Consider the following 57,671-nt stretch of genomic DNA (forward strand, 5'->3'; position numbering starts at 1 on the left):
ACCCCTGCCGGAACTCTGCCACAACCTGGAAGGCAGCCTGAGCGACAAGCAAAAGCAGATAAAAGATATACTCCTAGATATCTGCCCGGTTCCAGTCCGCTTCCAAGCAATATCCGGGGATGCAAATGGATATTATGACCTCATCCAAAAAGAAATCGTCATAGACAGCAGCCTTTCCGAAGCACAGTCTCTCAAGACCCTGATTCATGAAATGGCCCATGAAAAACTCCATTCGGCAGACCTTCCGGATAAACACACCGCAGAGGTGCAGGCAGAATCCATTGCTTTTGTTGTCTGTCAGTATCTCGGCCTGGACACTTCGGAATATTCTTTCGGCTATATTTCCAGTTGGAGTTCCGGCAAAGACGTAAAGGAACTGAAAGCCAGCCTGGAGACCATACGCAGTACTTCAAACGAGATGATTGACGCAGTAGAACAGAAACTTACAAAAGCAGAAAAACCGGTCCAGGCTATAGCCGAAGCCGCAGAGACCGTACAGAAAAGGAGGTGCAGATAAATGGATACGATTGAACAGCAACTTGCAGAAATAGAACAGTTAAAAGCAAAACAGGCCCTTCATCGCCAGCAGTTAGCAGAGAACCGCCAGCGTGCTCTTGAGAAAAAGAACTACACAAAACGCCTGGTTGATATCGGAAAGATGGTGCTGGAATTTTTGCCGGATGCTTCGACTATGAATGAAGCGGAAATCAGGGAAGTTTTAAAAAAGATTTTAAGCAAGTAGTAGGTCTTGTGGGCGTTCGCTTGGAAGCCGCCGGGGTGGTGGACTGAAAGACTGCCGGGGCAATCAGTGTGATGACCAGCAGAACGGCAAGCCTGGCCGCCGTTTTCCCTGTCCGTTGATAATGACATTTTAGAATTACAATTTGCTGTTGTAAAGGAAAGCAGCGTTAAAAAAAGAACAAAAAAAACATAAAAAAGATTTCAAAAAAGCGCTCCCAACCTTTCCGGTTGAGAGCGCTTAAATTGTATCGTTTAATTTGAAGAATCGGAAGAATCCGACCAGTTGGCCTTTAATGTTTTACTCTCAGGCATGTGGAGGTCATTGTTTTTAATGTAATCCAAATCCATTAAGCCACCTTCAAAATATGGATTTTCATAACATTCCGTCCATCCTATAAACTTGCAGCCTTCCTTTTCCGGAATGTCAATAGTTGACAGTTTGATATCTGCTCTGGCCGGAACACTCATCTCAAACTTCTCTACACCGCCCTTGCTCGGGAACGTGCCTCCATTTGCATATACTGTTAAAGTATACTTCTGGCTTGGGTTCTTCGCGAAAATCTGTACCCAGAAGTTCTTGTAAACGCCAACACCAATATGGGTCGCTTCCCTGTCAAGCATTGAAACAAGATGACCACGGCTGTTCTCCCATAAATAGACTGCACGCTCAGGCGTATCGCCAGTCGCAATATTTTCTCCAAGGATATTGCCGGCTCCTGCTTCATAATAAGCTGTACTAAAATCGCTTCCATCTGGTCTTCCATGGCTGAACTTTGTATAAATCTCTTTCGCCCTGACTGCTGCACCGGCATCAAGAGCGGCATCTTCAACAACAGCTGCTGAACCATGCTTAACCCTGACCTGATTTGTCAGCTTAACTACCTCTTTGATTTTTTTGTTAATCTCAGACGGGCTGTCCGGGTCTGGGGTTGGTGTCGCGGTAGGCTTTGGCTTCTGTGTGGGTTTCGGAGTAGCCGTTGGCTTTGGTGTTGCCGTAGGCTTCGGTTTCTGCGTCGGCTTCGGCGTTGCTGTCGGCCCAACTGTCGGGGCTGTGGTTGGCGTTACAACCGGTCTCTCTGGAATGACAACCTGCAGTCCTGCTTTGTTGTAACTGCCGTAAGTCTTAAACGTCTTGTTATAACCCCTTACCATATAGTAGTAAGTTCTTCCGGCTTCAACCGGGTACTTGCGGCTGGACTTGTGAACGTATTTCAGGGTCTTTGAACTGACGTTCGCAATCCTGGTCCACTTTGTGGTGTCAGCGGAGCGGTAGTAAACCAGATAGTTCGTAGCATTGGAAGCCTTGCTCCAGGTCACGGTTGTCTGGTTGTAGCCGTTTGGCTTCGCGCTGGCCCTTACGGTAGACGGCACGGCCGGGATAGTAACGGTCTTGCCTTTCTTGTCATAAGAACTCCATTTCTTACCGTATTTATTATATGCCCTGACTGTATAGGTATATTTTTTACCACCCTTGAGTGGATACTTCTTTGAAGATTTATGCGTGTACCTCAGGTTTTTGCTGCTGATAGTTGCCAGCCTCGTCCATTTCTTGGCACCGGCCTGTTTATAATACACCCGGTATGATGTGGCATTGCTGGCACGTTTCCAGGTGACTGTCACGGAGTTTTTAGCAGCCGCAGCCTTCGTTACAGATACTGCCGAAGGTGTCTTTCCAGATGCAGCGAATACCGGCATAGCCATCACCAATACCAGCAGGACTGCCAGGAAACAACTAATTATCCTCTTTCTTTTCATCCTGTTTTCCTCCTTGTCTGTTGCGTATGTATACCTCTATTTTACTCCTGCCCTCACCCTTTTGTAAATCAACCAGCCACATTTTCCGCATAAAAAATGAGAGGCATTCCAGCCTCTCATATACCTTTCTTCCCTTCTATCAGCCTTCCGTCCCCGGTCCTCACATCCACCCGGAAAAATCCCGGCCTCAGTTCCAGATATCTCCGGACGGCTTCTGTCAGTCTTTCTTCTTTTCCCATATTTTCCTCCTTAAATCGTCCATTTGTGATGCTTTACCTTGTCTACGGTTTCCGATACTTTTTGGACATCTTCCCTGGCAACGGACAGTTTCCTGCCGTCATAACGGAAGACTTCGTAAGAGAGCAGGTCCTCCGGCTCTACTGTGGACAGGTTCACTTTCTTCACCATCTCCTTCATCCTCCCGATGTCCATATCTTCACTTTCCCTTACGACCATGACCTCATGGATGGAACTGGGGAGGATGTAATAAGGCTCGCCCAATTCTTCAGACACCTTCTGTAAAGCCTCCTGGCACAGCATCACACCAGCACCGTTTATTTTTTCTTTGTTCGTCAGGACATAGAGTGGTGATTCCTGGGCGAGCATCTCTTCCATCACTTCCCTCTGTATCTCTGTCACTTCCCCCGCTTCTATCTGTCTTTCCAGTTCCTCCCGCAGGATATCGGCAGTATTCCGCAACTGGAACTCCTGCGCTGCCGTATTTTTATATGCCTCGGCCAAAACCTCACTCTGGCTCATCCGGAATAACGGCAGGCTGTCTTTCGTCACACAGAAGGAATATAGCAACGTTCCCTCCTCGGCTACCTTGCAGCGCACCACTGCCGCCATATCCTCCACAGAATCGTATACCGCATTTTCCAGGAGTGCCCTGTTTGCATCCGCATTCACCAACTGGATGAACAGTCCTTTCCGGAAGTCCTCCGCGGATGGCAGGTCCGTGATTTCCGGCAGGGCTGTCCTCTTTTCCTCTACCAGGCCCGCTGCGTATCTCCCGATATCCGCCATACTCTCCCCGGATGCCAGCATCCCTGCATAATCGTCCGGATATATGACCAGGGCATGTTTATCCCCTTCATGCCTGCAACGTAATCCATCCCTGGGGCCGTTTACTTTCGGGACTATGATGGGCTTTACTTCCCACTGCTCCCCCAGGCTCTTCTCTATTGCTTTTTGCAGTCTGATTTTGTCTTCTTTTTCCATTTCTCCTTTCCTCCTTCATACTGGCGGTGGATAGACTCCCTCAGGGTCTCATATCCTTTTTCTGCCAGCCGTATTAATTTTTCTCTACAATCCTCCGGCCGTTCCGGAAGGATTGGTACTGGTCTTTTTGTTGCTTTTATTTCTTCTTTCCCTTCTATCCCCATAGCCTCCCGATTATACCGCTGCACCTTCTCAGACATCGGCCCCAGGACGGCATCGTTGAAGTATGAGCACTTCCTGGCTTTGCAATACCCGTAATCTGCGGATATGATAATGACCTCATCCTGCTTCACCAGCCTGGACAAATCCGAAGGCTCCAGGACTGGCTTGTCCTGGTATGAGATACTGACACTACGGCTCTTCCCGGAACCGCTCCAGGTCGTCTGCCTTTCCTTGTAAATGCCAGCCATCCCGCAGATGGTCTTGGCTGTGGAAGGACTCCGTACATCCAAACAGACCAGATATGCACTATTGGCAATCATCGACTGGACATCGGCTTTCGTATAAGCATTCTCCAGGGCTTCAAAACTCTGGGTTATCAAAATCAGGGTGATGTTCCGGCTTCTTCCAGTGAGCAGTATTCCTGAATGTAAACATGGCACGGGGCCTCGGGCACAAATCCGGGCCATCTCATCAATCACGACCATGACCGGCCGGCTCCCTTCCGGCCTCTTTATAAGGCTCCCAAACACCTGGGCGATAATAAGGTTTACCAAATTGTAGTACACTTCCAGTTTTTCCTCCGGGATGGCCAGGAAGACTGCCCTTCCTTTCTCAAGCATCTGCGGGTTTGCCTGCCGGGTATTGGTCTCCATTCCATATCGGATATCTTCATCGATAAAGATTTTTAAAGACTCCTGCTCCTGCTGGACGATTCCCGACATCGTATCCTCCGCAAGGTTCCGGAACGAAGAAAGAAATTTCGTCTCTGTAGCCCTCGGTGCTGCCCCGTCCAGTAATTCCCCCACCAGTTCCTTGGCATCCCGGGACAGTATCTCATTCACCAGTTCTGACAGGTTATGTATCTTTTTCTGCTTATACAGGCCAACCAGTTCTCCGACCAAAAGCGAGCGGCCCGACTGTTTCCAGAACTGGTCTGTATCCTTGGCCGATATGGGTATCAGGCTGTTTGCGATTTCTTCCATAGTCTCCCGGATATCCTGGTCCGTGACCCGTCCTCCTTTGTGGTTCAGGAGATACAACGCATCCCATCCCCATTTCCCCCGGTCCTGGAAATCAATGATGACCACATCTTCCGCATCCATCCTTCGGGATTTCCGCCAGAGTTCTCCTTTGATGTCAACATAAAATCCACCAACATTCTGGCTGGCCAGCAATGACGGAATGACCAGGGCAGAGGACTTGCCACTGCCAGACCCACCAATCACGAATACATGGCCATCCTTATAATGTGCTGCATCCATCGGCTTGCACAGATATTTCTGCTCTTTTTTGAAATATCCTTCCTCTGTTCTTCCAAACACCACGCCCTGTGGCTGGTCAAAAAGGAAATCTTCCGCAATCCTTGGGTACATCGCCTTTTGCTTTAACGGGCTTGAAAATTCATTAGGCTTTTCGTGGAATACATCCTCAATACTGAAATCCTTCTTTCCGGCCGCAGCCTGCCTCTGGTTCTCTGACCATACATAGACAGACGGCAGGAATGATAAGACAAACAGGATGAGGTACGACACATCCCCGCCCAAAACTTTCTGAAAGAACAGGATTAACCCCGCCATCGCAAAAGGCTGGAGCCAGATTCCGCTGAAAAAGATACGGTTTATCCATTTCCATATATCCTTTTTTATCCCGGGACGGGGATTTTGTATCTCCGTCCTCAGATATTTCCAAAACCGGTACAGCCAGTCTTTCATGGTTCCAGGACCTTCCTGGCAATCGGTTTTTCTGAAATCTCTTCAAAGCCATTCTTCTTTAAAAAATGCTTCTTCTGTTTCCCGGTATGGATGTAAACAGATGGATACCCCCTCTTCCTGGCGAAATCCTCTATCACACCCAGCAGATACTCCCTTGCCTTGTTATCACCTGCATCCAGGGAATGGATGAACAAGGCTTTTTCTCCTTCCATCACCGGAAAATTGACTACTGCCGTGGCTGCCGGCTCCGGTCTCCCGTCAGCCTCCAGATTAAGAAATATGTAATCATCCTGAATCTCACTACCGGCCGGGGCTGACCCCTTATAGGTGAGCAGGACCCGCAGTTTCTGGTCTGTGGCCCCTGCAAGTTGCTTTCCTCTCATGTTCTCAACTCCTTATGTTTTATTTTCGTTGATAAGGTTTCTTCCTTACCAGCACTTACAGTATGCAGAAAAAAAGAGAAGATAAAAAACGGAATGAAAAAAATTTTATCCTGCCCCGGATTCTCCATATTGAAAAATAAAAAACGAGGTGATTTTATCTATGGCAATCTTTCAATTCCATATGCAGGTAATCAAACGGAATGACGGAAAAAGTGTTGTGGCCGCAGCCGCCTACCGTTCTGCCAGTAAAATAGAAAATCAGTACACCGGAATCATGGAGGACTACACCAAGAAGAAATGGGTGACACACAGCGAAATCGTGCTACCGGAACATGCGCCGAAAGAGTTTCAGGACCGGGGATATCTGTGGAACTCTGTAGAAGAGACAGAAAAAGACCGGAGGGCCAGACTCGCCAAAGAGGTCATGATTGCCCTTCCAAATGAACTGACACCGGAGGAAAACCTCCAACTGGTGCAGGGATTTGTCCAGGATGCTTTTGTTTCTCAGGGCATGGTCGCCGATTTCAGCATCCACAATCCGCCTGTCACCAATGAGCAGCATATCCCTGTTGACCGGAACGGCCAGCCAACGAAGGATGAAAAAGACATGATTTTCCAGAACCCTCATGCACACATCCTTTTGACCATGCGGCCCCTGGATAAAAATGGGAACTGGCAGCCAAAGACACAGAAAGAATATCTCTGCAAACGCCAGGGAGAGACCGCAGCCTTTACCGCCGAGGAATTTATCCAGGCCAAGGCGGATGGCTGGGAAAAACAGTACCCGTACTTCAAAGGCCGGGAAAAAGTCTGGCTGACACCCTCTGAGGCCTACCTGGAAAACCTGGTGAGGGCATCCAGCAATCCCCGCTCCACTCCCTACGGACGGGAGAATCCGAAGATGAAGTACTGGAACTCCACGGATGCCATCTTTTCCTGGCGGAAATCCTGGGAAGAACATGTAAACCAGGCCCTGGAACGTGCAGGCATACCAGAAAGGGTGGACTGCCGCTCTTATCAAGCACAGGGTCTGGATGATATCGCCGGCATCCATCTTGGCCCTCATGGGGCAAAACAGACCGATTCCCAGCAGTATCAGATTAACGAAGATATCAAAAAACTAAATAAAAAGAATCAGGAAATCCGCCAGACTCTGGGCGAACTGGAAGCAGAGATAAAACAAAAGAATGACCAACTCTACGAATCCATTGCAGAGCGCATGGGCTGGCTGCGGGGTGAAATCCTCTCTGCCCGGTATGACCTGGAGGACTTCCAGACACAACGGGAATATATCCAGAAAACAGCGCAGTCTCTCCAGGAATCAGTCATCCGTGTAAAAGCAGCCCGGGAGAATGTCCAGGAACGAGACCGGCAGGCTCGAAAAAACATCTCCACACTCAGGAAAGAATGGGACGGGAAGTTTCCAGCCTGGAGCAGCCGTCCTGATGAGATAGAAGCCGCAATCCAGGCAGAGGAAGAAGGCATCCGCTTCCGTCAGGAACGGCTGGGAAGGATTCTGAACGAAGAAGGCTTTTCCGATATCCAGGACTACGAAACCAAAGCCAGGATGCTGGCACAGATGGAATCCGACTTGCAGACACTGGACCAGAAGATTTCCGCCTGCGAGGAACAGATACAGGAGCATACCCGCCGGTATGAAAAACTATGCAGCCAGATACCGGATGACGTCTCACACCTGGCCGACTTCCGGGAACGTAGAAAAAGATGGTCTGACATTTACGGACAGCGGACTTCTGACCATATCCGTAAACGGACCGGCAAAGTAAAAACCGAGACATTTGACCGAATCTTATATAAAACCGATTATGCCCTGAACCATACCCTCTACCTGGCTGGCCGGGCAGGATATCTGCTGGAGCGGATGGACCAATCCGCGCAGAGGACGGTAAGTGAGAATCAGGGGCGTAATTATTAATCTATGGCAATTTGATTCCACCAAAAAGGGAGAACAGCCCACACAACTGCTCTCCCTTCTTATTACACCCCGAAATCCGGGAACTTATTTTCCATAGACTTTATCATATGCTTCACATAATAAATCTTCCAGTTTCCCTCTCCGGCAATCCACGGTTTCCCAAAACTCCATCGGCTGATTTTCAAGATAATCGGAAATGTCTGTGTAAATCTCCTGTGCTCTTTTGTCTCTTGGGTCATCTTCACTTTCAGAATATGCAAACAGTTTCTGCGCTTTTTCCAAAAGTTCTTTTGAAGAATCACTTTCTTTTGCATCCTCCTTCCAGATGTCCAGAAGGATATAACGCTGCGCATACAGGCTGAACATATTAAATAAAATATCCTTCTTTTTCCGTACCGCATCTCCTTCCAGGGATGTCTCGCCCTTCTTCATCTCTTTTGCATTCATGATAGTAAATTCTAAAGGTCGTGATGGAGATACTAAATAACTCCCTGGTTCACAGGATTTATAATATTTCGGTATAAATTCTTCAATTTCAACATAAGCATATCCCTGGCGTCGGTTACTCTCATTGATAACAAGATACTGTACTAACTCATCATCATCGTTAAAATCAGTTCTACTATGATACTCAAATGGCAATTTATCTACTGCAAGGATTACATCCGCAAATGATTTCCCTTCTGCATATAATGTACAGTTATCCTTGTCCAGTTCTCCTGCTGACAGGTCATCAAACAGCCCTTTCACTTCATCCCCTATATGTTTTACTGCGGCTTTCAGTTCTTCCATATCAAAATTTCCATCCTTGCAGGCCTGTACAAAATGCTGCCAGCGGGCATCTTTGGGAACGTGATGTCCAACTCTTTCCAACATTTCCTTTTCATCCATTCCTTTATTCTCACAATCATCTGTTACATAACTCATGAATCTATAAAGAAATGCTCTGCGGACAATCCTGCTGATTTCCTCTCCTACCCTTATATCTCCTGCATCCTCTGGGGCAGTAAAACAATCACAGATTTTCACGATGTTATTATTTAATTCAACATAATTCTCGTACATAAATGTACCTCCTCTATCAATAAGTCCCTTCCGGGAAAACAGTTTTTATGGTTTCACTCGCGAGTTCTTTTTGCTTACAAATCTATTATGTCACAAAGAAATCCACAATTCAAATTTTTGCGGAAAAGGTTACGCTCCGAAAAATAACCCGCAAAAATTTATATACTTTTTATATTTATAGACATATTCAAAGTGCATTTTCCGCATATTTGTTTCTCCTCTCTTTTGGATTTCAACAATAATATGCTTGATTTTCTTTGCAGTGTAAAAAATAAAAATTATTTTTTTATAACGAACAAAAAAACAGAGATTTCCTGATATCTTTATTTCTTTACACTTATTTCTGTAGTAAAATGAAACCAGACTTATCAATGGCTACAGAAGGAGGAAAAAGTATGTTAAGACACATCCAGACAAAGTTTTCTGCCTTATCCCGCCTGCTGGTCCTGGCTCTTGCTGTCATGCTGCTCATTCCAGCAGTACCGGCACAGGCAGCATCCAGGACACCCGGCAAGGTCACACTCTCCAGTGTTACGACATCCGGCAGCAACAAGGTTACTATCAAGTGGAAAAAGGCAAGCAACGCAACACAGTATCGTATTTACTGGAAAGAAGCCGGGGCGAAATCCTGGAAGACACTTGCCAATGTTAGTGCAAGCAAGACCAGTTATACGCATACATCAAACAAGAAAGCAACGCTCAAGGGTGGCAAAAAGTACACTTACACGGTTAGAGCGTACAATAAGTATGGAAAGAAATGGAGTTCTTACGATAAGAAGGGTAAGACTGTAACTATTCCAGCCATACCATCTACCGTAAAGGCCAGCGCGAAGCCAAACGGTTACAGCCAGACAACCGTGACCTGGAGCAAGGCCTCCAATGCTACGAACTATCTGGTGTATTACCGCTCTGCTGACACCACAAAGTGGACCAGGATTGCAAACGTCAGTTCAAAGACCCTGAAATACGTTCACAAGTCCAGCCGCAAGTACCCGGTTGAAGCCGGAAGAACTTACTACTATATGGTAAGGGGCTATAATAAGACGTTTAAGACTTACGGCAGTTATAACAAAGCAGGAATGCAGGTTGTCATTCCAGAGAGACCGGTTGCAACGCCAACCGCAGCCCCGACAGTTGAGCCGACAGCAACGCCGAAGCCGACAGAAACCCCGCTCAATACAGAGAAATTCATTAAGGAAGTCATACGATTGACGAACATTGAGAGACAAAAAGCCGGGGAAAATTCGGTGCAGGAGAATGCAGCGCTTGATAAAGGAGCGGCGGTAAGGGCGAAGGAGTGCGCAATAAAATATGGACATCATCGTCCAAATGGAGAGATATGCAGTACCGCTTATTATGAGTCAGGAGCAGGAAATATTCTGGGCGAAAATATTGCTGTCGGCTTTTTAACCCCAAAAGGCGTTGTCGATGGATGGGTAAACAGCCAGGGCCATTACGTCACAATGATTGATTCAAGAGCCACACACATGGGTGCCGGCTGTTACAAAAAAGACGGAGTCATCTACTGGGTGCAGATTTTTGCCAAAAACCCTGACCAGAAATTTACGTTGACCGTTGACGCAAATGGCGGGATATTCCCCGATAAGGGCGGAGTTGAAAAATATACGATGCAGGTTCCGGCGGGGATGACGTTGTACACTGATGACATATCAAAACCACAAAAAAGTGATAACAAACTTAATAAGTGGACTACTGTTTATGATGATGGATTTGAAATATCAGAAAGCGCATATAAAAACGTAAAACTCCATATGACGGAAAACCAAACCCTTCGAGCCGATTGGACTGAATCTAATTAATTTATCGCAATGTCACACAAACGCACCACCTTACGGCGGTGCGTTATTTCTTTTTTTGCAAACCATATATATCTGTTGTAAAATATATATAAGTAAAAAAATATACAAGGAGGGAAAATATTTATGATAGAGAAACCAAACAAAACTCGGCTGCGGAACGGCCTGATTGCCGTCCTGCTGGCCATCACACTGATTGCCCCGGCAGTCTTTCAGGGTCCGGCCCAGGCGGCTTCCAAGCGAACGCCCACAAGACCGGTGATTACAAAAGTGACTGCTACCAAAAACTCTGCAACGGTTACCTGGAAGAAGTCCAAGTATGCCACTTCTTACCGGATTTATTACAAACAGGCCGGTGCGAAGAAGTGGACCACGCTGGCAACTATCAGCAGTAAAAATCTGAAGTACACCCACAAATCTTCCAGAAAGCATCCGCTCAAGGGTGGTAAAAAATTTACTTACACAGTCCGGGCATACAATAAGTATGGAAAGAAATGGAGTTCTTATAACAAGAAAGGTAAGACCGTCACTATTCCGGCTGTGCCGTCTACCGTAAAAGCCAACGCGAAGCCAAACGGCTACAGCCAGACAACCATAACCTGGAGCAAGGCCTCCAATGCGACAAACTACCTGGTTTACTACCGCTCTTCTGACACCACCAAGTGGACCAGGATTGCGAACGTCAGCGCAAAGACACTGAAATACGTCCACAAGTCCAGTGACAGATATCCGCTGGAAGCCGGAAGGACTTACTACTATATGGTAAGGGGATACAATAAGACATATAAGACTTACGGCAGTTATAACAAAGCAGGAATGCAAGTTGTCATCCCGGAGAGACCGGCTGTAACGCCAACCGCGGCCCCGACAGTTGCGCCGACAGCAACACCGAAGCCGACACAGAAACCGAAGCCGACGGCTACTCCAAAACCTACTGCTACTCCTGACCCAGAAAGCCCGGAACAGGTAAAAAAAGATATAAAAGAAGTTATCCGGTTAACAAATAAAGTAAGAAAGAAATATGAGAAGAATGCAGTCAAAGAAAGCGCGGCTTTGGATGCCGGAGCCGCTGTAAGAGCAAAAGAAATTTACACAAAATTTAGTCATCAAAGACCAGATGGAACAAATAATGCCACAGCTTACCATGCGGCTGGCGCAGGTAATATTTTAGGTGAAAATATTACAACTGGAAGCAGTCCTGAAAGAGCAGTCGAATTATGGGAAGAAAGCAAAGGCCATCTAGTTACACTGATAGACAAACGCGCTACTCATATAGGAGTTGGCTATTATAAAGGGTTTTGGGTGCAAGTATTTGCTGAAAATCCAGACCAGAAATTTACCCTTACAATTGATGCCAATGGGGGATATTTTCCGGATAAAAACAATGTTGAAAAATATACAATACGGGTCCCAGCGGGAATGATACTTGAAGATAAAAATATCAAAAAGCCAATTCGAGATGGTTATACATTTTCAAGTTGGGCTGTAATTTACGATGACGGCTACGAAATACCTTCTATTAGTGAGGGAAAGAATCATATGAATGAAAACAAATTATTGAAAGCCAATTGGACAGACAATAATTCATCTGATTAATGATATAAATATACAGAAACACACCACTATTCTTGGTGGTGTGTATTTTTTTTGCAAACCATATATATCTGTTGTAAAATATATATAAGCAAAAAAATACACAAGGAGGGAAAAATATTTATGATAGAGAAACCAAACAAAACTCGGCTGCGGAACGGCCTGATTGCCGTCCTGCTGGCCATCACACTGATTGCCCCGGCAGTCTTTCAGGGTCCGGCCCAGGCGGCTTCCAAGCGAACGCCCACAAGACCGGTGATTACAAAAGTGACTGCTACCAAAAACTCTGCAACGGTTACCTGGAAGAAGTCCAAGTATGCCACTTCTTACCGGATTTATTACAAACAGGCCGGTGCGAAGAAGTGGACCACGCTGGCAACTATCAGCAGTAAAAATCTGAAGTACACCCACAAATCTTCCAGAAAGCATCCGCTCAAGGGTGGTAAAAAATTTACTTACACAGTCCGGGCATACAATAAGTATGGAAAGAAATGGAGTTCTTACGACAAGAAAGGTAAGACCGTAACTATTCCGGCCGTGCCGTCTGTCGTAAAGGCTAACGCGAAGCCAAATGGATACAGCCAGACAACCGTAATCTGGAGTAAGGCCTCCAATGCTACGAACTACCTGGTTTACTACCGCTCCGCTGACACCACAAAGTGGACCAGGATTGCAAACGTCAGTGCAAAAACGCTGAAATATGTTCACAAGTCCAACGACAGATACCCGGTTGAAGCCGGAAGGACCTACTACTATATGGTAAGAGGTTATAACAAGACATATAAGACTTACGGCAGTTATAACAAAGCAGGAATGCAAGTTGTTATCCCAGAGAGACCGGTTATAACGCCAACCGCAACCCCGACAGCAACGCCGCGGCCAACGCAGAAACCAAAGCCGACCGCCACACCAAAGCCAACAGAGACACCGCTCAATACAGAGAAATTCATTAAGGAAGTCATACGATTGACGAACATTGAGAGACAAAAAGCCGGGGAAAATTCGGTGCAGGAGAATGCAGCGCTTGATAAAGGAGCAGCGGTAAGGGCGAAGGAGTGCGCAATAAAATATGGACATCATCGTCCAAATGGAGAGATATGCAGTACCGCTTATTATGAGTCAGGAGCAGGAAATATTCTGGGCGAAAATATTGCTGTCGGCTTTTTAACCCCAAAAGGCGTTGTCGATGGATGGGTAAACAGCCAGGGCCATTACGTCACAATGATTGATTCAAGAGCCACACACATGGGTGCCGGCTGTTACAAAAAAGACGGAGTCATCTACTGGGTGCAGATTTTTGCCAAAAACCCTGACCAGAAATTTACGTTGACCGTTGACGCAAATGGCGGGATATTCCCCGATAAGGGCGGAGTTGAAAAATATACGATGCAGATTCCGGCGGGGATGACGCTATCAATTGATAATATCTCAAAGCCAGAGAATAACGGCAGCAGATTCGATAAATGGACAGTGTTAGATGAAACCGATGAACTTGAATTTGATGTCGAATCAGTTATACATATGTTTAATAAGTTAACTCTAAAAGCCAATTGGGCAAAAAATTTATCTTCTAATTAATTTATCGCAATGTCACGCAAACGCACCACCTTACGGCGGTGCGTTGTTCTCTTTTTTTGCAAACCATATATATATGTTGTAAAATATATATAAGAAAAAAAATACAAGGAGGGAGAAATATTTATGATAAAAAATGCAATACAGAAACTGAATAAAAGCCGGCTGCGGAATGGCCTGCTTGCTGTACTGCTGGCCATCACACTGATTGTCCCGGCAGTCTTTCAGGGTCCGGCCCAGGCGGCTTCCAAGCGAACGCCCACAAGACCGGTGATTACAAAAGTGACCGCAACCAAGAATTCCGCAACGGTCACCTGGAAGAAGTCCAAGTATGCCACTTCTTACCGGATTTATTATAAACAGGCCGGTGCGAAGAAGTGGACCACGCTGGCAACTATTAGCAGCAAAAAACTGAAGTACACTCACAAATCTTCTAAGAAGTACCCACTCAAGGGTGGTAAAAAATATACCTATACCGTCAGGGCATACAACAAGTACGGCAGGAAATGGAGTTCTTACGACAAGAAAGGTAAGACCGTCACTATTCCGACCGTACCGTCTATTGTAAAAACCCGCGTGAAAGCGAACAACTATAAGCAGACTACTGTTACTTGGACAAAATCCATCAATGCTACGAACTACCTGGTTTATTACCGCTCCGCTGACACCACAAAGTGGACCAGGATTGCGAACGTCAGTTCAAAGACCCTGAAATACGTTCACAAGTCCAGCCGCAAGTACCCGGTTGAAGCCGGAAGAACTTACTACTATATGGTAAGAGGTTATAACAAGACGTTTAAGACTTACGGCAGTTATAACAAAGCAGGAATGCAGGTTGTCATTCCAGAGAGACCGGTTGCAACGCCAACCGCAGCCCCGACAGTTGAGCCGACAGCAACGCCGAAGCCGACAGAAACCCCGCTTAATACAGAGAAATTCATCAAGGAAGTTATACGATTAACGAACATCGAGAGAAAGAAAGCCGGGAAAAGTTCGGTGCAGGAGAATGCAGCACTTGATAAAGGAGCGGCAGTAAGGGCGAAGGAATGTGCACTTGTTAAATATAGCCACACCAGGCCAGATGGAACGAATGCAAACACTGCTTATCATGAAGCCGGTGCTGGAAATATTCGTGGGGAAAATATCGCTGTAGGGTTTAGAACTCCAAAAGAATTTGTCAATGGCGTCGTAAATAGCCCTGGACATTATGTTACTATGGCAGACAGCGGTGCTACTCACATTGGAGTAGGCTGCTACAAAAAAGACGGAGTCATTTACTGGGTGCAGATTTTCGCCAAAGACCCGGACCAGAAGTTTACGTTGACCGTTGACGCAAACGGTGGTACATTCCCTGATAAAGGTGGAGTTGAGAAATATACGATGCAGATTCCGGCGGGGATGAAATTTTCTTTGACGAATATTACAAAGCCAGAGAAACTAAACGCAAAATTCCAAAAGTGGACTGCGGTTGACAGCACTGACATACCATATGGGGTTGAAGATTACATAATAATGTATGAAACTCAAACCTTGAAAGCCAATTGGACAGACAATAATTCATCTGATTAATGATATAAATATACAGAAACACGCCACTATTCTTGGTGGTGTGTATTTTTTTGCAAACCATATATATCTGTTGTAAAATATATATAAGCAAAAAAATATACAAGGAGGGAAAATATTTATGATAGAGAAACCAAACAAAACTCGGCTACGGAACGGACTGATTGCCGTCCTGCTGGCCATCACACTGATTGCCCCGGCAGTCTTTCAGTCCACCACCCCGGCGGCCTCCAAGCGAACGCCCGCAAGACCGGCGATTACAAAAGTGACTGCTACCAAAAACTCTGCAACTGTCACATGGAAGAAGTCCAAGTATGCCACTTCTTACCGTATTTATTATAAACAGGCTGGCGCGAAGAAGTGGACCACGCTGGCAACAGTCAGCAGTAAAAATCTGAAGTATACGCATAAATCTTCCAGAAAGTACCTGCTCAAGGGTGGCAAAAAGTATACCTACACAGTACGAGCGTACAATAAATATGGAAAGAAATGGAGTTCTTACGACAAGAAAGGTAAGACCGTAACTATTCCGGCCGTGCCGTCTACCGTAAAGGCTAGCGCGAAGCCAAACGGATACAGCCAGACAACCGTAATCTGGAGTAAGGCCTCCAATGCTACGAACTACCTGGTTTACTACCGCTCCGCTGACACCACAAAGTGGACCAGGATTGCGAACGTCAGCGCAAAGACACTGAAATACGTCCACAAGTCCAGCGGCAAGTACCCGGTTGAAGCCGGAAGAACTTACTACTATATGGTAAGGGGCTATAATAAGACGTTTAAGACTTACGGCAGTTATAACAAAGCAGGAATGCAGGTTGTCATTCCAGAGAGACCGGTTGCAACGCCAACCGCAGCCCCGACAGTTGAGCCGACAGCAACACCGAAGCCGACAGAAACCCCGCTCAATACAGAGAAATTCATTAAGGAAGTCATACGATTGACGAACATTGAGAGACAAAAAGCCGGGGAAAATTCGGTGCAGGAGAATGCAGCGCTTGATAAAGGAGCGGCGGTAAGGGCGAAGGAATGTGCAATAAAATATGGACATCATCGCCCAAATGGAGAGATATGCAGTACCGCTTATTATGAGTCAGGAGCAGGAAATATTCTGGGCGAAAATATTGCTGTCGGCTTTTTAACCCCAAAAGGCGTTGTCGATGGATGGGTAAACAGCCAGGGCCATTACGTCACAATGATTGATTCAAGAGCCACACACATGGGTGCCGGCTGTTACAAAAAAGACGGAGTCATCTACTGGGTGCAGATTTTTGCCAAAAACCCTGACCAGAAATTTACGTTGACCGTTGACGCAAATGGCGGGATATTCCCCGATAAGGGCGGAGTTGAAAAATATACGATGCAGGTTCCGGCGGGGATGACGCTATCAATTGATAATATCTCAAAACCAGAAAATGATGGCAGCAGATTCGATAAGTGGACAACTGTTTACGATGATGGCTATGAAACGAAACAAACAACGGAAATTCATATGTCAGAAACAAAAACTCTAAAAGCCAATTGGATAGAAAATCCATCTTAACTAGTTTATATCGCACAAACGCACCACCTCGCGGTGGTGCGTTGTTCTCTTTTTTGCAAACCATATATATCTGTTGTAAAATATATATAAGCAAAAAAATACAAGGAGGGAGAATCTTTGTGAAAAAAAATGTGATAGAGGGACCAAACAAGACCCGGCTGCTCAATGGTCTGCTTGCCGTCCTGCTGGCCATCACACTGATTGCCCCGGCAGTCTTTCAGTCCACCACCCCGGCGGCTTCCAAGCGAACGCCCGCAAGACCGGCGATTACGAAAGTGACCGCTACCAAGAATTCCGCAACGGTCACATGGAACTTCCAACTTTTCTATATCACCTCTTTTATCTTCCCCACCTCTTCTTTTTCCGCATGTCTTTCCACAGATTGAAAGACAGCACCAATTACTGCTGACTATTGGCACTGTCTCTTTTTGACATTTCTTACATGCAACAGGGGGTGTTGCCAAACTGTTGCCAGTCGAATTTTGAGGACGCAGAGAGCCTTATTTCAAGCGATTTTGGGGTTTCGACACAATGTACAATATCTTTGTCTTTCCTTTGGAAATCCTGTTGAATTTGATTGTATTATTTTTAGATAAATCTTGGATTTTTTCCAAAAAAATCCGCCGCAGGACGGTATGTTACACGTACTGCGGCGGTTTTAAATAAATCGGATATTCGGAATCCGTTTCCGGATTTATATAAATCGGATATTCGGAATCCGCTTCGCTACTTCCTCATAAACAAAATCCGTTTCCGGATTTTGTTTATATCCGTGTCAGAACAAAAATATCGTAGATTGCTCTGACTGCTTTTTCGAAATCACGATTCTCTACACCGATGATGATATTCAGCTCACTGGAACCCTGGTCGATCATTTTTACGTTTACATTTGCATGGGCAAGAGCAGAGAAGATCCTTCCTGCAGTGCCTCTCTGGGATTTCATTCCACGACCAACAACTGCGATCAGTGCAAGGTCAGATTCCATCTCCACAAAATCAGGCTGCACCAGACGGTGGATACCTGCGATAACCTGCTGCTCTTTCTCCTCAAATTCGTCCTGATGAACATATACAGTCATAGTATCGATTCCGGATGGTACATGCTCAAAGCTGATCCCCTGATCTTCAAATACCTGAAGTACCTTGCGTCCGAACCCGATCTCACTGTTCATCATAGATTTCTCGATATTAATAGAGCAGAAGCCTTTCTTTCCGGCGATACCGGTAATAGTAAATTTCGGCTTCTTACAGGTGCTCTCTACGATCAGAGTACCTTTATCCTCCGGGCTGTTTGTGTTACGGATATTGATCGGAATTCCCTCTTTACGAACCGGGAAAATGGCATCCTCATGAAGAACAGTAGCTCCCATGTAGGAAAGCTCACGAAGCTCTCTGTATGTGATCGCCTCGATAGGCTCCGGATTGTGAACGATACGCGGATCTGTTACAAGAAAACCGGAAACGTCCGTCCAGTTCTCATAAATATCTGCATGGATAGCCTTTGCAACCAGAGATCCGGTCACATCAGAACCACCTCTGGAAAATGTCTTTACTGTGCCATCTGCACATGCGCCGTAAAATCCCGGAATAACCGCATGCTGGGATTTGCTGAGTTTTTTGGAAAGGAGTTTATTGGTCTCCTCCGCTTCCAGATTACCAGCTTTATCAAAACGGATCACAGAAGCTGCATCCACAAAATCATATCCAAGATATGCAGCCATGATCTTACCATTGAGGAACTCTCCTCTGGATGCCGCATACTGGATTCCTGCCTGTGCACGGAAATCCTCATCGATCTTCTTGAACTCCTCCTCAAGAGAAAGGCTCAGTCCGAGTCCCTTGATGATCTCATAATATCGCGCCTTGATTGCATTGATCTTCTCAGTGATATCCTCCCCTTTGGATGCTGCGTCATAACATCCATAAAGCATATCCGTCACTTTGATATCCTCGTCAAATCTCTTTCCCGGAGCTGACGGAACTACATAACGGCGGCTCTCATCACTGCGGATGATATCGCCCACTTTCTGGAACTGCTCCGCATTTGCAAGAGAACTTCCACCGAATTTTACAACTTTTTTCATGATAACACCTCTCACCTGTAATTTCGACTTCCAGCGCCGCCTTTTCACCATTCACTGCAACGCTTTACCACAGAAACCTACGGCTATTTTATTGAATAATTTGTAATTTTGCAAGCCTTTCCGTGACATTTCTGCAAAAAAAGTCAAATTATACAAGAGAAAAGTATCTCCTGACCTGTTTCTTATGCACAGTACTGCTTCAGAATGTTCTCGAGAGCTGCAGCGCTGCTTGTGTGACAGCGGCATACCGGAATGGATTTTTTCTTTGCTTCTTCTACTGCGCAGTTTACCATTTTGTGGGAAACGGTACTGGTGAACAGGATCATCAGATCCGGCACCCCGATCTTTTTCTTCATGGCTCCTTTTTCCTTGGCAAAAACTTTCGCCTTGCATCCGAAGCCTTTGCAGATATCCTCATACTGACATACCATTCTTTCATTTCCGCCTACAATTACAACGCTCATAATTCACTCTCCTTTGATCTCTGAACTTTTATATGACTGTTTCAAGGTTATTTTAAACTAACTTCACTTTTAAAATATTGAGTTAGCACTTGCTAACTCTTTTATTATAATACCATCTCACAAAAAGTTTGTCAAAGGTAATTTTAAATTCTGTCTGATTTTTTATATCCTGTGATCTCACATACTGTAAGTATGCCGTTTTTTACCTGAAAATGAACATCCATTCCTGCAAAAGGCATTCCGTATATCCTCTCCGGATCTTTCTGGTAGGCAGGCCTCGGATCCTCTCTGAGCACGCCTTCCAACGCAGTAAGCTTATCCTCCGGAATCCTTGCCTTCCATTCTTCCGGGATCTCTACCTGCAGAAAATGCTGCTCCACCTTCGTCGCAAAGCCGCCTAGCGCTTCCGGATGGCAGTCTGCCGCAGGCAGATATGGCTTAATATCATAGATAGGGGTTCCATCCATCAGGTCCGCACCGGATACGATCAGTACAGGAGCTTCTTTGCTTTCCAGATCGATCTTTTCAAGCTTCACACAGGATAAGCCTACAGGATTGGGACGGAAGGGCGATCTGGTGGCAAATACGCCCATCCTTTCATTTCCGCCCAGGCGTGGCGGACGTACTGTAGGGGACCAGCTCTCACGGATTGACTGTGAAAACTCCCACAGCAGCCAGATATGCGAAAAATCTTCCAGTCCCTTTACTGCTTCACGTACCCGGTATTCCGGTTCAAAAACAATACAGGCTGTCAGTTCTTCCACTCGACCGCTCTGACGCGGGATTCCGAATTTTGTCGGAAAATCACTTCTGATCCTTGCGATTATCTTCATATCCCTATTCTCCCTTTCACTTGCCAGATATACACCTCATGCGCCTGTTACATAATTCTGCTTTCAATGACTGTCATGTCATTTCCGTCAGATCCTCTTGTAGGCAACACAGTTTTTTTGCCGCTTGGCCTGATAGAGAAGCCTGTCCGCTTCCATCACTCCATCTCTGACCTTACAGCTTCCATATACACCTCCCACGCTCATGGAAAGCCGGATTTCTTTGTATTCCGGCACATCTGCCATTGCGATCTCTTCCCGGATATCTTCCATCTTCTGCTGAAATACCTGTTCCGGGATTTCTTCAAACATCAGAAGAAATTCGTCTCCTCCATAACGCAGTACCACGTCATCTGCCCGCACATGCTCAAAAATCATTCTGACAATGGTACAAAGCGCCGCATCTCCAGCTACATGGCCATAGCTGTCATTGATCTGTTTAAAATTGTCCACGTCGATCATAGCTATAGCCCCCATCTTATCCAGGGATTTCAGCTGTTCCTCAAAATATCTCCGGTTTCTGGCACCAGTCAGCGGATCTTCATATAATTCCCGGTTGAATCTGCTGATCTTATCGATCAGAGATCCGCTTCCATAAGCTCCCAGAAAGATCTTATCCGTCATTTTAAAGACCATTTCCATGACAAGAGGTGTCCCGTCTATAACCACATATTTGGCGATCACCTGGTAAATGTCATCATTGACGAACTCAAATTTCGTCATTTTGTTTTTACGGGCAAAAACTTTGGCAGAAATACAGTTCTCACATCTTCTGCCTTTATTCCACACTGCAAAGCATTTATGTTCTGCTTCATAAGAGCAATCGTCTGCGCCAATATTTACCGGAGCTGTACGGCCGACATCCACCAGTCTTACAATGTCAAAAACCGTCTTCAGCATTTCTATTTCCATATTTACTTCCCGGGCAGTCATAAATACACCCTTATCTTTATCCATAGTATTTTCCTGCGTTTCTGAAATATTATATACATTCATGATAACACATTGCGCATCAATTCACAATTGTATTTCATCGTCGTTTATGCTATTGTATAGTGTATAAGAAGTAATATTTTTATCAGGAGGTTTCATATGGCACAGAGACGTACAAAGATAGAAGTACTCAATGAGAAAATTTCCAAAGTAGATTCCAAGATTGCTGCCTGCACCGAAAAGATAGCAGCGCTGGAGGATGAAAAAACTGCACTGGCAGCTCAGCTGGATGAGATCCGCAAAGCTGAAAAAAAGGCAAAGGAAGCTGCCGAACTGAAACGTCTGCTCAAGCTGATGCACAAAAAAGACATTTCCGTAGAAGATCTGGAAGCCATGATCTCCAGGGAAGCATGAAACAGATCCTCAACAAACAAAAAACCGGTTTACGAAGAATTTTTTCTTCCAAACCGGTTTTTTTGTGATCTTTCTATGATATGATCTGTATATTTCTGCAATCTTTATATTCTTTGGAACAGCTTTCCGTCAGGATCACCGCTCCGTCAAATGAAAAGAACGTCACCGCACTGATCTGTCCGAATTTGGAGCTGTCAGACACTACGTACTTTTCCAGACACTGCTCCATGGCTGTTCGCTTTACCAGTGCCTCATTGGATTCCGGCGTGGTAAAGCCTTCTCTCTGAGTCATCCCGTTGGTCCCAAAAAAGCCCTTTGTAAAATGATAATTCTTCAACATCTGCATGGCCTGACTTCCGATCACAGCTTCCGTAGATCCCTTCAGTTCTCCGCCGATCAGCAGCACACGGACTCCCATCTGAGCCAGAGCCCTGGCATGGGAAACACCATTGGTGACAAAAGTCGCCCCGGAGCCTTCCAGATGCTCCAGCATATATCCGGTAGTCGTTCCCGCATCCAGATACACAAAATCTTCCGGACGGATCAGAGCTGCCGCATAGGCTGCGATCTTCTTTTTTTCTTCAACATTCAGTTCAACTTTCTGGGCTACGGTAGGCTCATAGGCATTGACAGTATGTTCCAGTGCCACCGCACCGCCAAAAACCCTGGTCAGCTTCCCCGCCTTGTAAAGCGCCGTGATGTCTCTGCGGACCGTAGATTCCGATGCATCCAGGATATCTTTCAGTTCTGTTACCGTAACACTGTTTTTTTCTCTGAGAAGGCCGAGTATGATCTCGTATCTCTGCTCCGTCAGCATTCCTTTTCCTCCTTCAAAAAAGACATCCCGATCGACCGGACCGGGATGCCTTCTGTTCACTCATTCTGAGATTACAGGTTCTCCTGCATGAATTTGCTTACTGCCTCGTATGCTGCATCCTCATCTGCACCATCGAATGTAAAGGTAACCTCATGTCCCTTCTTTACGCCAAGTCCCATAAGTGCAAGAAGCTTTCTGCACTCTACAGTCTTGCCGTCCTTCTCGATAGTGATCTTGGACTCGAAACCTTTTACAAGCTTCACAAGCTCTCCGGCCGGACGTGCATGGATTCCTTCGTTATCTGTTACTACATACTTGAATTCTTTCATTTCTTTATCCTCCAGTTTTTTATTTTAATTTTAAAAAATTTAAGCAACTTTTTTCTTCAGTACCCCGAGAAGTACAGCTGAGATCAGAGTTCCCACAACCAGTGCGACCAGATACATCATTGCATTACCTACAACCGGGAATACGAAGATTCCGCCATGTGGTGCCATCAGTGTACAGTTGAAGAACATGGAAATCGCTCCAGCTGCTGCGGAACCGACGATACAGGACGGAAGTACATGGACCGGGTCAGATGCCGCAAAAGGAATCGCACCTTCTGTGATAAATGCAAGTCCCATAATAAAGTTGGTCGGTCCTGCCTCACGCTCTTCTTTTGTAAATTTGTCTTTAAACAGCAGGGATGCGAGTGCGATGGCACACGGAGGAGTCATACCTCCCACCATAACTGCTGCCATAATGTCATAGTTGCCTGCCGCAATAGCTGCTGTACCAAATACATATGCTGCTTTGTTGAACGGGCCGCCCATATCAATGGCCATCATACCACCAAGAACCAACCCTAAAATTACTTTACTTGAATTTCCCATGCCTGTCAAGGCATTATTTAATCCTGTATTGATACCGCCCATGATCGGCTCTACAACGAAGGTCATACAGAGTCCCATAAGAAGGACACCAACAACCGGATAGATCAGTACAGGCGCTATTGGTCCGCTTTGCTGATTCCATCCGAAACCTGACATTCGATGACTTTCTTTCCATCGAAACGATCCATGGGAACCTTGGCATCTGCAGCTACAATGATGCAGTCTGCCTCCCGGATCTCCTGATCCGTAAGTACATTTTTGCTCCACCGGAGCCTCGTGTCTCTATTTTAATAAAACAGTCTTTCGCCTTCGATGCTTTTTCCAGTCCCTCTGCTGCCATGTAGGTGTGGGCAATACCTGTGGGCGATCAGGAAAAGAAGGGTAACCGGCTCATTTACCGCATCATCTTTACCCCTCTGTTACCTGTTCATATACTGCCTGAACCTCTTCCCTTGTGGCAAGATTTTCAGAAAATGCACTTGCGCTTCCTGCGGAAATCCCCATATGGAATGCATATTCGTGATCCTGTTTTTCCATCCAGCCTGCCATAAAGCCTGCTACCATGGAATCTCCGGCTCCTACGCCGTTTACCAGTGTTCCTTTCGGCGCCGGTTTCTCAAACACCTGACCGTTCTCCGCTACCAGGACAGCTCCCTCACCGGCCATTGAGATCAGCACGTTTCTGGCTCCTTTTTCCTGGAGCTTCTTTCCGTAAGGGATCACATCCCGACGGTTCTTAAGCTCTACGCCGAAGATTTCTCCAAGCTCATGGTTATTGGGCTTCACCAGGAACGGATGATACTTCAGGACATTTACAAGAAGATCTCTCGTTGCATCCACAACGATCATCACGCCTTTTCCGTCCAGTCTCGCCATGATCTTCTCATACATATCATCCGGCATAGATGAGGGAATACTTCCTGCCAGAAAAAGCACATCTCCCTCTTTCAGTGTGTCAAGCTTCTTCATCAGCTCCTGAACCTTTTCAGCGCTGATCTCCGGTCCCATTCCGTTGATCTCAGTTCCATCAATAGATTTCAGCTTCAGGTTGATCCTTGAAACGCCTTCCGGGATCCTGATAAAATCAGATCTCACTCCCATCTCCTCAAGCTTTCTTACAATCTCATCTCCGACGAATCCTGCCATGAAACCAAGTGCTGTATTCTCGATTCCAAGATTCATCAGCACGGTGGAAACGTTGATTCCCTTTCCGCCCGGAAGCATCAGCTCAGAGCTTGTCCGGTTGGTAAGTCCGAGTTTAAAATCCTCCACGGAAACGATATAGTCCAGAGACGGATTAAAAGTAACTGTGCAGATCATTTTTTCTCCTCCCATATCTTTTATCCTGCGGTTTTTGACCGCTTTTTGTTGTTTTTCATTTATTGAACTCAGTATACTTCCAAATTCATTCAAAGTCAATCAAATTACTCCACAAAATTCATGAACGTTTTTGGTTGAGTTTGCACAAAAAACGTGCATCAACCTTAGCTTTCCCTGGTTAATGCACGTTTATCCCTGACTGTATTGGTCACTTTCATTCAAATTCCGTTATAAATCTATGTACCATTCCAAATTCCTGTTTATATTACCTCCATCCTCAGGTACATTTCCCGGAAAGCCGGATCTTCACATTCCATCACCTTTTCTGAATGTGATAGTTTCGCAATAACATTTATCTGGTTTGTTTCTTATTCGCAGTATCTCTGACCATCTTCCGATATCTTCTCATCAGCTCCCTTGTCACTTTGTCTTCCTCAAACCGGATTCCTCCGATCTGACGCACCGGCATGATTCCCATCAGGGAATTTGTGACAAAACATTCCTGATACCCTTTAAGATCCGGAACATAGATATAGGTTTCTTCCACCGCTTCCGTGTCACAGAGATATTCACGGAGGATTCCCGGAAGAAGTCCGCAGCTGACTTTTGGTGTATAGATCACGCCTTTTCGCACAAAGAATACATTACTTACTGTCCCTTCCGATATCTGTTTCTTTGTATTCAGAAACAACCGTTCATCCATTCCTGCTGCTGTAGCATTACGTTTTTCCAGAATACAATCTCCGTAATTCATGGTTTTGTGATATACAAGAGGTGATGTTTCATTTCGTTTTACCTTGCTGACATCCATGGTAAAGCCTTTTTCATAATTCTCCGGCGTATAATGATTGGCACGAAGAGAATACACTGCATTTTCCTTTGTAAGCATAAGCTTCAGCGCACAGTGTTCCAGTCCGTCAAATTCTTTCTGCACCTCCGGGCTTTTTTTTTGTTCTTCCAGATATTCTTCGATTCTCCCGGCTGTGATCCCACGTACTGCCGGATCACCCAGCTTCAGGAAATCTGCCGCCCGTTCCAGTCTTTTCAGATGCTTTTCCAGAAGTATGGGGGTTCCCTTTTCTATTCCTATGGTCTCAAATGCTCCCAGACCGAACTGAAAGCATTCGTCTAAGATTATGTTGTTCATCCTCTGACCTCCTTATGAAGTGTCCCTGTCAGATTCTCTGATCTGTCCACAGAGCCTTTCACTTTTACCGTTCTGTATGTTTCTCTACTGCAGTGCATCCAGGATTGCTTTCGCCTTCTGTAGAGTCTCCTCATACTCAAATTCCAGATCTGACTCTGCTGTGATCCCGCCGCCAACGCCAAGGTGATATTTTCCGTTTTTATGAAGAGCTGTACGGATCACGATGTTGAAATCGCAGCTTCCGTCCAGTGTCAGATAGCCGATAGAGCCTGTATAAAGATTTCGCTTGCCGTGTTCCAGCTCGTCAATAATCTCCATGGCACGGTATTTCGGCGCACCGGTAATAGAACCGCCGGGGAATGCAGCCTCCAGAAGATCCATAACATTTTTTCCGTCTTCCAGTTTTCCTTCAATATCCGATACCAGATGAAAAACCGTAGCGTATGCTTCCACTGTAAAAAGCTCGGTTACCTTCACGCTTCCCGGTGTACACACCCGGTTCAGATCATTTCGCTCCAGGTCTACGATCATAAGAAGTTCACTCTTATCTTTTCCGGAATCCTGAAGCTCCCGACGGAGCATTTCATCTTCCTCAGATGTTACGCCACGTTTTCTTGTTCCCTTTATAGGACGGGTATTTACATGACGGTCTTTCATCTTCAGAAAACGTTCCGGAGATGCACAGACGATCTGATAATCTCCGAAATCCAGATATCCGCCGAAAGGAGACGGATTATTTTTCCGAAGATCATAAAAAACATCCAGAGGTGGTTTTTCGCTTTCAATGGTCAGCTGCTGCGTCATATTGGCAATATAGATATCACCCTCTATAATATAGCGGATCATCCGGTCTACTGCCTGCTTGTATTCTTCTTTTTCAAAATTGGGATGAACCTGGATCCTGAATTTCTCACGGTGAGAATTTTCCATGACCATCCTGTTTCCGGATTCCTTTTTTTCCCCTGTTTCCGATCCTTCCTGTTTCCCCGCCTCTGTAAATTCCCGGATTGCTTTTTCCATCGCTCCGATTTCTGCTGCAGCGTCTGCACTGATTCCGTTTGACACAAGATAGGTTCTTTTTTCCTGACAGTCTTCTATGATAAAACAGTTATAAAACGTCAGAACTGCCCCCGGAACAGTCACAAGATCCTTTTCTCCGGATGGTACTCCCATCTGTTTTCTTCCGTAATCATAGGAAAAATATCCTACTGCACCGGATACGATGGGAAGTCCGCTGTTATTTTTGTCTTCATGGGTATTTAAATATTCCCGCATATAGTCTTCAAAGGTTGTTTCTGTTTCCGGCCTTCCGTTGATAGTAAAGTTCTCTCCGTCCTTTACCAGCTTCAGATACGGACATCTTCCGATCACGGAATAATGTCCCAGCTCATTGACAAGGGAGGAATCCAGAAACGCTGCTCCGGGTTCTCTCTCGTAGATCCGAAAAATGTCCACTGCCGGGATATATGGGGTCAGTTCTTTTATTCTTCGCTGATTTTTGTACATATTTTTACTCCTCCTTCTGAAAATTCTCCGCGATCCTGCAAAAATTCTCAAGAAGCTCATGTCCATATTCCGTAAGAACGGCTTCCGGATGGAATTGCACACCATAGATAGGCAATGCTTTATGGGAAATTCCCATAACAGCACCATCATCAGAAAGCGCATCCACCTGATACTCCTCCGGAATGCTGTCTTCCCGCACGATCAGGGAATGGTATCTTGTCACCTTGTATTTCTCAGGCAGGCCTGCAAACACTCCTGTTCCGTGGTTGTGGATCTCTGTTACTTTTCCGTGCATGGGACACACTCCCTTTTCCACTACTGCTCCCGCACAGTGGCCAATCACCTGATGGCCCAGACAGACACCAAGAACAGGAATCCTTCCCTGAAATCTTTTTACGGTATCTACGCAGAGCTTCGCATCCCAGGGACGCTTCGGTCCCGGAGAAAGGATGATTCCTTCCGGGTTCAGCTCTTCCAGCTCCTCCAGGGTGATCTCGTCGCAGCGTCTGACCAGGATCTCTCTTCCAAGCTCCTGAAAATATGCCTTGAGATTATAAACAAATGAATCGAAATTATCGATCATCACATACATGCTTTTTTCCTCCATATCAAGCAGATATTTAAGACTCTCTTTATCGTCTGCTCACAAAAAAAGGGATAACGACGGCATGCCAAAAAGACATGCACAGTCGTTATCCCCTTGCGGTCCGTAATCTGTACGTTCTAATATAAATTGTACTACTGATTATTTCTGCTTCTTGGTTTCCTCATAATGATGGATGTCTGCCAGTACAGCGTTTACATCAAGTCCGTGTACCATACATGCCTCCTCAAGAGACTCACCAATAGAAGACGGACAGCCGATGCAGTGCATTCCTTCCTGCATAAGAATGTATGCGATCTTCTCATCGTATGCAAGCATCTCGCCCATTGTTGTTTCCTTTGTGATTTCCATGATCTATATTCTCCCTTCTGGATCTGTAATCTTACCCGGAATCCCGGTTTCCTGGTTTTTTCCGCAGTTATAATATCATTATAACTGTATCTTCCATAATTGCAAGCCTAAATTTATTCTTTTCATTTTCTGTATTATACCCACTCAGGCAGTAGTTTCCTTTTTTCCCCTGCTCCACTTTTTCATCACATAAATATAATACGGGATCAGAGGGATCAGCGCTGCGATCCATGCGGCAGGATCTGCCAGACATACACCTGCAAAACTTGTTTTTCCTGCAACAAACATAACGATCGCACTTCTTGCCGCCAGTTCAAACACACCGCCCAGCATGGGAACCAAGCCATATCCCAGTCCCTGAAGTCCGTTTCTGTAGAGAAAGATACTTCCAAGGAACGGATATGCCCAGAATACCGTATGAAAATAAGTAACAGAAACATTAATAACATCCGTCTGGGATTTGTCAATAAATAACCAGGTCATGTACTTTCCGAAAAAGAACATAATGATCATAGTGATCAAACTCCAGATCAGGATCATGATCTGGGTATATTTCATTCCTGCTTTTACACGGTCCATCTTTCCGGCGCCCCGGTTCTGTCCTACATAGGTTGCCATCGTCGCACCAAAAGCTACAAATACAGTTGCAATAATATTCTGTATTTTTCCCGCAGCGGAAAATCCTGCCATATATACAGAACCGTAAATATTTACCGCACCCTGCACAATAATGGTTCCGATCGCTGTGATGGAAAACTGAAGTCCCATGGGAATACCAAGGGCCAGCAGATAACGGAAGCTGGTAAAAGAAACTTCAAAGTTTTCTTTCTTCAGATGCAGGATCGGGAACTTTTTGATAATATAGATCAGGCAGCAGACTGCGGAAATTGCCTGCGCGATAACTGTAGCATAGGCACAGCCTTCCACTCCCATCCCGATTTTTACAATAAACAGAATATCCAGGAACACATTGATCACTGCCGAAATGATCAGAAAATACAGCGGAGATTTTGAATCTCCAAGTGCACGGAGAAACGCTGCCAGTGAATTATATGCCGCTGTTACGATCAGGCCTGCATAAATAATTCCCATATATCCCTTCACAGATCCCATCAGATCCTCCGGTGAATTCATCAGCCGCAGAATCGGTTCATTCAAAGCCTCAAAGCCAATGGTCATCACAATGGCAAAGGCTGCTGCCAGATAAATGGACATAGCTACGTAATGACGCATCTTATCATATTGCTTCGCCCCGAACCACTGGGATACCAGAATGGCAAAGCCACTGCTCAGTCCGTTAAGCCATCCGGTAACAAAAAACATCAGTGAACCGGTGCTTCCGATTGCAGCCAGCGCATCTACTCCCAGGAACTGACCCGCAACAATGGAATCCGCAATGTTATAAAACTGCTGAAAAATATTTCCGAGACACATGGGAATCATAAAGCGGATGATCAGGCTCACCGGATTTCCCACGGTCATATCATTGGTCTTGTCCTTTGTCAATTTCATCCAACTCCTTTTCTACAAATATAACTATCTTTTATTTTTTAAAAACAATCAATTTACTGATCACATAATTCAATACGATCACAACCACCTGAGCAACAAGTTTCACTGCCATGCTGTTAAATCCAAGCCAGGTGATAAATACCGCAAGGATTGCTTCCTCCACAATCAGCGTAAAGAGCCGGCCTCCGAAAAACGAAGCCATCTGCTTTAAAAATCCGGCGGCGGAATCCACCTGCCCGTCGAATACCCATGTCCTGTTTGTAAAATATTGGAACAGTACGCAGACCACCCAGCAGATCACATTGGCGATCAGCGCATTCATGCCCAGGCCCTTATCCAGCCATGCATACAACGCAATGTTCAGAAAAAATGTGAGCCCTCCAAAGAACAGATACATCAGAACTTCCTTATGTTTCTTATAAAAAGGTTCCAATATATTCAGCACCGGAAGATGCATCAGTTTATCAAAAATGTCCTTCTTTTCCTCCACATCCATATCCTTTCTCCTATTCAGTTTAAGCCGTAGCTTTATCATATGTAAACTTATATAACATAGCAAAAAATATCCTGGATGTCAACGCATTCCAGGATATTTCTATAGTTTGTTTCTTTAATGTTTTTATCTATATTCTGTCATCAGTTTGTAAAGACCTTTTACAAAAATTTCGGTCATTTTCTGCAGACTCTCAATGCTTAAAAATTCATTTGCTTCATGAGCCAGTTCTTCCTCATACGGAAACAGCGGCCCAAATGCCACAGCATTAGGAAGTGCCCTTGCATAGGTAGCTCCGCCAATAGCCATTGGCTCTGTATCCATATCCCCTGTCACTTCCTGATAGGCCTCCATCAGACACCGGATCAGTGCTGAGTCCTTTTTATGGTATACCGGAGCCAGATAATCTACTTCATTATAAAAGAAGCCATATTTTTTCAGCTGTCTCTCCAGCAGCTCCCGAATATCATTATACTCCACAGATGCAGGATAACGAATATTACACTGCAGAAAAATCCTTCCATTTTCATCCATATTCACAGTTCCCACATTAAACGTCAGTGCCCCTGCGGAATCCTCCATGGCACAGCCCAGACGCTCTCCGTCATAATCCATTCCTATGGCCTGATGAAAACATTTCATATAAGAAGCATGAGAAAGTTTTTCGCCAAATTGTCCCAGCGTTTCCAGAAGACAGGAAACTGCATTAAACCCTTTTTCCGGACTCATACAATGTGTACTGATCCCTCTGACTGACAATTTCAAAAATCCATCTGTGATCTTTGCTGTAACCTGTTCCGGAAGCGCAATGCTTTTTACTGCCGCCTTCGGATCTTCACATTTCAGAAGACAGGACGCCTCGTCCGGAACAATATTTCTGCTACGTCCACCTTTTAATTCCACAATTTGTATCTCTGCTCTTTCATCCACAGATTCCACAGAAGAAAGATCAAAGTCAAGAAGTCCTTTTTCGCAGTATAAAAGTGGAAAATTAGCATCCGGTACGATAGATACCTGTGGAAGTATTTCTGCATGATCCAGATAATAACGAATACATTGCCAGCTCTCTTCCTCATCGGTTCCCACAATCATGCGAAGACAGGTATCTTTTGGAATCAACTGATTATCTGCAAGATATTTCATAGCAAAAAGTGAAGACACCAGAGGGCCTTTATCATCTGAAGTTCCTCTTCCATAAAGCTTTCCATCTTTTTCCACAGGATCAAACGGATCTGTGTTCCATCCCTCTCCTGCACTGACCACATCTGTATGGCAGAGGATTCCGATCATCCTGTTTCCCTCTCCGGCAGTGATCTCTCCGGCATAACCATCATAATTTTTTACCTGAAATCCCATTTGCTGTCCCATTCTAAGGACGTACTCCAGAGATTTTTGGATATTTTTTCCAAAAGGTGCTCCTTTAGATGGTGCATCCTCAAAAATCCCGGGAATAGCTACCAGTTCTTTTAGACATCTGACCATTTCCGCTGTATTTTTTTCTACATATTCTCTAGCCATTTATTTATCACCTTTTTTTACCAGTCTCCACACCAGATACAGGATTCCGGAAACCAGCATTCCATTGATAAAAGAAATTCCCACAGTCAAAAACGTAGCTGCAAAACCAAGAGCCCAGGTCACGATTCCAGCCACTGACCATCCTTCACGTAATGTAAAGTTCTCTGCTTTTCCTTTCCCAAGGCTCCAGTATTCCACAATAAACAGAGCAATGATCGGCATAAACGCATTTCCAAGAAGTGTAAGAAATCCCTCAAAATTTCCGGCTACACCAACAGCTGCCAGAACTGTTCCCACAGCTCCAAGTATAACCGTTGCCATAGAACGGCCGCTTTCTTTCAGATTGAATACCATAACTGCATTTAAGCCTGCACTGTAGGCATTGGTAGTATTCGTTGTCCAGGTTGCCAGGATCAGTACGACCATTCCAAGGAACGGAAGGCCAATATTAGAAAATACAAGTGAAATGTCATACTGCTGGGCAATTCTCGTCATTACCGCTCCGAGAATAAGCATAGCCATTCCTGCCGGCATCACACCGATAGCAGAAGAAAGGACTGTATCTTTTCTTGTTCTCTGATATCTGGTAAAATCAGGTGCATTCAAGGCGCCGGTGGCCATAAAACTGATAGTAAGTACAACTCCATCTGCAAAGCTCATGGCCGGATCTTCGATAGTCATACTTAAATTTCCGGTTCCGAAACGCTGGATTGCTACCACACACCCGATCACAGTTACGATCACAAGTGCAGGAATGGCAATCTTATTCAGTTTATCCAGAGCATTGATTCCATATACAGCTGTAACCAGCATGATTATTCCCCACACAACCGTTGATACCGGAATCGGGATTTTTACTCCTGTGCTTGCTTCGATCAGATTGGAAAATGCAGAGCCACAGACACCGTTCTGCACTGCAAACCAACCGATCATGGAGATCATAAATAATGCAGAGATCAGCTTTGATGATCCCTGTTTTCCAAAAACGCCAGATGCAACAACACATGTCGGTACACCAAGATCACTTCCCATGATTCCACAAAATATCATCAACGCCACGATCACTGCATATCCGATTACCCCTGACCAGATGGCCTGAGACATCGGCATAGACTCTGCCAGGATTCCTCCCAGCATCAGACTGGGCACACAGATCATAATTCCCGCCTGGATCATGGCAACATCTGCCCAGCTTTTTCTCTCTTCCATCGGAACCTGTTCCAATGTGACAGATTCCACATTTCCTGTTTTCTTTTCCTGTTCCACTCTCATACCTCTTTATTCTTTTTTATCTCCAGCATAGATTCGATCCGCACAGCCAGAGAAATGATCTCATGAAAAAGCAACGGCTGTTCTTCCACATCAAGATAATTTCTCAGACGGTTAATACGATAACGGATCGTATTCTCGTGCTGTTTCAGTTTTTTGGCAGTTTTTTTAAAATCTCCATTGCACTGTACATACGCCCTTGTTGTAAGAAGCATGTCCTCCATGCCTTCTTCCGTTGTTTTCGCCGCAATCTCTCGACAAAATTCGTCATAAAATTCCTGCATTTCCCGACTTCCCCTGATAGGCAAAAGAAGCTGCTGCGGAGACAATGGATCATAGACCTGCTGCCTCCGGTCCGATGCCTGTGCCATGTCCAGGGCGTCTCCTGCTTCAAGAAGTGTTCGTTCTACTCTGTATCTGGCATAAGGTCTGCCAATTCCAAGTCTGCGGTTATGATAGCTTCTCAAAAGCTGTTCACACACTACATTTTTATGCTGTTCCAGTTCCTTCCTGGAATCTGCACTCAAAATACAGATATCATAGTTATCCGCCGGAATAAATATATCAAAAGATGAACAGACTTCTCCTGTTTTTTTTCTTTGTGTGATCTTCCGCCGTTCATCCCGGATATAAACAGCCTGTACGTACTCCCTGATCCCCGGATTAATGCTAAAAAGGATCTTCATTCGCTCCTGGGGCAGAGTCCTCGATGCTAGGATCTTATCCAGTTTCAGCTGATTAAGCACATTTGTCTGTTCTTCCAGGATACATTGATTAATAACTCCAAGGACCTCTGCATAAGAAATATCTTCCCTCATACAGATCACAGGAAACTGCTTCTCTTCACAGAAAGCAAGCATTTCTTTCGAAAAAAGCTCTGCTCTCTCCTCCATCATCACACAGAGCCCACTGCAGTTTCCTTTTACAAGAAGCGCCAGAACCTGCATCAGTTCTTCTGATTTCGGCTGAAACTGCAAAAGAGATGTGATAAAAAAATCTCCAGGTGCCAGAATATCTTTCTCCAGCACATCCTCTTTAAATGGCGCATCAAAAACAGATGCCCGCTTTACGATCCGGCCAAGTCCGGCCCGTCCTGACAAAATTTTTACATTCTCAAACAAAGGTGCATTTAAAACCTGCAATAAAGATATGTTCATATTATTTATTCTCTGAATGCAGCCAGCTCTTTCAGATATGGATCTGTTATTCTCCCTTCATCCATGATCTGTACACCATCAAGCCATACAGAAGAATTCAGGCAAATGCCATCACAGTGGGATTTTGCATCCTGTCCGTGCGGCGGAGCGTCAAATGGGCTGACATAACCAATTCCCCACTCTGTGGATCCCCATACACGCTCATCCTCCACAATATTGCCGGTAAGAACCGCTCCTGGATTAAACCCATACGCAATATGTGCAAGCTTGAACATTCCCTCATCTTCAAAGCTTTTCAAATGCTCTTCAAAAATGGCTGCATCACGGCCTCCTTCAATTTTTACGATTTTACTGTTTTCAATTGTAAGACGGATCGGCGCATCCGGTGTGGTTCCAAAAGGTGGGGTTACAGATCCGTCAAAAACGATCACGCCATTGATGCTTCCAAATCGCGGCACAACATTGATCTGTCCTGTAAGCATATGGATTCCTGGTACTGTTGCGTTTCCGCAGTCACATGCTGTATAATGGCCAGGATCGATTTCAAATGATATATCACATCCAGCCGGAGTTGTGACACGCATGTTCTTTGCATTTTTTGTTTTTTCAGTGATCGCAAGCATAAATTTTTTGAGCTGCTCTGTCTCCACATTGCCGATGGTACGGATCATGAGGTCAGGGTTAAAATCTACCAGACACATGTAACGCATTTTTTTGTTCTCTGCTTCTGCACGCTCAAATGGTGTGGAATAAAGAAGCCACTGATGATTAAATTCGATCCATACATCTGCACAGAGAAGTGCTGCACTTAACGCATCGACCGGAAGATCCGGATCTGCTGCTTTTCCTACTCCCCCTGGTGTGGGAACTGAAATTACCATTGCATGTGCTCCTGCATTTTTTGCACTGTTTTTTACTGCTTCTACAACCGATGCATCCGAATCATCATCTGCTGTGATGATCACAGTTTCTTCAGGCTTCACGCCAAAAATTTCTTTTACCAGCTTATCTGCTGCTGTTTCAAGTGTGATATCCATGTTTTTTCCTTTCCAATTCGTGGTGTCCCGAAAAATATTTATCTGATCTTTAACTTTTCCAGGTCACTGTAATTGTTTAACATGATAGCACAGTGATTTTTTAATTTGTATGGAATTATTCCAAAATACAGAACAGAAATTTGTAATTTTTTCAAAAAATAAGCCATGGCTTATTTTTTGCCATGGCTTATGGAGATCATCATTTATGCTTTTATCGCCCAGCGCATCTTCGTTGATCTGGCACGTCCATTCTGAGCGCATTCCTGAGCAGACGGTCGGATCACATCTTTGGAATAATCAGAATAAATTCCTTCTTTGTATCCCTGTTTCAGTGCTTTCTTTACCAGTTTGTCTTCTCCGGAATGGAAGGTAAGGATTGCCACACGTCCGCCTGGTTTCAAAGCTCCGGGGAGTTTTTCCATAAAATCATAGAGAACCTCGAATTCCCGGTTTACATCGATACGCAACGCCTGGAAAACCCTCTGGCATGTTTTTTTGACCGTGTCTTTTTTCTCTTTTTCCGGAAGAAAATCCAGAGTCTTCTCGATCACTTCCCGAAGTTTCGTGGTGGTATCTATGCGGTTGCCCTTACGGATCTCATCGGTAATGGCTCTGGCGATTTCCTCACAGTACGGCTCATCGGAATTCTCATCCAGCATTCCGGCAAGTTCTTCTCTGGAAATGGTATCCAGACGCTCCGCCGCACTGATCCCGGACTCCTGGTTCAGTCTTAGATCCAGAGGTCCGTCCACTTTAAAAGAAAAACCTCTCTTTGGATTGTCGATCTGCATGGAAGATACCCCAAGATCCGCCAGGATAAAATCAAAGCCCCCGACTTCTTTCGCGATCTCATCAATGGTGCAGAAATTCTGGAGCTTAATTGTCAGGATATCTTCCCCGAACCCCTGCTCTGCCAGACGTTTCCGGGTCTTGGCGGATTCTTCCGGGTCCACATCCGTGGCATACATATGGCCCTGGCCTTTCAGACATTCCAGCATGGCCTTCGTATGTCCGCCATAACCTAGTGTCGCATCAAATCCGATCTGCCCCGGTTTGATCTCCAGAAAATCAATGATCTCCTTCACCATAATGGAAATGTGCATTCCCGCCGGTGTATTCCCCTTGCTAATCACATGTTCAATAGTATCTTTATATTTCTCAGGCTGAAGCTCTTTATATTTCTCTTCGAATTTCTTCGGATATTTTCCTTTATATCGTACCCGCCTCTTATGCGGTGTCTGTGATTCCTGGTTCATAAAATTCTCCTTATCCTCTGGCATGATCTGCCCTGTTTCTTTCATGATACCATGAATCCTTTTTTTCGTAAACTGCCGGAATCACCCTAGCAGAAAACTTTCAGTTATGCAGCCGAAAATTTCTCTGTATAATACTTCTCCAGATACTCATAAAAATGGTCTCTGTCTATATGATATTCCTCCGGAACGTCAAAGAGGAGTTTTTCCAGCATCTCATCCATAATCCCTCTGGCTTCTTCCTGGCTCATCCCTGCTTTCAGATGTTTTCCCAGATACATGTTGGAAATATAATCATAGATCGGATAATATTTTTCCGGGTTCTCTGCCGTCTTTTCATCGTAGTAATCATGATATTGCTCATCCATCAGCGTCAGGATCGTCGTTGCATAGTTGTCATCCTGATTATATTCATCCAGCTGTTTTGCGTAATATCCAAGACTGTGATTCACATAATCATCCAGAGAATAATTGTCCATACATTCGATCATTATTTTATGGGCATTGCTCTGCATCTGATAGGCAATATCGTTTTCCTCATAATCAAAAAGGCTGACCGCAAACAGGGAATTGATTGCCTCCGCATTGGGAACATCATAATAATTCAGTCCGGCAAATTGAATGTATACTTTGTTTCCGTCTTCATCTGTATAATGGCTGTCCCGCAGACAATGGCTCAGTTCATGGAAGATCACCTGATAATCCCAGGTTCCTTCTTCGTATTCTTTATCTTTCAGCACATAAATCTTATTCTCTGATTTCACGTAACATCCGCAGGAATAAACATCCCAGCTGACTTTTAACAGTTCATCCTCTGTACATTCCACAACTTCCAGGCTCTGAAGATTCTGATAAAAAGGACGAAGTTCCACATCCGGATATTTTTCAAACACACATTTGCAATATTCTTCCATAAGTGGTTTGAATTTATCCGGGATTTTCGGATTCTGCCTGATCACCTCCTCAAAATCCTGAAGGCTTTTTTTCTCAAAGGAAATGGCCTTTTCAATATAATCCATGTCGTAAATATACAACCGGTGAGTCATATCTCTGTGATCCAAATACGTATCCAGCTCAAACGCTTTCTTCTCTTCTTCCTCTGAAACTTCTTCGTTCTCCGCAGCTGGCTCATCTTCAGAATCTATCCCCGCAGAATCTGCCCCGGAATTGGCGGATGCATGAAAATCTTTTTCAAATTCTTTTACTGCCTGTCTGGTTCTGATCACGGAAGGCACGATAACTATTCCTGCCAGGATACACAGAATCATTCCTGTGATAATAAAAATTTTCTTTTTCATGGTTCTTTCCCCTGTATAAAAAAAGCTCCTGACAATTTGTATTTCTACAGACTGCCAGAAGCTTTCTATGCTTGATCAGGCTGAAGTTTCAGCCTTGAAGCAATATGAAGTTCTGCTTAGGCGTTCTTCTTAGCGATTGCTGCCTGTGCTGCTGCAAGACGAGCGATCGGTACACGGAACGGTGAGCAGGATACATAGTCAAGTCCGATCTCGTTGCAGAACTCTACGGAAGACGGATCTCCGCCGTGCTCACCGCAGATACCTACGTGAAGTTTCGGGTTAACCGGTTTTCCAAGCTGGATTGCCATCTTCATGAGTTTACCAACGCCAACCTGGTCAAGCTTAGCAAATGGATCGTTCTCGAAGATCTTAGCATCATAGTATGCGTTAAGGAACTTACCAGCATCATCACGGGAGAATCCGTATGTCATCTGTGTAAGGTCGTTTGTACCGAAGCAGAAGAAGTCAGCCTCTTTAGCGATATCATCAGCTGTAAGAGCTGCTCTCGGGATCTCGATCATAGTACCAACCTCGTACTCAAGGTCAGAACCAGCTGCTTTGATCTCAGCGTCTGCTGTCTCTACAACGAATTTCTTAACATATTTAAGCTCTTTGATGTCACCAACAAGCGGAATCATGATCTCCGGTTTGATGTTCCAATCCGGATGATTCTTCTTAACATTGATAGCTGCACGGATAACAGCGCTTGTCTGCATCTTAGCGATCTCCGGATAAGTAACAGCAAGACGGCATCCACGATGTCCCATCATCGGGTTGAACTCGTGAAGGGAAGCGATGATTGTCTTGATCTGCTCTACAGTCTTGCCCTGAGCATCAGCCAGTTTCTTGATGTCCTCTTCCTCTGTAGGAACGAACTCATGAAGTGGCGGATCAAGGAAACGAATTGTTACAGGATTTCCTTCAAGTGCCTCATAGAGTTTCTCGAAGTCTCCCTGCTGCTCCGGAAGGATCTTAGCAAGTGCTGCTTCTCTCTCCTCTACTGTCTCAGAGCAGATCATCTCACGGAATGCATCGATTCTGTTACCCTCAAAGAACATATGCTCTGTACGGCAAAGACCAATTCCCTCTGCACCAAGCTCACGAGCTTTCTTAGCATCAGCAGGAGTATCAGCGTTTGTACGAACTTTCATTGTTCTGTACTTGTCAGCCCATCCCATGATACGTCCGAACTCACCAGCGATCTTAGCATCTACAGTCGGGATAAGTCCGTCATAGATGTTACCTGTTGTACCATCAATGGAGATTGCATCTCCTTCATGGAACTCTTTACCAGCAAGTGTGAATTTCTTGTTCTCCTCATCCATAGCGATATCGCCGCATCCGGATACACAGCAGGATCCCATACCACGAGCAACTACAGCTGCGTGAGATGTCATACCACCACGAACTGTCAGGATACCCTGAGCAGCTTTCATACCTGTGATATCCTCTGGGGATGTCTCAAGACGAACAAGAACAACTTTCTCTCCTCTTGCAGCCCACTCAACAGCGTCCTCTGCAGAGAATACGATCTTACCGCAAGCAGCTCCTGGAGAAGCACCAAGACCTTTACCCATCGGTGTAGCAGCTTTAAGAGCAGCTGCATCGAACTGCGGATGAAGAAGTGTATCAAGGTTACGAGGATCGATCATTGCAACAGCCTCTTCCTCAGTTCTCATTCCCTCATCAACGAGGTCACAAGCGATCTTAAGAGCAGCCTGTGCAGTTCTCTTACCATTACGTGTCTGAAGCATATACAGTTTACCATGCTCTACAGTAAACTCCATATCCTGCATGTCTCTGTAATGTTTCTCAAGAGTCTCGCAAACCTGTTTGAACTGTACGAATGCTTCCGGGAACTTCTGCTCCATCTCGGAGATGTGCATAGGTGTACGAACACCAGCAACTACATCCTCGCCCTGTGCATTGGTAAGGAACTCACCGAACAGACCGTTAGCACCTGTAGCAGGGTCACGTGTGAAGGCAACACCTGTACCACAGTCATCACCCATGTTACCGAATGCCATCATCTGTACGTTAACAGCTGTACCCCAGGAATATGGGATATCATTGTCACGACGATATACGTTCGCACGTGGGTTGTCCCAGGAACGGAATACAGCTTTGATCGCACCAACCAGCTGCTCCTTCGGATCAGTTGGGAAATCAGAACCGATTTTAGATTTATACTCAGCTTTGAACTGGTCAGCAAGCTCATGCAGGTCAGCAGCTGTAAGCTCAACGTCCTGCTTAACACCTCTCTTAGCTTTCATCTCATCGATGAGCTCCTCGAAGTATTTCTTACCAACTTCCATAACTACGTCAGAGTACATCTGGATGAATCTTCTGTAGCAGTCCCAAGCCCAACGCTCATTGCCGGATTTCTCAGCAAGAGTGTTAACAACTTCTTCATTTAAACCAAGGTTGAGGATTGTGTCCATCATACCTGGCATAGATGCTCTCGCACCAGAACGAACGGATACAAGCAGAGGATTTTCTTTGTCACCGAATTTCTTACCGGTAACTCCTTCCATCTTGGTAATTGCTTCCATGATCTGAGCCATGATCTCATCGTTGATGGATCTGCCATCCTCGTAGTACTGTGTGCAGGCCTCTGTTGTGATTGTGAAGCCCTGCGGTACAGGAAGACCGAGGTTTGTCATCTCAGCAAGGTTGGCACCTTTGCCGCCCAGAAGATTTCTCATAGTAGCATTACCTTCTGTAAACATGTAAACCCATTTTGCCATTTTACATTTTCCTCCTAATTATTGTTCTTTAAAACATAAAAAATGTATGTTTTCTACGCACATAATTATTTTATAGATTTATCCTTCATTAGTCAAGGTTATTCTTCCAAAAAACAGTAATTTCTCTTGTAAAATATGACAGATTTTCCAGTTATATTTTTCACAGATTGTATTTTTCTCGTTATCATCTGAAAAATGTGCTAAAATAGAAAAAAACATGCAGCAATTCCGAGGTAATATTACCCGAATGCTGTCATACAGGAGGTTTATCATGACACGAACGATTGAAAACAGCTTTCTTAAGATTTCCGTTTCCGATCACGGTGCTGAACTCACCGGCATCTATGACAAGACTAATGACAGGGAGATCCTCTGGCAGGCAGATCCGGCTTACTGGAAACGCCATGCGCCTGTACTTTTTCCCAACGTGGGACGTAACTACAAAGATATCTGGCGTCTGAACGGAAAGGAATATCCTTCCAGCCAGCACGGCTTTGCAAGAGACAGCGATTTTATCTGCACGGATATCACCGATACTTCCCTTTCCTTTGTCCTTAAGTCCTCTGAAGAAACCCTGAATATTTATCCGTTTGCTTTCGCTCTGAAGATCACCTACACTCTGAAGAAGCACGACCTGGAAGTATGCTGGGAAGTAGTTAATAATGATTCTGAAACTATGTATTTTACCATCGGCGGCCATCCGGCATTCCGTGTTCCGGTACGTGAAGGCGAATCCCAGAGTGATTACCGTCTTGCTTTTGAAGGCCTGGACACTCTTACCTATCTCCTTATCGATACGTCTGTAGGAACAGTCCTTGCTGACGAGCCACATACACTTTCCCTTGAAAACGGAACCTGTTCCATTGCTCCTCACATGTTTGATAAAGACGCTCTTGTTTTTGATAACGGCCAGATCCAAAAGGCCGGTATCCTCTTCCCGGACGGAACTCCATATCTGACACTTACCAGTGAGGGCTTCCCGAATTTCGGTATCTGGTCCGTACCCGGTGCTCCCTTCGTATGCCTGGAGCCGTGGATGGGACGCTGTGATGACTGTGGTTTTGAAAAACCTCTTTCCGAAAAAGCAAATATCAATGTGCTGAAACCGGATGAGGAATTTATCAAGAGCTATCAGATCACCGTACACTGAGCTATGATAAAAAAAGATCCGCCATACATCGGCTTTTTCAGCTGTCTGTATGACGGATCCTTTTATTTATCTTACTGTCTCAATACGCTCTTATTCTCTCACAAAATGATACTGATAAGCTCTGTACTCCCCAAACTCTGCAGGAAGCGGCATTCCACCATGCATCAGAGCAGCTCCGGAATAGATCCTGCCGGTAGTCTGTTCCTTATAAAGTGCACTCTCATCAAGGCCGCGAAGCTGCACATAATTCACAGTCATATTTCCATGGATCTCCTCCATGACAACATTGAGCAGAACTTCTTCCTGAGAATTTCCAACGATCTCCCATGCACAGACCTCACTCTTAAACGGATCTGTCAGGCGATAGTACCGTCCGTTCTGGATCAGTGGCGCATATTTACGGAATTCCCCGATCTGGCTGCGGACCTCATCTTTTTCTTCCTCAGTCAGCTTCAGAAGATCCAGCTCGTAGCCGAAGGTTCCGGACATAGCAACCACACCTCTGGTATGTAACGGGGTGATCCTTCCTGTCTGATGGTTCGGCACTGCAGATACATGTGCTCCCATGGCCGATACCGGATATCCGAAGGAAGTGCCATACTGGATCCGAAGCCTGTCAATAGCATCGGAGTTGTCGCTGCACCAGATCTGCGGTGTGTAATACAGCATACCTGCGTCAAATCTTCCGCCGCCGCCGCTGCAGCCCTCGATCAGAAGATCCGGATAACGGTTCACCATACGATCCAGAAAATCGTACAATCCCAGGACATAATCATACATTACACGTCCCTGATCCTTGGTCATTACGGAAAATACATCCATCAGGCTTCGATTCATGTCCCATTTAACGTACTCAATATTGGCATTATCCAATACCGCACTGATCTGTCCAAAGATTCCGTCTACAACTTCTTTTCTGGAAAAATCAAGTACCAGCTGATTTCTGGATCTCACTGGTTTTCTTCCTGGAATCGTAAGTGCCCAGTCCGGATGCTCACGGTAAAGATCACTGTCCTCAGAGATCATCTCCGGCTCGATCCAGATACCGAATTTCACTCCGAGGTCATTGACTCTTTTTACCAGTCCGCCGAGAGTCTCTCCAAGCTTCTTCTCATTGACATACCAGTCCCCAAGACCACTGTTGTCATCGTCACGTTTTCCAAACCAGCCGTCATCCAGAACCAGCATATCGATACCAAGGCTCCTTGCCTCTTTTGCCAGATTATATAAAGTCTCCCCTGTAAAATCAAAATATGCTGCCTCCCAGCTGTTTACCAGCACCGGACGGACCTCTGTCTTATATTTACCACGGCAGATATGATGACGGATGCAGCTGTGCAGATTCTGGGAAAGACAGTTCATTCCCTGATCTGTGTAGCTTAAGATCACCTCAGGTGCATAGAAGGTCTCCCCGGCTTCCAGCGGATACCGGAAGCACTCCTCCTGTACACCAAGGAGCATTCTTGTCTGATTGTACTGATCTTTAAGAACCTCACCCTGGAAATTTCCGCTGTATACAAAGGACATAGCATAGCAGCCTCCATGATCCTCTGTTGTGTCCTTCTCTGCCAGGATCATCATCGGATTATACTGATGGCTGGATGTGCCACGGACACTGCCGATCATCTGACTTCCATGAGCCACCGGTACTCTCTGCAGATTCCGCTCCATGGCATGTCTTCCGTAAAAAGTAAGCAGGTCATAATCTCCGTAAAGAAAATCCAGTTCTGCGGACATCACCTTGTTCACATAGATCTTCTCACTGCTCTGATTGCGGATATAGACGCTTCTTGTAATGATATCCAGTTCCGGAAGTACACCGTAAAGAAGCATGGCCTCCACGCCGGTAGCCGGATCCTCCAGTACGATCTCCAGAGTCTGTGCCTCATCATTATCTGCATAAACCGCCGGAAGCCCCGGAAGGCTGTATTTACCGTCACGGATAGTATAATTCTTGTAACGCATATCACAGCTCATGCTTCCGTCACCGTTTTCCAGCATCAGTGATGCACTGCGGAAATCTCCGTTTCCGTAGCAGGAAAGCTCCTGTGGAAGAGAGTCCATGGAATAGGTTCTGTCTGTTCCCGCATCATAGGGATTTCCGGAAAATCCTCTGTCATAGTAGGTCAGAAGATAATCCATGCAGCCTTCTGCCTTTTTACCATAATAGAGATGAAGAAGAAATCCGTACTGATCCACCTGCATCTGATATGTAGTTTCTTTTGTCTGTAGGGTAAACGTTCTGTCTTTCTCGCAGTAGATGATTCCCATATGTGAATCCTCCTTTTTCTTGTGTTTTTATTTTACGGCACCGTTTACAACACCATTTAAAATGTGCTTCTGGCAGATCAGATAAAACAGAAGGATCGGAAGCAGTGCCAGCAGATAAGAGGCAAACGCAAGGTTATAGTTTGTTCCGAACTGAGTCTGGAAATTCAGCTGTGCCAGAGGCAATGTGGTTCCACCCGTAGATCCGGACATGATAACCAATGGAGTCATAACATCATTCCAGGTTCCAAGTGCTGTCAGAACTGCCACTGTGGCATGCATCGGCTTCATGATCGGAAAGATGATCTTCCAATATGTTTTCCAGGTACTGGCTCCATCCACACAGGCAGCCTCCTCAAGGGCCATTGGAATGTTTGTCAGATATCCGGAATAAAGAAGCACGTTCATAGGCATATAAAATACCGTGTAAAGAATGATCACACCGACTTTGTTATCAAGGCCCATCTCAGCAGTCTGCTTTACAAGCGGCATCATCAGGATAGCAAACGGAACAAACATACCGCTCACTACATAGAGATAGATAAATTTATAAAATTTACTTCTCTTGTTTCTGGCTATAGCATAACCTAAAAGTGAATGAATTACAATAGCAAGAACCACTGTGATCACAGTGATCAATACACTGTTTCCAAGAGAATGCCAGAAGTCTGTTACCTCCATAGCTTCCCTGAAATTGGCAAGACTGAATTTCTCTGGCAGAGACAGGATCCCGGCTACACTGTTGGTCATCTCTGTCGGCTGCTTGAATGCGATCACAATTGTCATATAAAGCGGAAATACCACTGTGATAAGGCCAAGGATCAGAAGGATCGTTACCGGCCAGTTCGCTTTTTCTCTTACTTTCGTTTTCATTACAGCTGCTCCTCCTTTTTCCCTGTGATAGTCAACTGCACTGCAGAAATGATCACGATCACAATAAAGAATATAACCGCATTAGCGCTCTGGAATCCAAACTGACCGCCACTCATACCATTGTTATAGATCAGATAGGAAATGGATTCTGTACTCTGTGCAGGACCACCCTTTGTCAAAGCCATGATCTGATCAAATACCATCAGGAAGTTTTTCACACAGAGAACCATGTTGATACTGAAAAACGGAACGATCAGCGGGAATGTCAGATAACGGAACTTACTGAATCCGGTAGCACCGTCAATAGCTCCTGCCTCGTATACATCCTCCGGCACTGTCTGGAGGCCCGAAATATAGATAATGGTATTCATTGCGATGGACTGCCATGCACAAACGATCACGATGGCAACCCATGCCAGGCTCGTACTGGAAAGCATGCTGGAAGACAATGTTTTATTTCCGATCATCTTTCCGAATGCAGGCAGGATATATGTAAAGAAATAATTGAAAATATATCCTACGACCAGTGCGCCAAGTACATTAGGAATAAAATAAGCTCCACGCAGTGCACTCTTGAAACGGATCTTGCTGTTCAGTCCAAGTGCCAGGATCAGGCTGAGTACATTCGTTACAATAGTTGCCACGATGGCCAGCTTAAAGGTAAACAGATAGGAACCGCCAACACGGCTGTCTGTAAAAAGATCCTTATAGTTTCGAAGTCCTACCCAGTCATAGCTTCCATAGCCTTTAAAGTTCGTAAAGCTGTAGATCACACCCTTGATCAGAGGCAGTGTGTTAAAGCAGAAAAATAATGCCACGATCGGAATGGTGATCAGAAGAAAGGTCAGCTTTCTTCCACTCATAGATTTTTTTCCCATGATCAGTTCTCTCCTTCCCCGTTCTTCTCCTCATAGTCCTGTACTTTACGGATAATGTCACGGTTATATCTTGTCCAGTCTGTATCAAATTTTTTCAGGAATGCATCTTTATCCTTTTTCATCAGGAAGGTCTGGATCTGTGCATCCACAGCCATCTCTGTAGGATAATAATGATCCTGGTAGTCGGCCATCCTTCCCTCTTCTATGTATTCCTTCATACCATCCAGCGTAGAGGGAAGTGTGAAATCACCCTCTTTACAGGGAACTGCCTTCTGGTCATCCAGATATGTCTGTATATTCTCATCCTCAAGAAGGAAATCCAGCACTTCATATGCAGCTTCCTTATTCTCACAGTCATCCATCACACAGAACTGAAGGTCAACTCCGGAATTCAGTTTGTTTTCTGACGGATCATTGCTTGCCGGTGTTACAAAAGAATCAATATCCATATCCGGATTTACACTCTGGATTTGCGGGATCGCATAGCTTCCGATGGGATACATGGCAGCCTCCCCTTTTGCAAAAGCGGTGCAGGCTCCATTGTAATCATAGGCAAAGGGATCATCCGGTCCATACTGGATAAGCTCCAGCATACGGTCTGCTACTTCCTTATACTCTTTTGCAAAAGTAGTGTTTCCCTGGTTTACCTGGCGGCATACATCGGCTGGTGCAAGATCTACCGCAATAGAATTCCACGGTGCAAGACAGGTCCAGGTATCTTTAAATCCGAAATAAAGCGGCTGGATACCTGCATCCTGAATTTCCTGGCAAAGGCTCATAAATTCATCCCATGTAGTCGGGATCTGCCAGCCATGCTCCTTGAAAAGCTCACGATTGTAAAGGATTCCGGCGGCATTGGCCACGTAAGGAACCGCATAGACTCCGTCTTCCGGAACGAATTCCAGCGCTTTATCAATTTCTTTATATGCATCTTTGATCGAATCCAGTCCCTGATAATCGGAAATATCCATCAGCATATCAGAATCAATAAAATTGGAAAAGTTAACATCGCCTCCGATTCCAATGATATCCGGATTATCCTCACGGATAAATCTTGTCTTCAATACAGTCATAGCATCGTTTGGTGATTCGATGGTAAGATGGATATCATCATGAGTGGCATTGAATTTTTCTTCCAGTTTTTCAAATGCCTTAACCGCTTCCGGTTTATACTGCACAAGTTCGATCTCTGTCTTTCCGCTGTCCTTTTTACCTGTGCCGCATCCGCTCAATGTAACGGAAGCTGCCATGGTAAAGGCAAGTCCCATACAGAGGATCCATTTACTTCTGTTGCGCATCTTGTAATGCTCCTTCCTTTTCCTTTTATTTGATAAGTCGGATATCACCCATTTAACTGATATGGCTATCCGGGTTCTCCAATACTTATTCTCTGGTTTCTTTTTTCTGAAAGCTATTTTAACATAGCTTTATGCTTGCATAAATAGCAGTGTTTTTCTTGTTTTATACCAAAATGCAATTTTTCTCTGTCTTCATTAAAGTCATCTAGCATTTTGATATATTTTACGCCTATATCACTACTTTTATCTAAAATTAGTATATTCCGAATTTATCGAAAATCAACAGGTTTCTCGAGAAACTTAATTTTCTCACAAAGTTTTATCGATTATCCTTCTCTTTTTAGTATATTTTACAGGCTGTTTTTGTAATTGCATTTTTATACATATGTTGAAGTTCCCTGCTGTTTTAATATATAATGTTACTGAAACCAGACAAAATCATACGCCTAAAGGATAAAAATATGAATGACCTTCTCTTCTCCGTTTTTCCAAATGAAAACTTTGTTGATATCGGACTATACCAATACGGCTGGGAGCACTGCGCTCCGGCACATTCATTCGGCCCGGCCGCACGAAACCATTATATTTTTCATTATGTGATCTCCGGTACCGGAACTCTGATGGCAGACAATTCCGCAGGAGAGACCATCACCTATCAGGTAAAAAGCGGCCAGGGTTTCATGCTTTTTCCCGGTCAGATCAACACCTACATTGCAGATACCGACTTTCCATGGGAGTACACCTGGGTGGAATTTGACGGGCTCCGGGCAAAAGAGATCGTGGAAACTGCAGGTTTAAGTCCGGACCATCCGGTCTATCACAGCCACTCTGCAGATCTCCGCCAGAAAATGATGGAGGAAATGCTTTATATCAGCCATAATTCCCAGGAATCACCCTTTCATCTTATCGGACATACCTGGCTTTTTCTGGATTACTTTATGCGCTCTACTGAAACTGTCCGCATGAAACAGGATGGAAGTATCCGTGATTTTTATATCAAGGAGGCGCTCTCTTTTATTGAACAGAATTTCCAAAATGATATTTCCATTGAGGATATCGCAGCCTGCTGCGGCCTGAACCGAAGCTACTTCGGTAAGATCTTCCACGACACCATCGGACGTTCTCCCCAGGAATTCCTGATCAGCTATCGCATGACCAAAGCTGCAGAACTTCTTAAGATCACAGCCCTGTCTATCGCAGATATCGGAAATGCAGTCGGATATCCCAATCAGCTGCATTTTTCCCGGGCTTTCAAAAATGTATACGGAATGTCGCCAAGAAACTGGCGGATGAAAAACAGACTTATTGAAAAAAAGCCTCCGGCCAGAAAATAGCCGGAGGTTTTTTATTAAAAAATGTATTTACTTAAAATGTAAATTTATCAGCAAAGTATGCATCAAGCTCATCGATCTTCACACGTACCTGCTCCATAGTGTCACGGTCACGGACTGTAACTGCACCGTCATTCTCAGACTCGAAGTCATAAGTGATACAGAACGGAGTACCGATCTCATCCTGTCTGCGGTAACGTTTACCGATATTTCCACGGTCATCGTACTCACAGTTGTACTTCTTGGAAAGCTGCTGGTAGATCTTCTCAGCACCCTCGTTAAGCTTCTTGGAAAGCGGAAGCACACCGATCTTAACCGGTGCAAGTACCGGATGGAAATGAAGGACTGTACGGACATCGTTCTTCTCTGCATCCAGAACTTCCTCATCGTAAGCGCTGCAGAGGAAAGCAAGTACCATACGGTCTGCTCCAAGTGATGGCTCGATAACGTATGGGATATATTTCTGTTTCTTCTCATCATCAAAGTATGTGAGATCCTGGCCGGATACATTCTGATGCTGTGTCAGGTCATAATCTGTTCTGTCAGCGATTCCCCAGAGCTCGCCCCATCCGAATGGGAAAAGGAATTCCACATCTGTGGTAGCCTTGCTGTAGAAGCTCAGCTCTTCCTTATCATGATCACGGTAACGAACCTCATCATCCTTAAGTCCGAGAGCACTCAGCCAGTCAAGGCAGAACTTCTTCCAGTATGCAAACCACTCAAGATCTGTATCCGGCTCGCAGAAGAACTCAAGCTCCATCTGCTCGAACTCACGGGTACGGAATGTGAAGTTACCCGGTGTGATCTCGTTACGGAAGGATTTACCGATCTGGCCGATACCAAACGGAATCTTTTTACGGGATGTTCTCTGTACGTTCTTGAAGTTTACGAAAATACCCTGTGCAGTCTCCGGTCTTAAATATACAGTATTCTTGGCATCTTCGGTAACACCCTGGAATGTCTTGAACATCAGGTTGAACTGACGGATATCTGTGAAGTTGTGTTTACCACAGCTCGGACATCCTACCTCGTGTTCTTTGATGAAGTCCATCATCTTCTCCTGGGACCATGCATCTACGCTTCCCTCAATGGCAATGTCATGCTCTGCACAAAAGTCCTCAATGAGTTTATCTGCACGGAAACGCTCGTGGCACTCTTTACAGTCCATAAGAGGATCAGAAAATCCGCCAAGATGTCCGGAAGCGATCCATGTCTGCGGGTTCATAAGGATCGCACAGTCAACACCTACATTGTACGGAGACTCCTGAATGAATTTCTGCCACCATGCACGTTTTACGTTATTTTTAAGCTCTACACCGAGATTTCCATAATCCCATGTGTTTGCCAGGCCGCCGTAGATCTCGGAACCCGGGTAAACAAATCCTCTGGCTTTTGCAAGAGCTACGATCTTTTCCATTGTCTTTTCCATGATTTCTCTCCTCTTGACTTGCAGCTGTTCCGCCAAATGCGTCCGGAAAGCTCCGGAAAAAGCTGCTTTTTTACATTTTTGGTCTTATTATACTAGTATCCTCATGATTTTTCAAGGATATTTCCATTTGCATTGCATCCTGTCCTGCTTTTGAAAAATAAATCGTTACGGTTATTCCGCAGCCGGCAGTGATCTATCTCATCAATTCCAGGATCTCCAGACTTTTAAACCGCTTGTCTGTATTCAGCTCCGTATACCGGTAAATGTGGCGTTCCAGTTCCCGCAGCACATCATCCCGTACTGTAAACGTATACAGCTTTGCCAGGGGGGACACGGCTATGTAGCGCATGGCATACAGGGCAGCCGCTGAGATCCGTTTCCTGTCCATGGCCATCCTACTGCAGTCCGCACACAGGATCCCATGCTCGTCCTGGGAGAAAAAAAGTTCTCCGGTTTCTTCCTCCGTAAGCTCTCTCCCGCAGCCCGCACACTGGAACAGCTGCGGCATCACGCCCTGGATTACCATAGTCCGCAGTTCATAGATACAGCGCACCAGCCGGTCTTCTATATGAGGATTCAAAATGGCTTTGATGGTCACATAGAGAAGATTCATCATCTCCTTCTCATCCGTTCCCTCTTTGCCAAAATAATCTGCCAGCTCCAGAAAATAATATCCATAGTAAACCCCCGGCTGCCGGGTGGCCAGCTCCACAAAATGATGCTGCACGCTGACCTGGTTCAGATTATAGCTCGTCCTTCCCTCATAAAGAGTAAAGCTTCCGAATACAAACGGGTTAGCTGCTGCCATGAACGGACTGTTCTGCCGTCTCGCTCCCTTGGCAAAAGCGGAGATCTTCCCCCTCTCTCTTGTGAGAAGGACGATCCGCTTGTCATAATCCCCTACCGGCATAGCAGAAAGTACCACTCCCTGTACGGTAATCAGATCACTCATTTTCAGATTTCTTTCTTATCATATCCAAAGTTCTTGATCAGGAAATCACTGTCTCTCCAGTTCTTAGTCACCTTGACCCAGAGCTTTAGGTTTACCTTTGCTTCCAGCATACGCTCCAGCTCATAGCGGGCATTGCTTCCGATCTTTTTCAACATGGCACCCTGTTTTCCGATGATGATGCCTTTGTGGGAATTACGCTCGCAGATGATGGTCGCATCAATATCTATGATGTTGCTTCTTCCCGGACGTTTCTTCATCCGGTCGATGGCAACGGCGATTCCGTGAGGGATCTCCTCATCCAGTGCATGCAGAGCCTTCTCACGGATGATCTCTGCGGCGATCTGGCGCTGAGGCTGGTCGGTAACTGTATCCTCATCATAGAACATCGGTCCGTACGGAAGATATTTGAAAATACTTGGAATGATATCCTGTGTGTTTTTTCCGCGGAGGGCAGAGCAAGGAATGATCTCTGCAAAATCGCAGATCTTACGGTAGGTATCGATCGCAGGAAGAAGCTCTTCTTTTTTTACCGTATCGATCTTGTTGATGATGAGAATCACTGGAACTCCAACCTTCTGCAGCTGCTCGGCAATGTGGCGCTCTCCCGCACCTACGAATGTGGACGGCTCCACCAGCCACATAATGGCATCTACTTCCTTCAGGGTTCTCTCCGCAACCTGTACCATGTATTCTCCAAGCTTGTTTTTTGCCTTGTGGATACCCGGTGTGTCCAAAAATACGATCTGTCCCTCATCACAGGTATACACAGTCTGTATCTTGTTTCTGGTTGTCTGTGGCTTGTTTGATGTGATGGCGATCTTCTGTCCGATAAGATGGTTCATCAGCGTGGATTTTCCAACATTCGGTCTTCCGATGATCGCAACAAAGCCTGATCTAAAATTATTATCCATTCTTTATCCTCTCATAATCCTTTCACAGCCTGCTATCCCATTTAACGGACAGCAGGCTTTGTTTCTCATCAGCCGATCAGTGGCTTCACTTCCATGAATACATCTTCCGCCTTCTCTATTGCAGTCTCACTTCCTACTACGCAGATCTGATCATCGGAAAGTACTGCTTCTACAAGAGCTGCCAGTTTCTGGATATCCTCCTTCTGCGCTCCGAGGATCTGATTTCTTTCCTTCTGGAGCATATCCTCTGTAACATTGGAGAAATATGCGGTTTTTGAGATACTTCCCTGCATCTGCGGAGTTCTCGGCACATCCTTGTTGCTGATCGTTCCGATAATATATTTTGTCATCTCACGCTCGTCTGCCTCAAAGGCACGGATATAATCCGGCACTCCTTGGTATACTTCCAGGGTTCTCTTTAGATGGGGATCACGGTAGGATACCAGGAAGCTCTCTCCGTTTCTCTTAAAGCCGCTCATGCAGCCATACGCTCCACCCTTTACACGAAGGTTGATCCAGAGATAATCGTAGCTTAAGATCACTTTCAGGATCTCCAGTGCACCGGTATACTCCAGGCCTTTTTTGCGGAAGTTTCCGTTCTGTGCCACATACTGGACCTGGCCGGAGGTCTTGAAGGCTTCGTTTTTCTTTATGCAGGGGGCCTGCTTCACAGACTCCGGCTTCTGTCCGTTAAACAAAACTTTTTTGATCCCGGCAGCCTGTGCTTTTACTACATCCAGAGATTCTCTCTCTCCGGTATAGCTTACACAGAAATTCTCCGGACGAAGTACCTCTTCCATCACCTTACGGAGATTTTTCACGATCTCATCCTTGCAGCTGTCAAAATCCTTCTCCAGTTTTTCGATAAACTGATAATATCCGATTCCTGCCATCTCATCCTGGAATGCCGCCATCGGAGATGCGTAGGAAGCACCACGGAGAACGGCGGTGGAATGGCCTGCACTTGCAAGGCTGGCCTGGGCTCTGGATCTCACTCTGGCAATGATCTCGTAGAGACGTTTGGTGTCATCCAGCTTCGAAGTTGTAAGAACCTCCCGGATCATGGAAAACATGAAATCCATCTCCGGATATAACGCTTTTCCTCTTACGGCAAACATGGCACGGAATGCATCGGTATCCTGGGCATCATCAAAAACCTCTATCCCATAGGCAATACCGCCGGTTCTCGCATTCACTTCATTAAACAACTCGCCATATGTGTAATTCTCTGTATCCACTGCACCAAGCACAGATTTCAGAAGTCCCAGATAATGGACTGTGTCAACATCAAAGTCATGGATCTCAAAAAGAAGATCTGCATAACCGATACCATTGGTGCACACATCATGATACAGAAACAGGCTGTCCTCCACATGGTGCTCCTCGTTTGTCAGTCCTGTGATCTCTTTTTTGATATCTTCTCTGGAAAGCATCGGGATACAGGTCAGTGTTTCCGGATCTTCCTCGGATTCCTGATAAGCTTCCAGGGCTTTTGTATTCTCTACCATCCGGGTAAGCTCTTCATCAGAAAGGCTCTTTCTGTAATTCTCCAGTTTTTCTTCCAGTTCTTTGTCTCTCTTAGCAGCAAGGCCTTTCTCCGGTACCAGGGAAAGGATCGCGCCATGGGTATTATCCAGAAGATATTTACGGATCAGATCCTCAAAATATCCCTCTTCCAGAGCTTTTTTGAGGAACTCAAATCCCTCAAGAAGCTGTACTTCACAGAACGGCTTTGTATCGTCATAAAGCCAGCTGCTTAAAATATCCAGGCCATACATCAGTCCCTTCGGATAGGAAGAGAAATCTGCCTCACGGAAACGGAATTCGTAGTAGTTGATTCCGGCTGTTACTGCCTTCTTGTCGATACCTTCCTCCATGATCTTTGTGAGGGTGTCACGGATCACTTTGACAAATTCCTCTTTCTGGCTTAAGTTGGCTCCCTTTGCCACGATGGAGAAATAGGTCTGTTTGATTCCATCCTCAAAGGAGCCATAGATATCCTTGCCAATCTTTGCATCCAGAAGTGCCTGTTTCAACGGTGCACCCGGTGCGCTTAAAAGTGCGTAATCCAGGACTTCGAAAGCAAGACTTAAGTTGATATCTGCTGCTTCACCCACAACCATATTGTAGGAAAGATAAGTGTTATCCTCTTCTCCTTCGTCCTCTGACACCGGATAATTTTTCTGGATATCTTTTACCTGGGCAAAAGTTTCCTGATCCCGGATCTGGGAATCAATGGCAAGGGAATCAAAGGCAGACAGATAATGGCTGTCAATAAACTCCAGTTTCTCCTCCATATCCATGTTTCCATAGAGATAGATAAAGCTGTTGGACGGATGATAGTACTGTCTGTGGAAATCCAGGAATTCCTCGTAACTGAGATCCGGGATATTTACAGGATCTCCGCCGGACTCACAGCCATAGGTGGTATCCGGGAACAGGGAATTCATGATCTCACGCTCCAGAACATCATCCGGTGAGGAAAAAGCACCCTTCATTTCATTGTAAACGACACCGTTGTATTTCAGCGGGCCTTCTTTTTTCTCCAGATGGTAGTTCCAGCCTTCCTGACGGAAGATCTCTTCTTTTTTGTAAATATTCGGATAGAATACCGCATCCAGATATACATGCATCAGATTCTGGAAATCCCGGTCATTACAGCTTGCTATCGGGTAGCAGGTCTTATCCGGATAGGTCATGGCATTAAGGAAGGTATTAAGAGAACCTTTTACCAGCTCCACAAAAGGATCCTTAAGCGGAAATTCCCTGGAGCCGCACAGTACGCTGTGTTCCAATATATGAGCAACACCTGTGCTGTTTTTCGGCGGTGTACGGAATGCAATGTTAAAAACCTTATTCTCATCACTATTCTCGATGAGCATCACTCTGGCTCCTGTTTTTTTGTGTCTCAGAAGCCATCCTTTTGAATGAATATCCTGAAGCTCCTCTTCCTTCAGGACTTCATATGCTTTCAGATGATTGGGATTCATAAAATAGTAACCTCCTGAATGTTTCTCTTCACACCCGACATGGATCTTCGTTCAAAAAATCTCAGAATATTTTATCGGATGCATGGCAACAAAAGGCTGCCTGAGTAGTCAGACAGCCTGAAACGGAAGCTCTCCGGCCTCCTAAATGTTTCCTTCGTTGGGATAATACTGCCTGTAGATCTCTCTGGCAGCTCTTGTGATGATTCCAAGCTCAGCTTCCATTCCAAGATTAGCCGGAAGCTCCACAGCTGTTTCCCTGATGTCTCTCTGGACCTTGGCCTTCGCACTGTCCTCCTTGATGTGGATCAGGCCGAAAATCGTTGTGTTATAGGATTTATCTGTCTGACAGAGATCCATGTAGACCAGAACCAGATGACAGCATTCCCGGTAAAGAAGCTCCTCATAAAGGCCGCCCCTTTCCTGGAGCTCCTGAAATTTCAGCTTCTTAAGATACTTGCCTATCTCTTTCTTCGCACTTCTTGTACCAAAGAATCTGGAAGCGGAATTCCGGTTAAACTCCATGGTCATCCAGAGACCGAGATAACCGTCTGCCCTGGTATCACCAGTCTCAGCTTTATCGCTGTAACGGATCTCCCAGAGTTCCTTGCGGATCCTGTTTTCTTCCGGTTCTTCTCCTGCTGCAATGGACTGCTCCAGAAGCTTCAGGCGCTCCATGGGATCTTTCTCTCTATAGTATTTCGCAATTGTTGGTGTATCCATTCATTCTTCCTCCTGATATCTGAATATTATATCAGACAACCTGCCAAAAATACACCCCTATCTGTGATTTCGAAGCTTTTTCCCAGGGCTTTTCACTTTTTTTCCGCGGTTATCACATAGATATACATTGCGGATATACCACAGGGTCTTATCCTCTCCGTATTTATCCAGGATCCGGAGAAGTCCCTCCAGCTCTTTCTTTGTCTGTGGGTGGATAAACCACAGCTTCTCCTTGCTTTTCAGAAAATACTGCAATGGTTCATGATAGGTATATTCCTCTCCCAGATAGTTTCTGGATGCACTGATCCGGTCCATGACCATTTCCGCCACATATTTTCTGGGCATTCTGGCTCCCATGATCACATGCTCACCGTCAAGGGAATAGTCTACCCAATGTTCAAAATGGTGTCTGTTTCTTCCCTTATGGTGCAGCCAGGACATGGATACGCCGGTTGCCTCACGTTCTGCGTTGTTGGGACTTCTTGTCCCCTGATAATATTTACAGCCTACCAGAAATTCCGTCGGGGAATATTTGGACAGGTCATGAAGCAACCCCTGCTTATATAACCCGATACGAAAACAATATTTCATCACCAGAAGCTTATGCCTCGTGATGGTCCTGAAGTGCAGCCACGGGTGCCATGATCGCATCTTTCTCCGCCTCCTGTCTGCCCAGCAATACCACAATGGCGCGGGGGCCTATTTCGATTGATTTTTTATATTCTTCTTCCTCCTCCAGACAGAATCCTGTTCCGTGAAGAGAGGTATCTGCGATTTTTTTCCAGCACATGCCTTCCGGGAGATTGGGCAGAGCAAGGCTCCGGTTTTCCCAGTGGAAATTATAGCCGATGTAAATAAAATCATCCTCTGCAGCCTCCAGATCCTCTTTTTCCCTTGCATAGGCTCCGTAGTACATCATACCAAGAAGCCTGCTGGTATTCTCATAGCTCAGATACCAGGCACGTTCCCCGTGAAGAGACACATCCGGGAACCCCTTGGTCAGATAATCTACCCCTTTCAGTTCCACCGGCATATGAAGAACGGGATGGGCCTTACGAAAAGCAATGGCATCCTTTACAAATTTCCTCAGTCCCTGGTTTCTGGAAAGGCCCTTCCAGTCTGTCCAGCCGGTAGCATTATCCTGACAGTAGGCATTATTGTTTCCGCTCTGGGAATTGCCGAATTCATCACCGTGATAGATCATGGGAACACCCTGACTCAGCAGCATCATCAGAAAGGCATTTTTGATCTGGCGTTCCCTCATCTGACGGACGGAAACCTTACGGGTAGGGCCTTCCACACCACAGTTCCAGGAATAATTATAGCTGCTTCCGTCCTGATTGCCCTCGCCATTGGCCTCGTTATGTTTATAATTGTAGCTCACCAGGTCATTCATGGTAAATCCGTCCTGGCAGACCATGTAATTGATCACTCCATGATTCTCGCTGTTATGACGGATATGCCACGCTGCAGCCTCCACCATACCTTCATCGCTTTTCAGGAAACGGCGCATATCCTGGAGAAAATTCATATTGCTCTCCGCTCCGCAGCGTCTGACCGGAAGCTTTCCTCTGTAAAAATGATCAAAATCAAAGCCCTGGAAGATCAGTTTTGCTCCGGAAAGGATCCCATCCCGAAGAAGCATCTCCCGGTTAAAGCCCTCTCCCAGCACATGAAATCCATCTACATGGTAAAAATCTCTCCAGAACTGCAAAGCTCGAAGAGCCATCAGGCTGTCTGTTTCCTCTGGAAAATAGAATTCCATGATACAGGCAATGCCGTTCTTGTGCAGCTCCCGGATCATATACCGAAATTCCTGCTCCGGTTCTCTGGTGCTGCAGTAAGCACTCTTCGGGCTGAAATAGAAGCCGGATGCATAGCCCCAGTAATTCACTACATTTTCCTTTCGACGGGTCTTGATGTGTTCACTGCCTTCCTTCGGTTTATTGATCGGAACCTCACAGAATTCATAGGCAGGCATCAGTTCAATGGCATTGATCCCAAGTTCTTTCCAGTAAGGGATCATCTCTGTCAGGCCAAGAAAAGTCCCCTTATGGGAAACCATCTTTCTGGCAAGCTTCGTATAACCACGGACATGAAGCTTGTACAGGATCATATTTTCATATTCTACTGCCGGTGCAGTTTCATTTTCCCAGCCGGAAACATTCTCATT

The 57,671-nt window shown here is 45.3% G+C and carries 49 protein-coding genes and 1 pseudogene (2 of these 50 cut by a window edge); 12 read left to right on the forward strand and 38 right to left on the reverse strand.

The annotated features are described in order from the left end of the window. Together BN3261_RS00315 and BN3261_RS00320 are read left to right on the forward strand one after the other, a co-directional pair. A protein-coding gene (locus tag BN3261_RS00315) for an ArdC-like ssDNA-binding domain-containing protein (protein ID WP_059085183.1) crosses the window boundary here: on the forward strand, window positions 1–517 show its 3' portion. It extends 431 nt beyond the left edge of the window; 517 of the gene's 948 nt are visible here — the last part of the coding sequence; its start codon lies beyond the left edge, outside the window; it ends in the stop codon at window positions 515–517. Next, on the forward strand, window positions 518–742 hold the full coding sequence (locus BN3261_RS00320; RefSeq protein ID WP_059085184.1) for a hypothetical protein: 225 nt from the start codon (window positions 518–520) through the stop codon (window positions 740–742). 251 nt (window positions 743–993) lie between these two features. Here the strand turns inward: BN3261_RS00320 and BN3261_RS00325 are convergent, their stop codons facing one another. The 5 genes from BN3261_RS00325 to BN3261_RS00340 all read right to left on the reverse strand — a co-directional run bounded on the left by BN3261_RS00325 (window position 994) and on the right by BN3261_RS00340 (window position 5,974). Beyond that, the gene (locus BN3261_RS00325) at window positions 994–2,496 is read right to left on the reverse strand and encodes a CAP domain-containing protein (protein WP_059085185.1); all 1,503 of its coding nucleotides are present in this window, start codon (window positions 2,494–2,496) and stop codon (window positions 994–996) included. A 116-nt stretch (window positions 2,497–2,612) separates the two neighbouring features. Beyond that, the gene (locus tag BN3261_RS18065; protein ID WP_268872670.1) at window positions 2,613–2,735 is read right to left on the reverse strand and encodes a hypothetical protein; all 123 of its coding nucleotides are present in this window, start codon (window positions 2,733–2,735) and stop codon (window positions 2,613–2,615) included. A gap of 10 nt (window positions 2,736–2,745) precedes the next feature. Then, window positions 2,746–3,717, reverse strand: coding sequence for a DUF5688 family protein (locus BN3261_RS00330; RefSeq protein ID WP_059085186.1), 972 nt, complete (start codon window positions 3,715–3,717; stop codon window positions 2,746–2,748). Further along, window positions 3,678–5,591: a type IV secretory system conjugative DNA transfer family protein gene (locus BN3261_RS00335; RefSeq protein ID WP_059085187.1), complete on the reverse strand. Its 1,914-nt coding sequence runs from the start codon at window positions 5,589–5,591 to the stop codon at window positions 3,678–3,680. Before BN3261_RS00335 ends, BN3261_RS00330 begins: the two co-directional genes overlap by 40 nt. Continuing rightward, window positions 5,588–5,974, reverse strand: coding sequence for a GNAT family N-acetyltransferase (locus tag BN3261_RS00340; protein WP_059085188.1), 387 nt, complete (start codon window positions 5,972–5,974; stop codon window positions 5,588–5,590). The genes BN3261_RS00335 and BN3261_RS00340 overlap by 4 nt, the downstream gene beginning before the upstream one ends. A 160-nt stretch (window positions 5,975–6,134) precedes the next feature. On the opposite strand from BN3261_RS00340, the gene mobQ reads away from it, so the two are divergent. After that, complete coding sequence (gene mobQ / locus BN3261_RS00345) at window positions 6,135–7,910, forward strand: MobQ family relaxase (RefSeq protein ID WP_059085189.1); 1,776 nt, start codon at window positions 6,135–6,137, stop codon at window positions 7,908–7,910. 84 nt (window positions 7,911–7,994) lie between these two features. Here mobQ and BN3261_RS00350 read toward each other — a convergent pair whose 3' ends face one another. Next, entirely contained in the window at window positions 7,995–8,975 is a 981-nt protein-coding gene (locus BN3261_RS00350; RefSeq protein ID WP_059085190.1) for a hypothetical protein, read from the reverse strand. Window positions 8,976–9,370: 395 nt separating this feature from the next. On the opposite strand from BN3261_RS00350, the gene BN3261_RS00355 reads away from it, so the two are divergent. The 6 genes from BN3261_RS00355 to BN3261_RS00380 all read left to right on the forward strand — a co-directional run bounded on the left by BN3261_RS00355 (window position 9,371) and on the right by BN3261_RS00380 (window position 17,455). Continuing rightward, window positions 9,371–10,795 carry a CAP domain-containing protein gene (locus BN3261_RS00355; protein WP_059085191.1) on the forward strand — a complete coding sequence of 475 codons (1,425 nt, stop codon included), beginning with the start codon at window positions 9,371–9,373 and terminating at the stop codon, window positions 10,793–10,795. Window positions 10,796–10,918: 123 nt separating this feature from the next. Next, window positions 10,919–12,388, forward strand: coding sequence for a CAP domain-containing protein (locus BN3261_RS00360; RefSeq protein WP_059085192.1), 1,470 nt, complete (start codon window positions 10,919–10,921; stop codon window positions 12,386–12,388). Between the two features lie 120 nt (window positions 12,389–12,508). Next, window positions 12,509–13,963: a CAP domain-containing protein gene (locus BN3261_RS00365; RefSeq protein ID WP_059085193.1), complete on the forward strand. Its 1,455-nt coding sequence runs from the start codon at window positions 12,509–12,511 to the stop codon at window positions 13,961–13,963. Between the two features lie 123 nt (window positions 13,964–14,086). Then, window positions 14,087–15,529, forward strand: a complete 1,443-nt coding sequence (locus tag BN3261_RS00370) for a CAP domain-containing protein (RefSeq protein ID WP_059085194.1) — start codon at window positions 14,087–14,089, stop codon at window positions 15,527–15,529. A 118-nt stretch (window positions 15,530–15,647) separates the two neighbouring features. Next, window positions 15,648–17,069 (forward strand): CAP domain-containing protein, encoded by a 1,422-nt coding sequence (locus tag BN3261_RS00375; protein WP_059085195.1) that lies wholly within the window; start codon window positions 15,648–15,650, stop codon window positions 17,067–17,069. A gap of 119 nt (window positions 17,070–17,188) precedes the next feature. Next, entirely contained in the window at window positions 17,189–17,455 is a 267-nt protein-coding gene (locus tag BN3261_RS00380) for a hypothetical protein (protein WP_059085196.1), read from the forward strand. Between the two features lie 378 nt (window positions 17,456–17,833). Here BN3261_RS00380 and BN3261_RS00385 read toward each other — a convergent pair whose 3' ends face one another. The 4 genes from BN3261_RS00385 to BN3261_RS00400 all read right to left on the reverse strand — a co-directional run bounded on the left by BN3261_RS00385 (window position 17,834) and on the right by BN3261_RS00400 (window position 21,404). Next, window positions 17,834–19,153 carry an aspartate kinase gene (locus tag BN3261_RS00385; protein WP_015525836.1) on the reverse strand — a complete coding sequence of 440 codons (1,320 nt, stop codon included), beginning with the start codon at window positions 19,151–19,153 and terminating at the stop codon, window positions 17,834–17,836. A 182-nt stretch (window positions 19,154–19,335) separates the two neighbouring features. Further along, entirely contained in the window at window positions 19,336–19,617 is a 282-nt protein-coding gene (locus BN3261_RS00390; protein WP_015525835.1) for a DUF2325 domain-containing protein, read from the reverse strand. A gap of 143 nt (window positions 19,618–19,760) precedes the next feature. Beyond that, the gene (gene tsaA / locus BN3261_RS00395) at window positions 19,761–20,450 is read right to left on the reverse strand and encodes a tRNA (N6-threonylcarbamoyladenosine(37)-N6)-methyltransferase TrmO (RefSeq protein WP_059085197.1); all 690 of its coding nucleotides are present in this window, start codon (window positions 20,448–20,450) and stop codon (window positions 19,761–19,763) included. An 87-nt stretch (window positions 20,451–20,537) separates the two neighbouring features. After that, window positions 20,538–21,404, reverse strand: coding sequence for a GGDEF domain-containing protein (locus tag BN3261_RS00400; protein WP_059085198.1), 867 nt, complete (start codon window positions 21,402–21,404; stop codon window positions 20,538–20,540). A gap of 135 nt (window positions 21,405–21,539) precedes the next feature. On the opposite strand from BN3261_RS00400, the gene BN3261_RS00405 reads away from it, so the two are divergent. Beyond that, entirely contained in the window at window positions 21,540–21,794 is a 255-nt protein-coding gene (locus tag BN3261_RS00405; RefSeq protein ID WP_015525832.1) for a hypothetical protein, read from the forward strand. Between the two features lie 73 nt (window positions 21,795–21,867). On the opposite strand, the gene BN3261_RS00410 is transcribed toward BN3261_RS00405, so the two are convergent. The 17 genes and pseudogenes from BN3261_RS00410 to ppdK form a co-directional block, all read right to left on the reverse strand. After that, the gene (locus BN3261_RS00410) at window positions 21,868–22,611 is read right to left on the reverse strand and encodes a DeoR/GlpR family DNA-binding transcription regulator (protein ID WP_059085199.1); all 744 of its coding nucleotides are present in this window, start codon (window positions 22,609–22,611) and stop codon (window positions 21,868–21,870) included. Window positions 22,612–22,682: 71 nt separating this feature from the next. After that, window positions 22,683–22,940, reverse strand: a complete 258-nt coding sequence (locus BN3261_RS00415; protein WP_015525831.1) for an HPr family phosphocarrier protein — start codon at window positions 22,938–22,940, stop codon at window positions 22,683–22,685. 39 nt (window positions 22,941–22,979) lie between these two features. Then, window positions 22,980–23,850 (reverse strand): annotated as a pseudogene (locus tag BN3261_RS00420) (PTS fructose transporter subunit IIBC); the annotation flags it as partial. Between the two features lie 44 nt (window positions 23,851–23,894). Next, window positions 23,895–24,806, reverse strand: a complete 912-nt coding sequence (gene pfkB, locus BN3261_RS00430; RefSeq protein WP_059085202.1) for a 1-phosphofructokinase — start codon at window positions 24,804–24,806, stop codon at window positions 23,895–23,897. 352 nt (window positions 24,807–25,158) lie between these two features. After that, complete coding sequence (locus BN3261_RS00435; protein WP_059085203.1) at window positions 25,159–25,953, reverse strand: aminotransferase class IV; 795 nt, start codon at window positions 25,951–25,953, stop codon at window positions 25,159–25,161. An 84-nt stretch (window positions 25,954–26,037) separates the two neighbouring features. Continuing rightward, window positions 26,038–27,459 (reverse strand): aminodeoxychorismate synthase component I, encoded by a 1,422-nt coding sequence (gene pabB, locus BN3261_RS00440; RefSeq protein WP_059085204.1) that lies wholly within the window; start codon window positions 27,457–27,459, stop codon window positions 26,038–26,040. 4 nt (window positions 27,460–27,463) lie between these two features. Beyond that, window positions 27,464–28,051, reverse strand: a complete 588-nt coding sequence (locus tag BN3261_RS00445; protein ID WP_044961185.1) for an anthranilate synthase component II — start codon at window positions 28,049–28,051, stop codon at window positions 27,464–27,466. 153 nt (window positions 28,052–28,204) lie between these two features. Then, complete coding sequence (locus tag BN3261_RS00450) at window positions 28,205–28,414, reverse strand: DUF1858 domain-containing protein (RefSeq protein ID WP_021650997.1); 210 nt, start codon at window positions 28,412–28,414, stop codon at window positions 28,205–28,207. 144 nt (window positions 28,415–28,558) lie between these two features. Next, entirely contained in the window at window positions 28,559–29,926 is a 1,368-nt protein-coding gene (locus tag BN3261_RS00455) for an MATE family efflux transporter (RefSeq protein WP_059085205.1), read from the reverse strand. 31 nt (window positions 29,927–29,957) lie between these two features. Continuing rightward, on the reverse strand, window positions 29,958–30,422 hold the full coding sequence (locus BN3261_RS00460) for a GtrA family protein (RefSeq protein ID WP_044961189.1): 465 nt from the start codon (window positions 30,420–30,422) through the stop codon (window positions 29,958–29,960). A gap of 123 nt (window positions 30,423–30,545) precedes the next feature. Next, window positions 30,546–31,937 (reverse strand): dipeptidase PepV, encoded by a 1,392-nt coding sequence (gene pepV / locus BN3261_RS00465; RefSeq protein ID WP_021977544.1) that lies wholly within the window; start codon window positions 31,935–31,937, stop codon window positions 30,546–30,548. Then, on the reverse strand, window positions 31,938–33,203 hold the full coding sequence (locus BN3261_RS00470) for a cytosine permease (RefSeq protein ID WP_059085206.1): 1,266 nt from the start codon (window positions 33,201–33,203) through the stop codon (window positions 31,938–31,940). It abuts the gene before it with no gap. A 2-nt stretch (window positions 33,204–33,205) separates the two neighbouring features. Continuing rightward, window positions 33,206–34,363 (reverse strand): PucR family transcriptional regulator, encoded by a 1,158-nt coding sequence (locus BN3261_RS00475; RefSeq protein WP_021977542.1) that lies wholly within the window; start codon window positions 34,361–34,363, stop codon window positions 33,206–33,208. A gap of 5 nt (window positions 34,364–34,368) precedes the next feature. After that, window positions 34,369–35,400: a 2,5-dihydroxypyridine 5,6-dioxygenase NicX family protein gene (locus BN3261_RS00480; RefSeq protein ID WP_021977541.1), complete on the reverse strand. Its 1,032-nt coding sequence runs from the start codon at window positions 35,398–35,400 to the stop codon at window positions 34,369–34,371. Window positions 35,401–35,603: 203 nt separating this feature from the next. Then, window positions 35,604–36,656, reverse strand: a complete 1,053-nt coding sequence (gene rsmH, locus BN3261_RS00485; RefSeq protein ID WP_059085250.1) for a 16S rRNA (cytosine(1402)-N(4))-methyltransferase RsmH — start codon at window positions 36,654–36,656, stop codon at window positions 35,604–35,606. 104 nt (window positions 36,657–36,760) lie between these two features. Further along, a complete protein-coding gene (locus tag BN3261_RS00490) occupies window positions 36,761–37,951 on the reverse strand; it encodes a hypothetical protein (protein ID WP_021977539.1) in 1,191 nt (396 codons plus the stop codon). A 116-nt stretch (window positions 37,952–38,067) separates the two neighbouring features. Next, entirely contained in the window at window positions 38,068–40,698 is a 2,631-nt protein-coding gene (gene ppdK, locus BN3261_RS00495; RefSeq protein ID WP_059085207.1) for a pyruvate, phosphate dikinase, read from the reverse strand. 271 nt (window positions 40,699–40,969) lie between these two features. Between ppdK and BN3261_RS00500 the strand changes: the two genes are divergently transcribed. Further along, window positions 40,970–41,848 (forward strand): aldose 1-epimerase family protein, encoded by an 879-nt coding sequence (locus BN3261_RS00500; protein WP_059085208.1) that lies wholly within the window; start codon window positions 40,970–40,972, stop codon window positions 41,846–41,848. 90 nt (window positions 41,849–41,938) lie between these two features. Here BN3261_RS00500 and BN3261_RS00505 read toward each other — a convergent pair whose 3' ends face one another. The 4 genes from BN3261_RS00505 to BN3261_RS00520 are packed head-to-tail and all read right to left on the reverse strand — an operon-like array spanning window position 41,939 to window position 47,165. Further along, entirely contained in the window at window positions 41,939–44,119 is a 2,181-nt protein-coding gene (locus tag BN3261_RS00505) for an alpha-galactosidase (RefSeq protein ID WP_059085209.1), read from the reverse strand. Between the two features lie 27 nt (window positions 44,120–44,146). Beyond that, entirely contained in the window at window positions 44,147–44,989 is an 843-nt protein-coding gene (locus BN3261_RS00510) for a carbohydrate ABC transporter permease (RefSeq protein ID WP_015525816.1), read from the reverse strand. After that, window positions 44,989–45,867, reverse strand: coding sequence for a carbohydrate ABC transporter permease (locus BN3261_RS00515; RefSeq protein ID WP_015525815.1), 879 nt, complete (start codon window positions 45,865–45,867; stop codon window positions 44,989–44,991). Before BN3261_RS00515 ends, BN3261_RS00510 begins: the two co-directional genes overlap by 1 nt. Window positions 45,868–45,869: 2 nt before the next feature. Further along, entirely contained in the window at window positions 45,870–47,165 is a 1,296-nt protein-coding gene (locus tag BN3261_RS00520; RefSeq protein WP_015525814.1) for an ABC transporter substrate-binding protein, read from the reverse strand. 461 nt (window positions 47,166–47,626) lie between these two features. On the opposite strand from BN3261_RS00520, the gene BN3261_RS00525 reads away from it, so the two are divergent. Further along, entirely contained in the window at window positions 47,627–48,499 is an 873-nt protein-coding gene (locus tag BN3261_RS00525) for an AraC family transcriptional regulator (protein ID WP_022426301.1), read from the forward strand. A 31-nt stretch (window positions 48,500–48,530) separates the two neighbouring features. Here BN3261_RS00525 and BN3261_RS00530 read toward each other — a convergent pair whose 3' ends face one another. The 7 genes from BN3261_RS00530 to BN3261_RS00560 form a co-directional block, all read right to left on the reverse strand. Continuing rightward, entirely contained in the window at window positions 48,531–49,925 is a 1,395-nt protein-coding gene (locus BN3261_RS00530; RefSeq protein WP_015525811.1) for a glycine--tRNA ligase, read from the reverse strand. Between the two features lie 193 nt (window positions 49,926–50,118). Then, the gene (gene recO, locus BN3261_RS00535) at window positions 50,119–50,877 is read right to left on the reverse strand and encodes a DNA repair protein RecO (protein ID WP_015525810.1); all 759 of its coding nucleotides are present in this window, start codon (window positions 50,875–50,877) and stop codon (window positions 50,119–50,121) included. A 2-nt stretch (window positions 50,878–50,879) separates the two neighbouring features. Then, complete coding sequence (gene era / locus BN3261_RS00540) at window positions 50,880–51,788, reverse strand: GTPase Era (RefSeq protein ID WP_015525809.1); 909 nt, start codon at window positions 51,786–51,788, stop codon at window positions 50,880–50,882. Window positions 51,789–51,856: 68 nt separating this feature from the next. Then, window positions 51,857–54,778 carry an insulinase family protein gene (locus BN3261_RS00545; protein ID WP_059085210.1) on the reverse strand — a complete coding sequence of 974 codons (2,922 nt, stop codon included), beginning with the start codon at window positions 54,776–54,778 and terminating at the stop codon, window positions 51,857–51,859. Window positions 54,779–54,919: 141 nt separating this feature from the next. After that, window positions 54,920–55,498: a DUF6553 family protein gene (locus tag BN3261_RS00550; protein WP_015525807.1), complete on the reverse strand. Its 579-nt coding sequence runs from the start codon at window positions 55,496–55,498 to the stop codon at window positions 54,920–54,922. 57 nt (window positions 55,499–55,555) lie between these two features. Then, the gene (locus BN3261_RS00555) at window positions 55,556–56,149 is read right to left on the reverse strand and encodes a DUF5662 family protein (RefSeq protein WP_021977109.1); all 594 of its coding nucleotides are present in this window, start codon (window positions 56,147–56,149) and stop codon (window positions 55,556–55,558) included. Continuing rightward, window positions 56,100–57,671, reverse strand: the 3' portion of a protein-coding gene (locus BN3261_RS00560) for a Type II secretory pathway, pullulanase PulA and related glycosidase (protein ID WP_059085211.1). The gene runs 354 nt beyond the window's last position; 1,572 of the gene's 1,926 nt are visible here — the last part of the coding sequence; its start codon lies off the right edge, out of view; the stop codon is at window positions 56,100–56,102. The genes BN3261_RS00555 and BN3261_RS00560 overlap by 50 nt, the downstream gene beginning before the upstream one ends.

The sequence above is a fragment of the Blautia massiliensis (ex Durand et al. 2017) genome (assembly GCF_001487165.1).
In the GTDB taxonomy this organism is placed as follows: domain Bacteria; phylum Bacillota; class Clostridia; order Lachnospirales; family Lachnospiraceae; genus Blautia_A; species Blautia_A fusiformis.

Excerpts from the sequence above, each read along its gene's own strand:
- BN3261_RS00320 (WP_059085184.1), top strand. The coding sequence starts at position 518 with ATGGATACGATTGAACAGCAACTTGCAGAAATAGAACAGTTAAAAGCA.
- BN3261_RS00325 (WP_059085185.1), bottom strand. The coding sequence starts at position 2,496 with ATGAAAAGAAAGAGGATAATTAGTTGTTTCCTGGCAGTCCTGCTGGTA.
- BN3261_RS18065 (WP_268872670.1), bottom strand. The coding sequence starts at position 2,735 with ATGGGAAAAGAAGAAAGACTGACAGAAGCCGTCCGGAGATATCTGGAA.
- BN3261_RS00330 (WP_059085186.1), bottom strand. The coding sequence starts at position 3,717 with ATGGAAAAAGAAGACAAAATCAGACTGCAAAAAGCAATAGAGAAGAGC.
- BN3261_RS00335 (WP_059085187.1), bottom strand. The coding sequence starts at position 5,591 with ATGAAAGACTGGCTGTACCGGTTTTGGAAATATCTGAGGACGGAGATA.
- BN3261_RS00340 (WP_059085188.1), bottom strand. The coding sequence starts at position 5,974 with ATGAGAGGAAAGCAACTTGCAGGGGCCACAGACCAGAAACTGCGGGTC.
- mobQ (WP_059085189.1), top strand. The coding sequence starts at position 6,135 with ATGGCAATCTTTCAATTCCATATGCAGGTAATCAAACGGAATGACGGA.
- BN3261_RS00350 (WP_059085190.1), bottom strand. The coding sequence starts at position 8,975 with ATGTACGAGAATTATGTTGAATTAAATAATAACATCGTGAAAATCTGT.
- BN3261_RS00355 (WP_059085191.1), top strand. The coding sequence starts at position 9,371 with ATGTTAAGACACATCCAGACAAAGTTTTCTGCCTTATCCCGCCTGCTG.
- BN3261_RS00360 (WP_059085192.1), top strand. The coding sequence starts at position 10,919 with ATGATAGAGAAACCAAACAAAACTCGGCTGCGGAACGGCCTGATTGCC.
- BN3261_RS00365 (WP_059085193.1), top strand. The coding sequence starts at position 12,509 with ATGATAGAGAAACCAAACAAAACTCGGCTGCGGAACGGCCTGATTGCC.
- BN3261_RS00370 (WP_059085194.1), top strand. The coding sequence starts at position 14,087 with ATGATAAAAAATGCAATACAGAAACTGAATAAAAGCCGGCTGCGGAAT.
- BN3261_RS00375 (WP_059085195.1), top strand. The coding sequence starts at position 15,648 with ATGATAGAGAAACCAAACAAAACTCGGCTACGGAACGGACTGATTGCC.
- BN3261_RS00385 (WP_015525836.1), bottom strand. The coding sequence starts at position 19,153 with ATGAAAAAAGTTGTAAAATTCGGTGGAAGTTCTCTTGCAAATGCGGAG.
- BN3261_RS00390 (WP_015525835.1), bottom strand. The coding sequence starts at position 19,617 with ATGAGCGTTGTAATTGTAGGCGGAAATGAAAGAATGGTATGTCAGTAT.
- tsaA (WP_059085197.1), bottom strand. The coding sequence starts at position 20,450 with ATGAAGATAATCGCAAGGATCAGAAGTGATTTTCCGACAAAATTCGGA.
- BN3261_RS00400 (WP_059085198.1), bottom strand. The coding sequence starts at position 21,404 with ATGGATAAAGATAAGGGTGTATTTATGACTGCCCGGGAAGTAAATATG.
- BN3261_RS00405 (WP_015525832.1), top strand. The coding sequence starts at position 21,540 with ATGGCACAGAGACGTACAAAGATAGAAGTACTCAATGAGAAAATTTCC.
- BN3261_RS00410 (WP_059085199.1), bottom strand. The coding sequence starts at position 22,611 with ATGCTGACGGAGCAGAGATACGAGATCATACTCGGCCTTCTCAGAGAA.
- BN3261_RS00415 (WP_015525831.1), bottom strand. The coding sequence starts at position 22,940 with ATGAAAGAATTCAAGTATGTAGTAACAGATAACGAAGGAATCCATGCA.
- pfkB (WP_059085202.1), bottom strand. The coding sequence starts at position 24,806 with ATGATCTGCACAGTTACTTTTAATCCGTCTCTGGACTATATCGTTTCC.
- BN3261_RS00435 (WP_059085203.1), bottom strand. The coding sequence starts at position 25,953 with ATGAACAACATAATCTTAGACGAATGCTTTCAGTTCGGTCTGGGAGCA.
- pabB (WP_059085204.1), bottom strand. The coding sequence starts at position 27,459 with ATGTACAAAAATCAGCGAAGAATAAAAGAACTGACCCCATATATCCCG.
- BN3261_RS00445 (WP_044961185.1), bottom strand. The coding sequence starts at position 28,051 with ATGTATGTGATGATCGATAATTTCGATTCATTTGTTTATAATCTCAAG.
- BN3261_RS00450 (WP_021650997.1), bottom strand. The coding sequence starts at position 28,414 with ATGGAAATCACAAAGGAAACAACAATGGGCGAGATGCTTGCATACGAT.
- BN3261_RS00455 (WP_059085205.1), bottom strand. The coding sequence starts at position 29,926 with ATGAAATTGACAAAGGACAAGACCAATGATATGACCGTGGGAAATCCG.
- BN3261_RS00460 (WP_044961189.1), bottom strand. The coding sequence starts at position 30,422 with ATGGATGTGGAGGAAAAGAAGGACATTTTTGATAAACTGATGCATCTT.
- pepV (WP_021977544.1), bottom strand. The coding sequence starts at position 31,937 with ATGGCTAGAGAATATGTAGAAAAAAATACAGCGGAAATGGTCAGATGT.
- BN3261_RS00475 (WP_021977542.1), bottom strand. The coding sequence starts at position 34,363 with ATGAACATATCTTTATTGCAGGTTTTAAATGCACCTTTGTTTGAGAAT.
- BN3261_RS00480 (WP_021977541.1), bottom strand. The coding sequence starts at position 35,400 with ATGGATATCACACTTGAAACAGCAGCAGATAAGCTGGTAAAAGAAATT.
- rsmH (WP_059085250.1), bottom strand. The coding sequence starts at position 36,656 with ATGAACCAGGAATCACAGACACCGCATAAGAGGCGGGTACGATATAAA.
- BN3261_RS00490 (WP_021977539.1), bottom strand. The coding sequence starts at position 37,951 with ATGAAAAAGAAAATTTTTATTATCACAGGAATGATTCTGTGTATCCTG.
- ppdK (WP_059085207.1), bottom strand. The coding sequence starts at position 40,698 with ATGGCAAAATGGGTTTACATGTTTACAGAAGGTAATGCTACTATGAGA.
- BN3261_RS00500 (WP_059085208.1), top strand. The coding sequence starts at position 40,970 with ATGACACGAACGATTGAAAACAGCTTTCTTAAGATTTCCGTTTCCGAT.
- BN3261_RS00505 (WP_059085209.1), bottom strand. The coding sequence starts at position 44,119 with ATGGGAATCATCTACTGCGAGAAAGACAGAACGTTTACCCTACAGACA.
- BN3261_RS00510 (WP_015525816.1), bottom strand. The coding sequence starts at position 44,989 with ATGAAAACGAAAGTAAGAGAAAAAGCGAACTGGCCGGTAACGATCCTT.
- BN3261_RS00515 (WP_015525815.1), bottom strand. The coding sequence starts at position 45,867 with ATGGGAAAAAAATCTATGAGTGGAAGAAAGCTGACCTTTCTTCTGATC.
- BN3261_RS00520 (WP_015525814.1), bottom strand. The coding sequence starts at position 47,165 with ATGCGCAACAGAAGTAAATGGATCCTCTGTATGGGACTTGCCTTTACC.
- BN3261_RS00525 (WP_022426301.1), top strand. The coding sequence starts at position 47,627 with ATGAATGACCTTCTCTTCTCCGTTTTTCCAAATGAAAACTTTGTTGAT.
- BN3261_RS00530 (WP_015525811.1), bottom strand. The coding sequence starts at position 49,925 with ATGGAAAAGACAATGGAAAAGATCGTAGCTCTTGCAAAAGCCAGAGGA.
- recO (WP_015525810.1), bottom strand. The coding sequence starts at position 50,877 with ATGAGTGATCTGATTACCGTACAGGGAGTGGTACTTTCTGCTATGCCG.
- era (WP_015525809.1), bottom strand. The coding sequence starts at position 51,788 with ATGGATAATAATTTTAGATCAGGCTTTGTTGCGATCATCGGAAGACCG.
- BN3261_RS00545 (WP_059085210.1), bottom strand. The coding sequence starts at position 54,778 with ATGAATCCCAATCATCTGAAAGCATATGAAGTCCTGAAGGAAGAGGAG.
- BN3261_RS00550 (WP_015525807.1), bottom strand. The coding sequence starts at position 55,498 with ATGGATACACCAACAATTGCGAAATACTATAGAGAGAAAGATCCCATG.
- BN3261_RS00555 (WP_021977109.1), bottom strand. The coding sequence starts at position 56,149 with ATGCGATCATGGCACCCGTGGCTGCACTTCAGGACCATCACGAGGCAT.